The organism is Citromicrobium bathyomarinum (assembly GCF_021021475.1).
Taxonomy (GTDB): Bacteria; Pseudomonadota; Alphaproteobacteria; order Sphingomonadales; family Sphingomonadaceae; genus Alteriqipengyuania; species Alteriqipengyuania bathyomarina.
This window is the reverse complement of the sequence record NZ_JAINWL010000002.1, coordinates 1-54,748: the sequence shown is the minus strand read 5'-3', so window position 1 is coordinate 54,748 and position 54,748 is coordinate 1. Positions and strand designations below refer to the sequence as shown.

The following is a 54,748-nucleotide window of genomic DNA, read 5'->3' as shown; positions in this document are numbered from 1 at the left end:
GGGCTTGCGGCGGGCAAGGGCGTGGTGATCGCCGAGACGCGCGAGGAGGCGCAGCACGCGCTCTCCGAAATGTTCGACGGCCGGTTCGGCTCGGCCGGCTCCGAAGTCGTGATCGAGGAGTTCATGCGCGGCGAAGAGGCAAGCTTCTTCGCGCTTACCGATGGTGAGACCATCCTCCCCTTCGGTTCCGCACAGGATCACAAGCGGGTGGGCGAGGGCGATACCGGGCCCAACACGGGCGGCATGGGCGCCTACAGCCCCGCCCCGGTCCTGTCCGAGAATCTGGTCGACCGCGCCATGCGCGAGATCGTGGTGCCCACCGTGCGCACGCTGGGCGCAGAGGGGATGCCCTATTGCGGCGTGCTCTACGCCGGGCTGATGCTGACCGACGAAGGCCCCAAGCTGGTCGAATACAACATCCGCTTCGGCGACCCGGAGTGCCAGGTGCTGATGATGCGCTTCGAGGGTGACCTCGCCGCACTGCTGATGGCCTGCGCGACGGGCAAACTGGTCGATGCCGAGCCGGTGCGCTTCTCGGACGACACCGCGCTGACCGTGGTGATGGCGGCCGAGGGCTATCCCGACACCCCGAAGAAGGGCGGCACGATCAACCTCGGTAGCGCGGAAGCGGGCGGCGCCAAGGTCTTCCACGCGGGCACTGCGCGCGAGCCCGACGGCACACTGATCGCCAGCGGCGGCCGCGTGCTCAACGTGACCGCGCGGGGGCGCAATGTGACGCAGGCGCAGGCCGCGGCCTACGAGGCAGTCGACGCAATCGACTTCGCGCAAGGCTTCTGCCGCCGCGATATCGGCTGGCGCGAGGTGGAGCGGGAAAAAGACTAGCCCGATTCGCGATCCAGACCGTCGAGACATCCCGGATCGGCGGCAAGGCACGGCTCGATCTCGCGCATCAGCCAGTGGCGGAAGGCGCGGACCTTGAGGGAATGGCGGCGCACCTCGGGGTAGATAAGGCGGAAATAGCCGCCCGGGCGCACAATGCGGTTGCCCACCCGGACGAGGCGGCCGTCGGCCAGTTCGGTATGGAAGAGCGTCGGCGCGAGGATCGCGACGCCGTTTCCACTCATCGCGGCGGCAGCGTCGAGCTGCTGCGAGTCGAATTCCAGCCCGCGCGGCTGCCTGCCCGCCTTTTCGCCGGCACGCTCAGCACAGTGGGCATCGTCCCATTCGCGCCACCAGACATTATTGGGCGAGATGCGCTGGTCTTCGGCGATGTCGGGATCATCCGCTTGGAGGGTCTCGTGCGCCGCCACGAACTTCGGGTTCGCGAAGGGCGCGATGCCCAGTCGGTAGAGGCGATGCACCTGCAAGCCCGCAGGCTCTTCGCGCGAGAGCCTGACCGCCAGATCGCATTCGCCAGCTTCCAGATCGACGAAAGCGTCACCGACCACCAGCCGCACCGCGATCTCCGGGTGTTCGAGCTGGAAAGAGCCGAGGCGCGGGGCGAGGATTTTGGTCGCAAAGGTCTGGAAGCAGGCGATCGAGAGAACCTGCTCCTCGTCCTTGGCGAGCTCGGCAAAGGCGCTCTCCATCGTGGCAACGGCCTGCGAGACCCGCTGGGCCAGTGCCGCCCCCGCCGGTGTCAGCTGCATCCTGCGGCCTTCGCGCACGAACAGGACCGTACCCACGCGCTGTTCGAGGCTCTTGATCTGGTAGCTCACGCCCGCCTGCGTCAGCCCCAGTTCCTCCCCGGCGCGGGTATAGTTGCGATGCCGGGCGGCGGCCTCGAAGGCCCTGACGGCTGCGAGCGGGGGGAGCTGGCGCATGCCCCAGTCATAAGCTCAGCTTGTTTCAATACCCAGCGTTTCGATTGGTTTTCCGGTCGCAAAGCCGTCATCCCCACCGTGCCAGAGACAAGGGAGATGATTATGAACGCGCACACACTCGCACTCGCCGTCGCGCTCACGATCGGCGGCAGCCCGGCCCTCGCCGATCCCGGCGAGAATCGGGTCGCCGTCCGATATGATGACCTCGATCTGCGCAGCACAGCGGGCCGCACGATCCTCGACCGGCGCCTCGACGATGGGATCAGGAATGTATGCCGGTCGCCCCACTCACGCTCGGTCCGTGTGGCTTCGGAAACCAAGGCATGCATCGCGCAGCTGCAGGAAAAGGTGGCGCAGCTGCGCAACCGGATCATTGCCGAAGCAGCGGATGCGCCGCCGGGAGACAAGCGCGACTGATGGGCTCCCGGCCTCCTCAGTCGCGCTACGCCGCACTCAGGCGTCCAGCCGCTCCGCCACCAGCGCCTTCAGATCCGCCTCGGGCCGTGCGCCCCAGTGCGAGATGACCTCTCCGGCCGCCACTGCGCCGCGGATCAGGCTCTCTTCGAGCGAGGCATCGCGGCAATAGCCGGAGAGGAAGCCGGCGGCGAAGAGGTCGCCTGCGCCGGTCAGGTCCTGCACCTTCTCGACCGGCTCGGGCTTCACGCTCGCGCGCTCGTCGCCACGCGCGGCGATCGCGCCCTTGGCGCCGCAGGTCATCACCACCAGCGGGACATCGTTGGCCAGGCTTTCGAACGCGGTTTCGGGGTCGGAGCCTTCGAGGATGCCCGCCTCTTCCTCGTTCACGAACAGGATGTCGATCAACCCGTCGTTGATCAGGCCGCGGAAATCGCCGCCGTGCATGTGGACGCAGAAATCGGCGCAGGTGGCGAAGGCGATCTTCACGCCCGCCTCGCGCGCCACGCCGATCGCGCGCTTCATCGCCTCGCGCGGTTCGGTCGGATCCCACAGGTAGCCTTCGAGGAACAGCACCTTCGTGCTGCGGATCAGATCGTCGTCGATCGCTTCGGCGGGCAGGAACTGCGATGCGCCAAGCGAGGTGTTCATCGTGCGCTCCCCATCGGGGTCCACCAGCACGAGGCAGCGGCCGGTCGGCGGTTCGCTTTCCTTGTCGCTATAGGGGCGCGCGGGGGTATCGAAGCTGACGCCCACCGAGGTCAGATCGTGGCGGTAGATTTCGCCCAGCTGGTCGTCCGCGATCTGCCCGATGAAGGCGGTCTTCAGGCCCAGCATGGTCGCGCCCGCCAGCGTGTTGGCCGCCGCGCCGCCGGAGATTTCCTTGGTCTGGCCCATCTTGCCGTAGAGATCGACCGAACGCTCCGCGTCGATCAGCCGCATCGAACCGGCAGGCAATTCCTCTTGGCGAAGGAATTCGTGGCTGACCGGGGCGATGACGTCGACGATGGCGTTGCCGATGGCGATGACGTCGAATTTGGGGTCGGCCATGATGGGGGCGGTCTCCTGTAGGGAATGCAAGCAATGCGTTGATGTTGGTGGGGGCCTAGCGATGAAGCGAGCCAAGGCCAAGCCGGTGATCGCGCTGCGGCGATTGACTTGGCGCCATCGCCAACGGAAAAAGGCGCGCCCGATGACATCGCTCCCCGCCTCTCTCGCCCGCGCCTTCGCCCAACTCGCGGACCCCCGCGTGCTGTGGCTGCTGATCAAGTCGCTGCTGGTGACGGTGCTGCTGTTCGCCTTGCTGGGGGTGGCGGTCTATTTCGGGCTCGCCTGGCTGCTCGACCGCGGGCTCGGCGCGCTGGTCGATGCCAACCTGCCACCCAATGTCGCGAGCGCACTGGCCACGATCGGCACTCTGTTGGCAGTGGTGCTGGGCGGCTGGCTGCTGTTCCGCGTCACCGCGCTCGCCGCGATCCAGTTCTTCGCCGACGACGTGGTCGAGGCGGTCGAGGCGCGCTATTACCCGGAAGCGCTGGAGAGCGCGCGGCGGATCGGCTTTGCCGAGAGCATGTGGATCAGCTTCAAGGGCGCGGTGCGGGTGATCCTGGTCAACCTGCTGATCCTGCCGCTGGCGCTGGTGCTGCTGGTGACCGGCTTCGGCACGGTGGTGCTGTTCGCGCTGGTCAATGCCTGGCTGCTGGGGCGCGAACTGCGCGACATGGCGTGGCTGCGCCATCGCAAGGATTCGGACGAAGAACCGCCGATCGGCCGCGGCACGCGTTTTGCGCTGGGGCTGATCATTGCCGGGATGCTGACCGTGCCCGGCCTCAATTTCATCGCGCCGATCATCGGCGCGGCCGCTGCAACCCATCTCGTTCAAGGACGCATGCGCGATGCCTGATCTTTCCAAGACACTGCTCGGCTTCGCGCTGCTGCCGCTGGTCGCCGCCTGCGCCGCGCCGGGCGCACCTGCGCCGCGCGCCGGCCAGCGGAGCGTGCCGCGCACCAGCGGCCCGCCGCCCCGGACCACGCCGATCCCGCCGAGCGATCCCCGACCGAGCGTGCCCGGCGCGTTCATCGCGCCCAAGGTGATGAACGACCCCGCGCTGTCCTTCGTGATCGGATCGCGCGCGAGCCAGCTGGAACAGACTTTCGGCCCGCCCCGGCTGGATGTTCTGGAAGGGGATGCGCGCAAGCTGCAATTCGCAGGCGAGCAATGCGTACTCGACGTGTTTCTCTACCCGCTGTCGCCCGGCGCGGAGCCGACCGCGACCTATGTCGACGCCCGCCGCGCGAGCGATGCGCTGGATGTGGACCGGGGCGCCTGCGCGAAGGCGCTGCGGCGCTAGTCCCTGCCGAAATCGAGCGGGGCCTCAGCCCCGCCCTGCATGGGCAGCGGTCCGCGCGGGGGCACTGCCGGGACGGGCATTCCTGCCTCAGGTGGCTTGCGACGCCGTTTCGGCTGCCGGTTCTGGAACAGCCAGGGGGCCTGCTCTTCCACCGAGATGCGGCCCTGCCTGCTGCGAAGGCCGTGAACGACGGCAAGCGCTACCATTCGAGCGACGATTTTGGCGGCAGGGTTCATCTGGCCCCTATACCATGAAGCTTTCGCCGCAGCCACACGCGCCCTTGGCGTTGGGGTTCTCGAACACAAAGCCGGCGGAGAAATCGTCTTCCACCCAGTCCATCACGCTGCCGACGAGGTAGAGCACCGAGGCTCCATCGATGTAGAACACGCCGCCGGGGGTCTCGATCTTCTCGTCGAAACCCTGTTCCTCGCTCACATAGTCGACCGAATAGGCAAGACCTGAGCACCCGCGCCGGGGCGTGGAGAGTTTCACCCCGATCGCATCGTCGGGTGCCTTCGCCATCAGGTCGGCCACGCGCTGCTCGGCAGCAGGCGTCAGCGTGACGGCGGCAGGGCGTTCGCGAGTTTTCGTAGCCATATCGATCAATCCCAACTCGTCCGAAGTAGCACTTCGGACGAAAGTTTAGAGCATTCCCAGTTCGAGCCGCGCTTCGTCGGTCATCTTGTCCGGGCCCCACGGCGGGTCCCACACCAGATTGACCTCGGCATCGCGCACGCCGGGCACCGAGCCGGTGCGGATCTCGACCTCGGCGGGCATGGATTCGGCCACCGGGCAGTGCGGCGTGGTGAGCGTCATGGTGACGACCACGTCCTTGTCCTCGGAGACTTCGACGCCGTAGATCAGGCCCAGATCGTAGATATTGACCGGGATTTCGGGGTCGTAGATTTCCTTGAGCGCGGCGATCACTGCTTCCTGCAAGGCCCCGCCCGCACCCGTCTCGCTCGACGCTTCGGGCTTCTTCTTGAGGAACCCGTCGAGATAGTCGCGCTTGCGTGCAAGCTTCTCGCCGGCAGTTTCTTCATCCGGATCGACCGCGTCTTCCACCCGCGCGCGGGGTGGTTTGCTCGCGACCATCTGCTCGGTCGGCGAGGGGGCCGCGATGTAATCTTTTTCTTCGTCGCTCATCCTGCGTTCCTCAGGCGAAAATCTTCAGCGTGCGGTCGATCCCGCGCATCAGTGCGGCGATGTCACTCTCGTCGGAGTAGACCCCGAAACTGGCGCGCGCCGTTCCCGGCACGCCGAGGTGGTCCATCAGCGGCTGGCAGCAGTGGTGGCCAGCACGGATCGCCACGTTCTCTTCATCCAATATGGTGCCCAGATCGTGCGGGTGAACCCCCGGCAGCTCGAACGAGACGATGGCGAGCGAATCTTCCGGCCCGAACACGCGCACGCCCTGAATGCGGGCGAGTTCCTCGCGCAGTTGCGAAACCAGCGAACGTTCGTGAGCCTCGATAGTGTCGAGGCCGATATCCTCGATGAACTCACACGCGGTCGCAAACGCGAGCGCTTCGGCGATCGCGGGCGTGCCCGCCTCGAACCGCTGCGGCGGCGGGGCGTAGGTGGTTTCGGCAAAGCTGACCTTGTCGATCATCGATCCGCCGCCCTGCCATGGGGGCATCGAATCGAGCAGCTCCTTGCGGCCCCACAGCGCGCCGACGCCGGTCGGCCCGTACATCTTGTGCGCGCTCATCGCGTAGAAATCGCAGCCGATCTCCTCCACGTCGACCGGCAGCCGCGGTGCAGCCTGGCATCCGTCGAGCAGCAGCTTCGCGCCGACCGAATGCGCCAGCTCCGCCGCGCGTTTGGCATCGAGCACCGAGCCGAGCACGTTGGAGACATGCGCGAAGGCGACCATCTCGTGCTCGGACGTCAGCATCTGTTCCGCCGCGTCGAGATCGATCCGGCCGTCGTCGGTCAGCGGGCAGACATCGACCTGCCAGCCCGCCAGCTGCCACGGGACGATATTGGAGTGATGCTCCAGCTGGCTGAGCAGCACGCGGCCCTTTTTCGGATAGCTGTAGGCGACAAGGTTGATCGCTTCGGTCGCGCCGCGGGTGAAGACGAGTTCATTCTCACCGCCGCCGATGAAGGCGGCCACGCGGCGACGCGCAGCCTCGTAACCCAGCGTCATCTGCGCCGAGCGGCTGTAAATCCCGCGATGGACGGTCGCGTAATCCTCGCCGAGCGAGCGTGCCATCGCATCGATCACCACGCGCGGTTTCTGCGCGGTGGCGCCGCTGTCGAGATAGTGCCACGGCTCGCCATCCCCGGTCAGCAGGCCGGGGAACTGCGACCAGATGCCAAGATTCGCGCGGTCCATGGTGCGACTGTCGCTCACGCCCACTCTTCCAGCTTGTCGAGCGCTTTTTCCAGCAGCGTTTCGCGCGTGGCCTCGTCCGCCAGCTCGCGCGTCGCATCGCCGATGAAGGCCTGCACCAGCAGGCGGCGGATGGTCTCGGGCGGAAGGCCGCGCGCGGCCATGTAGAAGCGCGCGGATTCGTCCAGCTGGCCGACGGTGGCGCCATGCGCGCACTGGACGTCGTCGGCGTAAATCTCCAGCTGCGGTACGCTGTTCACGCTCGCGCCCTTTTCCAGCAGCAGGCCCTTGAAGCTCTGCGCCGCGTCGGTCTTCTGCGCATCGCGCACGACATCGATCCGGCCGAGGAAATTGCCCGTGCCCTTGCCCCAGTGGACGCTGCGCACGGTCTGGTTGCTGGTCGCGCCGGGCTTTTCATGCGCCATGCGGGTGACGATCTCGCGGGTGGTGTCGCCACCGCCCAGCGTAATCCCGCCGAGTTCGAAATGCGCGCCTTCGGCCAGCGTCACGACCACTTCGAGCCGCCCGAGCTGGCCACCCGCGACCAGCGCGGCAAGTTCGGCACGCGCGTTCTTTTCGAGCACGATCCGCAGGCGGCGCATCTCCAGGCCCCCATCCTTGTCGGCGCCGCCGTCGAGCACGATCAGGTCGGACCACGTCTCACCCTCGGCCACGCGGACATCTTCCCACGCCTCGAACGTGTCGGGTGCGGTATCCTGCAGCGCGTCGATATCGGAATAGCGCCAGGCTTCGTCGCGGTTCGTTGGAAGGAGCGCTGCTTCAGGCATCTGCCATCACCGCGTCGTAGCCTTCGCGCTCCAGATCGGTGGCCAGTTCCGGCCCGCCGGTCTTGACGATGCGCCCCTTGCTGAGGATCGAGACCCGGTCGGGCTGCACCACGTCGAGCAGGCGCTGGTAGTGGGTGATCAGCAGCACGCCCTTTTCCGGGTTGCGCATGATCGCGTTGATCCCGTCGCCGACCACGCGCAACGCGTCGATGTCGAGCCCGGAATCGGTCTCGTCCAGCACCGCGAATTGCGGATCGAGAATGCCCATCTGGACCATCTCGGCGCGCTTCTTCTCGCCACCCGAGAAGCCGACGTTCACGTTGCGCTTGAGCATCTCCATGTCGAGCTTGAGCAGTCCGGCCTTTTCCTTGGCCAGCTTGAGGAAATCGCCGCCGGTCATCGCCTCTTCGCCGCGCGCGCGGCGCTGGGCGTTCAAGGCTTCGCGCAGGAACTGGATGTTGGAGACGCCCGGAATCTCGACCGGATACTGGAAGCCGAGGAACAGGCCTGCGGCCGCCCGCTCGTGCGGGTCCATCGCCAGCAGGTCCTGCCCGCGGAAAGTGACCGAGCCTTCGGTGACTTCGTATCCCGGTCGCCCGCCCAGCACATAGGCAAGCGTCGACTTGCCCGCGCCGTTGGGGCCCATGATGGCATGCACCTCGCCCGCATTCACGGTGAGCGTGAGGCCATCGAGGATCTTCTTGCCGTCAATTTCGGCGTGGAGGTTATCGATCTGGAGCATTGGTAAACCTATTCGGGGGATTGATCGCGATCAGCGTGGCGAGCAGCGCCAGCACCGCGGGTGCGTAAAGGGAAACGAGGTTCTGCGTCTGCGCCGGGCCGGTGCCGCCGTCCCACAAAATCGCGTTCTGCGCCGAAAGCTGCGCGGCCCAGGCGAGCCACAGCGCGAGCGCGGTCAGCGCGGCGCCGACGTGCAGCAGTTCATTGCGTTCGTCGGACGCATTCAAGGCAGGGCGTGCAGTGCGGTTCGGGGTGGAGAGCTCGGCCTGCAGGACGGGCGGGCTCGCCAACCTGGCAAGCTTGCGTGCTTCCAGACGGGTGCGCGTGGTCGTCCACGGCGTGGCCGTGCCGTTGATCGCCGCATCGAGATCGCGGCGCAGAGTGCGGGCGAGCGGCGCGAGGCGGGGTGCGTCGGAGGTCAGCACCTCCCGCGCGAGCGCCTGCATCGCGAGCAGGTCGCGGCTCGCATCAGCCACCTCTGCGTGCGCGAGGATTTCGAGCCTATCCATCGCGCCGCCCCCGATCGCTCCTGCCGCGATTGTTCGGGCGCGGCGGGCCGTTGCCGTCGCGGTCGTAGCGCGGGCGGGTCTGGCGCGGATTCTCGGCCTCGTGGCGGCGGCGCGCTTCCTTCCGGTTGGCGATCGCGGCGCGCATTTCCTGCGTCAGCGTGGCCAGCACCGCGTCGATATCGGTCAGGATATCGGCGGCTGGCACGTGGACCACGCGGATGCCGACAGCCTCGAGGCTCTTGTCGCGCCGGGTGGCGATGGCGGGCTCCACACCCTCCTCGTCGATCAGGATCGCGAGGCCCATGTTGTGCGAGTTGAAATCGACGATCGCGCTGCCGACGACCGCGAAGCGGGTGAAGGAATAGCGCCCGAAATCGGCCTTCGAGAACTTCTCGGCCAGCGCCTTGTGCGCCGGGCTCGCATGGCGGCGCATCTCGCGCGCACGATCATGCAGCGCATCGAGGCGCTTCTCCGAGATTTCCCACCCGCGGCCCTTGCGTTTGACGGCGGCGGCGGTGGAGTCTTCGGATGCGGGCCGGAGGTTAAGAGTCTTGCGTTCGGTCATTGCGCTGAGACCTCACACTGCAAAGTAATATGGCTCATGGGCGCCCCACCCTCGTGAAGGGTCTCTGGATAATGTTCTACCAAACGCACTGTGAGTTTGACCTCTGCTTTTTCAGTTCGCACAAAAATCACTTCACCAGCGCGCGGAACCGCCTCGAATTCGAAGTGCGAAGAGATCGTTTGACACCGCGTGTCGATAAATACTCTCGTCATACTGCCCCCATGCTTCCTTCGAGCAAGATCGCTACGCCCCCATGAAAACAACCGTCACCCCGGACTTGATCCGGGGTCCCGCTGCCTTTTGCGCCGCGCTGGAAGAAGCGGGATCCCGGCTCGGAGGCCGGGATGACGAGGGGGTAGAGGGTGGCGCCGATCACCCCACACTCCCTTCAAGCGAGATCGCCAGCAGCTTCTGCGCCTCGACCGCGAATTCCATCGGCAGTTCTTTCAGCACTTCCTTGGCGAAGCCGTTGACGATCAGCGCGATCGCCGCTTCCTCGTCCAGCCCGCGCTGCTGCGCGTAGAACAGCTGGTCGTCGGAAATCTTGGAGGTAGTCGCCTCGTGCTCGATCTGCGCGGTGGGGTTCTTCACCTCGATATAGGGCACGGTGTGCGCGCCGCACTTGTCGCCCAGCAGCAGCGAATCGCACTCGGTGCGGTTGCGCACGCCCTCGGCATTGGCGGCCACGCGGACCAGCCCGCGATAGGTGTTGTTGCTCTGCCCGGCGCTGATTCCCTTGGAGATGATCGTCGAGCGGCTGCCCTTGCCGTTATGGATCATCTTGGTTCCGGTATCGGCCTGCTGGTGGTTGTTGGTGACCGCGACCGAGTAGAACTCGCCTACGGAGTTTTCACCGTTGAGCACGCAGCTGGGGTACTTCCACGTCACCGCAGAGCCGGTCTCGACCTGCGTCCAGCTGATCTTGCTGCGCGCGCCCTGGCACAGCCCGCGCTTGGTCACGAAATTGTAGATCCCGCCGACGCCTTCGGAATTGCCGGGATACCAGTTCTGCACGGTCGAATACTTGATCTCGGCATCGTCCATCGCGACCAGCTCGACCACGGCGGCGTGGAGCTGGTTCTCGTCGCGCATCGGCGCGGTGCAGCCTTCGAGGTAGCTGACATAGCTGCCCTTTTCGGCGACGATCAGCGTGCGTTCGAACTGGCCGGTGTTCTCCGCATTGATGCGGAAATAGGTCGAGAGCTCCATCGGGCAGCGTACGCCTTCGGGGATGTAGACGAAGGTGCCGTCCGAAAAGACCGCGCTGTTGAGGCAGGCGAAGTAGTTATCGTTCTGCGGCACCACGCGGCCGAGCCACTTCTTGACCAGTTCCGGGTGCTCGCGGATCGCCTCGCTGATCGAGAGGAAAATCACCCCCGCCTTCTGCAATTCCTCGCGGAAGGTGGTGGCGACGCTGACGCTGTCGAACACCGCATCCACCGCGACCTTGCGCGCGCCCTTCACCCCGGCGAGCACTTCCTGCTCCGCCAGCGGGATGCCCAGCTTGTCGTAGACCGACTTGATCTCGGGATCGAGCTCGTCGAGGCTTTCGAGCTCTTCCTTCTTCTTGGGCGCGGCGTAGTAATACGCGTCCTGATAATCGATCGCCGGATAGCCGATCTTGGCCCAGTCCGGCTCGGTCATGGTCAGCCATTTGCGGTAGGCCTTGAGCCGCCATTCGAGCATCCACTCGGGCTCGTTCTTCTTGGCCGAGATGAACCTGACCGTGTCTTCCGACAGCCCCTTGGGTGCGTAGTCGGTCTCGATATCCGAATGCCAGCCGAACTCGTAGTCGGCGGCTTTCGCGGCGGCTGCCTTTGCCTCCGCGTCCTGCTCGGGCTGCTTGAGGTCGATTGCTTCGTTCATGCCACTTCTTTCTGTGCAGGTACTGCGCCCGCAATTTTCGCCAGCGAAACCTCGGCCAGCGCGCCGCGCACCGCGGCGTTGACCACCGGCCAGTGCGGTTTGACGCTGCATTCGTGCTCGACTGCGCAATCGCCGGTGTCGATGCAACTGACGAGCGCGATAGGCCCTTCGATCGCTTCGACGATGTCGGCCATGCTGATCGCCGCCGCAGGCCGGCCCAGCTGGAGCCCGCCGCCCGCGCCTCTGGTGGAGCGGAGCAGGCCAGCCGCGCTCAGCTTGCTGACGATCTTCTGCGCGGTCGGCACCGGAATGCCGGTTTCCTGCGCCAGATCGGCCGACGACACGCGTCCGCGCTTTCTTCTGTCGGCCTCGACAAGCGACGCCGAACCGCATTTGCGGGCGGTTGCGGCCATGATCACGATGGCGTAGTCGGCAAGGTTGCTGAGGCGCATGCCAGCCAATTCGGACTAAATCAGTCCGATTTCAACCAAAACCCGACTCTTGCGAGTCGTTTGCACTCCCTTCGTCATTCCCGCGAAGGCGGGAATCCCGCTGTTGTGGCGGCCCTGTCGACAAGAAGCGGGACCCCCGCCTTCGCGGGGGTGACGCGTGGGGATGCGGTTCAGCCCTTCTTGTTCGCCACCCACGCCTCGACATTCTCCTCCAGAATATCGAGCGGCACGGGCCCGGGCAGCAGAACGGCATCGTGGAATTCGCGGATGTCGAAATCCTCACCCAGCTCGGCGCGTGCCTGTTCACGCAGCTCCATGATCTTCAATTTGCCGATCATGTAGGCGGTCGCCTGGCCGGGATAGACGACATAGCGTTCGATCGCCTTGCGGATGTCGCCCTCGGGATTGGGCGTATTGTCCTTCAGGTACTGGATCGCCTGCTCACGGCTCCAGCGCTTGGAGTGGATGCCGGTGTCGACCACCAGCCGGCACGCGCGCCACAGCTCCATCTGCAGCCGCCCGAAATCGGCATAGGGATCGGTGTAGAAGCCCATGTCCTTGCCCAGCTCCTCCGAATAGAGGCCCCAGCCTTCGGTATAGGCGGTCACCCCGCCGAAGCGGCGGAAGGGCGGCACATCGCCCAGCTCGGTCTGGATCGTGCGCTGGAGGTGATGGCCGGGCAGGCCTTCATGATAGGCGAGCGCTTCGAGCTCGTTCCTGCTCATGTCCTTCAGGTTATAGAGGTTCACGTAATAGGTGCCGGGGCGCGAGCCGTCGGGTGCGGGGCTCTGGTAGAAGGCTTTTCCTGCGCTCTTTTCGCGAAACGCCTCGACCGGCTTGACCTGCAGCGGGGCCTTGGGGAGCGTTGCGAAGAACTCGGGCAGCTTGGCTTCCATCGCATCCAGCCGCGCCTGCGCATCGGCCAGATAGGCCTCGCGCGTGTCGTAATAGAAGCGGTCGTCGGTGCGGGTGAATTCGAAGAATTCCTGCAAGCTTCCCTCGAACCCGACCTGGTCCATGATCGCGCGCATCTCGTCGTGGATCCGCGCGACATTCTCCAGCCCGATCCGGTGGATTTGGTCGGCGGTGAGGTCGGTCGTGGTATAGTTCTTGAGCAGCGCGGAGTAATACGCCTCGCCCTCGGGCAAACGCCAGATTCCGTCATCGGTCGGCGCAATGGCCTGCTGCCGCTCCATCTCGGCGAGCAGGCGACGATAGGCAGGCACCGCGCTGTCGTTCCAGGCCAAGGTGGCCTGCGCCACGAGCGACGCGCGCTCAGCGTCGAGCAAATTGAGTTCGCCAACTTTACCCCGGAAATCTTCCAGCACCGCGCTGTTTTCACCCGCGTCGAGCAGGTTGCGAACATCCGAAATGACGTAGGGATAGACCCAGTCGGGCGGCATCACGCCCGCATCGGCACGCTCGCGCGATTGGGCGGTCAGCGTGTCGATTACATCGCCCAGCCCATCGATCCGCGAGATATAGTCGGTCGCCTGATCGGCGTTCTGCACCGCGTGGATATTGATCAGGAAGGCGGGGAGCTGGCTTTGCGCACCGCTCATCTGGTCGAAGATGTAGCCGTAGTCGCGGTACGGGAAGAGCGAGGCGGAGCGCTTCGCCATCGCGTCGAACAGGCGGTAGGACAGCGCATCCTGCGGCGAGAGCGTGGCGACATCGTAGCCCTCCCGCATGGCCGCCGCAGTGTCCTGCAACAGCGCCTGTTCGCGCACCTCCGCCTGATCGGAAAAGTCGCCCCAGGTGCCGTAATCCTCGTCGCGAATCCCGCGATAGGCCTTGGTCAGCGGCGACATTTCCAGCTGCGCCGCGTCGTACCGGTCGAATAAAGTGTCGATATCCGCCGGAACCTGCGCGGCGGGTGCCTCCGCGCTCGCGACCGGCGCGGTGCTGGTCTCGGTCTGCGTGGTGGTGCAAGCGGCGAGCCCCAGGCTCGCGAGCAGGACGATGGCGGTCTGGCCCGGAATGCGGGTGTTGGTCATGCGGCGTCTCCCCAAGAATTGCATGTTTCGGCCACCCTGCCCGAGGCAGCGCGCCAATGATAGGGCGCTGCAAACGACAGTCGACACCTCGCGATGGCCAGCATAGGGCATGGCGCGATGCTGTTCCCGCTTGCTCGCCCGCTGCTCTTCACGCTCGACCCCGAACGCGCGCACCGCCTGTCGCTTGCCGGGCTCAAGCGCCTGCCGACAGGCCGCCCGCCGCGCCACGATCCGGCGCTTGGCGTGACCATCGGCGGGGTCACCTTCCCCAGCCCGGTCGGCGTTGCGCCGGGCTACGACAAGGATGCCGAAGTGCCCGATGCGCTGCTGGGGCTCGGCTTCGGCTTCGTCGAGGTCGGCACGATCACCCCGCTGCCGCAGGCGGGCAATCCGCGCCCACGCCTGTTCCGGCTGGCGGAGGATCGTGCGGTCATCAACCGCATGGGCTTCAACAATGGCGGGGCCGAGGCCGCGCACAGGCGTCTCCGCAAGCGTGCGGGCAGGCCCGGGATCGTCGGGATCAACATCGGCGCCAACAAGGACAGCGACGATCGCATCGCCGATTATGCGCTGATGACCGAGCTGATGGCCCCGCTCGCCAGCTATCTGACGATCAACATTTCGAGCCCGAACACGCCGGGCCTGCGCGACCTGCAGACGGGCGATGCGCTCAAGCACCTGCTCGACGGTGTGTTCGAGGCACGCGGAGAGCGGGCAACCCCGGTCTTCCTGAAACTTGCGCCCGATCTGGAGCCGAGCGAGATCGACGCGATCGCGAAGGTTGCTCTGGGCAGCCCGCTTGCCGCGCTGATTATCTCCAACACCACGCTCGCCCGCCCGCCGCTCAAGTCGAACCATGCCGACGAGGCGGGCGGACTGTCGGGCGCGCCGCTCGCGCCGCTCGCGCTTCAGCGGCTGAAGGATTTCCGCAAGGCGACCGGGGGCGAGATCCCGCTGATCGCTGCCGGCGGGATCGACAGCGCCGACGCCGCGTGGGAGCGGATCGTCGCGGGCGCGAGCCTGGTGCAGCTCTACTCCGCGATGGTCTATCACGGGCCGATGCTCGGCCGCCGGATCGCCAAGGGCCTTTCGCAAAGGTTGCGGGCGGAAGGCTTTGCGTCGATTGAGGACGCCATCGGATCGCAAGCCTGAGGATCGCCATGCTCGCCAGAACCTTCAAAGCCCCGCTGTTCGGGATCGCCGCCGCCCTTTCGCTCGCAGGCTGCGCGACTGCCCCCGTCGCGCCGGTCGAAACCGCTGCTCCGCAGGCGACCCAAGGCGCAGTCAGCGCCGCAGACCCGCGGGCGCAGGAGGCCGGCTACGAAATGCTGCGCCGGGGCGGGACCGCAACTGACGCGGCAATCGCGGTGATGCTCGCGCTGACCGTGGTCGAGCCGCAAAGCTCCGGGATCGGCGGCGGCGGCTTCATGGTGCTGGGCGATGCCGATGGCACGGTCACGACCTATGACGGGCGCGAAACCGCCCCCGCTGGGGCAACGCCTGACTGGTTCCTCGACAAGGACGGCAGGGTGCCGCCGTTCCGCGATTCGGTGCGCAGCGGGCTGAGCGTCGGCGTCCCGGGCAACCTCGCGCTTGCCGCGAAGGCCCATGCAGAGCACGGCAAGCTGCCCTGGGCCCAGCTGTTCGAACCCGCGATCGCGCTGGCGCGCGACGGCTTCCGCGTGAACCCGCGGCTCAACAAGTCGCTGTCCGACAGCGCCGATACCGGCGCGCGCAGCGATCAGGGCAAGGCGCTGTACTACGATGCGGCAGGCGCGCCGGTCGCGATCGGCTCCACGCTGACCAACCCGGCGCTGGCCCGCACGCTCGAGAGAATCGCGCAGGCCGGGCCCGATGCATTCTACGACGGCGATTTTGCCGAGCGGATCGCGAAGACAGTCGCCGACGACACACCGCGCAGCGGGGCGATGACCGTGCGCGATATCGAAGGCTATGTCGCGAAGGAGCGCGCGCCGCTGTGCACCCGCTACCGCGCCTATCGCATCTGCGCGATGGGGCCGCCGACCTCGGGCGGGGTCGCGGTGATGCAGATCATCGGCCAGCTGGAGCGGTTCGATCTTGCCGCACTCGGCCCGCGCAATCCGGTGACCTGGCACCTGTTCCTCGAATCCCAGCGGCTCGCCTATGCCGATCGCGAACTCTACCTTGCGGACAGCGATTTCGTGCCCGTCCCCGCCGCCGGACTGATCGCGCCCGATTACCTCGCGCGGCGCGGCGCGCTGATCCTGCCCGGCAGCACTCTGGCCGAAGTGAAGCCCGGCACGCCCGAAGGCGCGGACCTGGCGCTGGCCGATGGCGACGAGCCCGAGGAGCGCGGCACCTCGCATATCGCGGTGGTCGACGATGCAGGCACGATGATCAGCTATACCTCGACCATCGAAAGCGCCTTCGGATCGGGGCTGATGGTCGACGGGTTCTATCTCAACAACGAGCTGACCGATTTCAGCCGCTCGCCCACGGTCGACGGGAAGTCTGTCGCGAACCGGGTGGAGGGTGGCAAGCGCCCGCGCAGCTCGATGGCGCCGGTGGTGGTCTACGACCCGCAGGGTCAGCCGTTCATGGCGGTCGGCGCGGCCGGCGGCAGCACGATCCCCGTGCAGACCGCGCGCAGCATCATCGGCGTGATCGATTTCGGGCTGGCTCCCGAAGACGCGCTGGGTCTGCCCTTCGTCATGGCGTTCGGCGACAGCGTGCTGCTGGAAGAAGGCACGTGGCTGGCGGACAGCCAGGACGCCTTCCGCTCGCTCGGCCACACCATGCTGACCATTCGCCCCGCACCGGTGAAGGCAGGGATCGTGGTGCGAGAGGGCGATCGCTGGGTCTCGGCGCGCGATCCGCGGCTCGAAGGGCAGCTGGAACTGCCCTGAGGGCATCGGCCCCCGCGCTTGCCGTAATCCTGCCGGGAGCCTAGATCGCCGCACATAGTTATAAAAATAACGAAACCTGGGAGACGGTGCGGCTTTGACGCAGCTTGAAGAGATTGAACGGGCGAGCAACCTCGTCTCATTGTTCCTGAAACGCGCCGACGCGGGCGGCGACAAGCCCTTCCTCGGGCGCAAGGTCGCTGGCGAGTGGCAGACCATCAGCTGGCGGGAGGCCGCCGATCAGGTGTGCCTGCTGGCGGAGAACCTGCGCGGCCTCGGCCTCAGGGACGGCGACCGGGTCATGCTGGTGAGCGAGAACCGGCCCGAATGGTGCATTTCAGACCTCGCGATCATGGCGGCAGGCTGCATCACCGTGCCCGCCTACACCACCAATACCGAGCGCGACCACGTCCACATCCTCGACAATTCGGGTGCGCGGGCGGTGATCGTGTCGAACGAAAAGCTATCCGGCCCTCTGATCCCGGCGATCTTCGCGACCGGCATTGCCGAACACATCATTCCGATCGAAAGCGTGCGCGGATACCAGGGCGGCAACCTGGCCTGCCATGGGTGGGAGCGGATGACGCAGGGCGATGCGAAGGCCGCGCGCGCCGCAGTCGATGCGCGAATCGCCAAGATCGGGCGCCGGGACACTGCCTGCATCATCTATACCAGCGGCACCGGCGGCGCACCGCGCGGCGTGTTGCAGCACCATGGCGCGATCCTGTGCAATGTCGCGGGCGCTGCGGACATCCTGATCGACGATTTCGACCTGTCGAACGATGAGCGCTTCCTCTCCTTCCTCCCGCTGAGCCACGCCTACGAACATACCGGCGGGCAATTCCTGCCGATCGGTGTCGGCGCGCAGATCTTCTATGCCGAGGGGCTGGAGAAGCTCGCCAGCAATATCGAGGAAACCAGCCCGACTGTGATGGTCGTGGTCCCGCGCCTGTTCGAAGTACTGCGCACGCGGATCATGAAGCAGATCGCCAAGCAGGGCGGCGCTGCGAGTTTCCTGCTGGACCGCGCGCTGGAGATAGAGGAGCGGGCCGCCAACAAGGGCAAGAAGCGCCTGCGCGACAAGCCGATGGATGCGCTCGTCGGCAAGCTTTTGAGGCCCAAGATCCGCCAGAAATTCGGCGGCCGGATCAAGGCGATGGTTTCGGGCGGCGCGCCGCTCAACCCCGATGTCGGGATCTTTTTCCAGGCGCTCGGCCTGCCGATGATGCAAGGCTATGGCCAGACCGAGGCGGGGCCGGTGATCAGCTGCAACAGGCCTTCTGCCGGCGTGTCGATGGACACGGTCGGCCCGCCGATGAAGGGCGTTGAGGTCAGGATTGCCGAGGATGGCGAAATCCTGTGCCGTGGCGAGTTGGTGATGCATGGTTACTGGCAGAACCAAGGCGAAACCGACCGCGCGCTGAAGGACGGCTGGCTGCACACTGGCGATATCGGCTACATCGACGACAAGGGCCGGATCGTCATCACCGACCGCAAGAAGGACATGATCGTCAACGACAAGGGCGACAATGTCGCGCCCCAGAAGCTTGAGGGGATGCTGACCCTCCAGCCCGAGATCGGGCAGGCGATGGTGGTCGGCGACCGGCGGCCCTACGTGGTCGGGCTGATCGTACCCGATACCGAGTGGGCGCTCGACTGGTGCAATTCGCAGAACAAGTCGCTCGACTGCAAGAAAGTGCTCGAGCTGCCCGAGTTTCGCGCGGAAATCCGCAAGGCGATCGACCGGGTCAATGCGGAACTGTCGGTGGTCGAGAAGGTGCGCGGGTTCGCCTTCGCCGACGAGCCGTTCTCGATCGAGAATGAGGAAATGACGCCGAGCATGAAGATCCGGCGGCACAAGATCAGGGAACGCTACGGCGATCGGCTGAACGCCCTCTATCGCAGCTGAGGACCGCGGCCATGCGGATCGCCGATGAGACGGGGATTCGGACGGTCACGGCGGTGACAGGCCCGGGTTGAGGGCACGGCCCGGCATGGGGCGCCCAAGGTTGGTGATACGCCGGTGATCTGACCCAGGGTGGGGGAGCCTTGAGCCGCCCCCTCTTTTCCTGCGCGTTTTCATGCACCCGCATTCCCGAGAATGCTCGGCTGGTGTCGCACGGGAAGGTCTGTGTTGCGCCGTTGCTACATTTTTCGAACACGCTGCCATCTGAGACTTGGCACATTCGCTGACGCGCTATAACGCGCGCAACCGGCGGCTTTTGGGGGTTGCAGCGTAATTTGGGTCGTTATTCGCAATCTGAATGGTGCCGTCGCTTGGACATAAGGATACGTGATGAACACCAATAGTTGCCCAACCGCAACACGCGGACGTGCGCGCCGATGCGCAATCCTTCTGGGGGGTATTTCGCTCTTCACGCTGGCCACGCCGGCGCTCGCGCAGGACTCTGCCGTGCTCGATCGTCTCGAGGCGCTCGAAGACCGGCTCGATGCGCTGCAAAGCGAAAACCAGCAGCTGCGCGCGCAGCTTGAAGACATGCGCAGTGTGAAAGCCGCGCAAGGCGATGTCGTCGTCGCGGCATCCGACGCGCAGGTGCCTGCGGCGGCTGCGCAAGCCGAGATTCCCGGCACGGCACGCGTCGCGACGACGGCAGGCGCCGCCGGCCCGGTCGATGTGGTCACCGAAGCCGACGACCCGCGTGAGATGCAGGTGGCGGGATCGGAGAACTTCGTCGGCACCAACGCCGCCTATGCGTACCAGATGCTCGACCATGCGGAGAACGTGAACACGAAGCCGCTGGTGCAGCTGGCGGCGCTGCAATCGGGCGAACTGACCGACCGGGTGACGCTGTCGGGCGGGATCACCGCGATCGCCAATTACCAGTGGGCGACGGTCGACTCCAAGTTCGGCTACCTCATGCGCCACCCGACCAGCGCCAACCAGCTGGGCGACAATGTCTCCGAAGTGGTGCTGCATTCGGCCAACCTCGCGCTGACCGCGCGGCTGCTGCCCAACGTCACCGGTTACGCGGAACTGCTGTACGATCCGGAGCAGAGCTTCGGTCAGGGGACGATCACCGCGCTGGCGCGCAACCAGATCCAGCTGCGGCGTGGCTGGGTGATGTTCGGCAATCTGGACCAGCTGCCGGTTTATGCTCTGGTCGGCAAGATGGACACGCCCTTCGGGCTCAACGACACGGTCAACCCGTTCACCAATTCGACCAACTGGCACGCTTTCGCAGGGCTGGCCTATGGCGGACAGGTCGGCTTCGTCTCGGGCGGGCTGCATGTGCGCGGGATGATCATCCAGGGTGGCGCGCAGTTCCGTTCGGCGAACGTTCCGGTGCTGGGCACCAGCGTGCCTTCGCGCGCGAACAACTTCGCGGTCGATGCGCGCTACACGATCGACCTTGGCGGAGAGGGCAATGCGCTGATGGCCGGTGCCAGCTACCAGCGCGGCACCGCCTATTGCCAGGACTATCCGGTCACGCACTTCAACCCGTGTCAGGACAACAACCCGGGCATCGCCGCCTATGGCAAGCTGACCTATGGACCGCTGACGCTGATGGGCGAATATGCGAAGACGACGAAGGAATGGGCGGGCACCGCCGTGCCCGATCCGACCAACCCGCTGAGCGTGTATGACGCAGTGAAGCCCGAGGCCTTCACCGTCGGCGGCCGCTTCGGCTTCGGAGCCGAGAGCCTGACCATGCAACGTCGCGAATTCGCGCTGTCGGCCGAATTCTCGAAGTTCATTTCGGGTGAGGAAGGCTCCCCCTGGCGGCGGCAGAACCAGATCGTGCTGGGCGGTTCGTGGTTCCCAGCACCGAACGTGAACCTGTTCGGCGAGTTCATCCGCGTGAACGGGTACGTCCCGCTCAACTTCCTGTCGGGGGGCAATTTCCCCGATGGCAGCACCTGGTCGAACCAGGATGCGGATACCAATGTGATTCTGGCAGGCGCGCAGGTCGCGTTCTGACCCGATTCGCCGATCGGGCCGTCAGTGCCGGGCCGCTCGCGAAGAGTGATCCGGCTCAGGCGGCCTCGTCTGCCAGGTCGACATATTCGGGGAAGAAGGTCGGCGGGCGCGAGGACCATGCAGGTGCGGTCGCGGCCGCTTCGCTCAGGCTTTGCAGCAGCAGCTTGCGACGTGCGGGGCGCAGATGCGGCATGGCGGCGCCGGCGCAAAACGCGCTCGGCAGCCACGGGCGCACCTCAGCCCCGAGCAGGCGTTCGTAGAGGAAGCGGAAGGGCGAAAAACCGTCGAGCCGTTCCTGCGCCAGATCGAACGCGGCAAGCCGGGAGAGCTGCCCCATGAAGGGGGAGACCGATTCGCCCGCATCCGCGCCAGGCATCGTGTGGCGCAGCACCTTCAGGTCCTGATAGGCGACGTATTGGCGGCGGATGTCGACATTCTCGCTCGCATTGCGGGCCCACAGCTTGAAGGCATCGCACCGTCCCAGCCCGATATCGAGATTGCGCCGGATGAAGCGCTGTTCGCACGGGCTGAACCCGGCGAATTCGCGCATCTCGGCGATGCTCAGGCTGGTCGTGTTGTTCTTCGTCGCCATCGTGCCCCTCCGTGGCCGCCGAGTCGAGGCGGCCCGTTTGTCCGATGACAGGCATGTTTCCGCGATCTTGGTAAACAAACCGCTAAGCTTGATATCCGGTCTTTCCTCAGCGGCGTCAGATAAGCCCTGCAAGCGGGCTTGAGGGGTCCGCATATTTGCGCGTCGCCATGCGTCCGGAGAGGTAGGCGTCGCGCCCGGCCTGCACCGCACGGCGCATCGCCCGCGCCATGCGAATCGGGTCTTTTGCCTCTGCGATCGCGGTGTTCATCAGGATGCCGTCGCAGCCCAGCTCCATGCCCACTGCCGCATCCGACGCGGTGCCGACTCCGGCATCGACCAGCACCGGCACGCTCGCGCCTTCGACGATCAGGCGGATGGTCACGCGGTTCTGAATGCCGAGGCCACTTCCGATCGGCGCGCCCAGCGGCATGATCGCGACCGCGCCGGCTTCCTCCAGCTGCTTGGCGGCGATCGGATCGTCCGCGCAATAGACCATCGGATGGAAGCCTTCCTTGGCCAGCGTCTCGGTCGCGCGCAAAGTCTCGCGCATGTCGGGGTACAGCGTCTTCGCCTCGCCCAGCACCTCCAGCTTGACCAGATCCCAGCCGCCCGCCTCGCGCGCAAGACGCAGCGTGCGCACCGCCTCGTCGGCAGTGAAGCAGCCCGCGGTATTGGGCAGGTAGGTGACCTTCTTCGGATCGATGAAATCGGTCAGCATCGGCTGATTGGGGTCGGACACGTTCACGCGCCGCACCGCGACGGTGACGATCTCCGCGCCGCTAGCCTCCAGCGCGGCGGCGTTCTGCGCGAAGTCCTTGTACTTGCCGGTGCCCACGATCAGGCGAGAGCGGAAGGTGCGCCCGGCGACACTCCACGTGTCATCGTCGTGCGCCGCATGGTCGCCTCCGCCCACGAAGTGCACGATCTCCAGCGAATCGCCATCGCTCAGCGCGATCTCGGCCAGCTGCGATCGCGGGGCGATCTCGCCATTATGCTCAACCGCGACCTTTTCCGGCGCGAGGCCGAGTTCGCGCACGAGCGCGGCGATGTCGGGGGCGGTGGTGGTGCGGCTCTCGCCGTTTAGCTGGATGGATCTGGTGTCGCTCATGGCCGGGCGACTTGGGGCCTCAGCGCCGTTCGCGCAAGACAATGCCGTGCCTGTGGTCGCTCGAACTGCGCAGGTTGAGCACGTGGCCAAGCGAAACCAGCGCCACGCCGATGATCGTCAGCGCGGCTTCTTCCACCCCGTGCGGCGCGGCCAGCGCACCGCCCATGAAGGTGAGCCCGGTCATCGCGATCACGAAGGGCATCCGCCGCTTGTGCCGCACCGCGCCGATACCGATCGCGACGCCGGCGATGATGGTCGCGGCGGCAAGGCCCCACCAGTGCAGTTCGGGCGCGAGCAGCCAGCCACCCGCGAGGCCCAGCGAGGAAATCACCACGATGGTCAGCACGCAGTGCACCGCGCACAGCGCGGACAGGGCGATACCCATCGCATCGAGACGGACACGATTCGAGAGACTGCGGATGTCCATTGCCAGCCAAGTATGTGACGTTGTTTTATTTTGCAAGATAACCGGGGCGAAAATTCAGCCCTGACGCAGGTTTGCGTGCTTGCAACTGGGCGCGCGGGCACGCATTCAGGCGCCATGGCAAGCCTGTTATCCCGCCGCCCCGACACCCCGCGCATGATCGACACCGCCCGCCCCGGATGGCTCGCGTGGTGGCTGATTGTGGTGGCCGTGCTGGTGGTTACGATCGTGGCGGTTGGCGGCATTACCCGGCTGACCGAATCCGGCCTTTCGATCACCCAGTGGGACCCGGTCACAGGCGTGCTGCCGCCGCTCAGCGAACAGGCATGGCAGGCGGAGTTCGCGAGATATCAGGCGACCCCGGAATATCGGCTTGAGGCGGGGCCTGCGGGCATGACGCTATCCGACTTCAAAGGGATTTTCTTCTGGGAATGGTTCCACCGTCTACTCGGGCGACTGATCGGAATGGTGTTTGCGCTACCCCTGATCTTCGCCTGGGTGCGCGGATGGATTCCGCGGGGCTACAAGCCTCGGCTGCTCGCGCTGCTCGCGCTGGGCGGCCTGCAGGGCGTGTTCGGCTGGCTGATGGTCCGTTCCGGCCTCGGCGGCGAGATGACCGACGTGAGCCATTTCTGGCTTTCGATCCACCTCGGCACCGCGCTGATTACGCTGGCGGGGCTGGTGTGGACCGCGCTCGACCTGCGCACGCTCAGGCGCGATCCGCGCGCACGACCGGCGCGGCTGCGCCCGTTCGCCGCGCTGGCGGGCGTGGTTCTGTTTATCCAGATCGTGCTGGGCGCGTGGGTCGCGGGGCTTAACGCGGGACTGGCGTCGAACACCTGGCCACTGATGCAGGGCCGCTTCCTGCCCGAGGCGAACTGGGCGCAGGGCGCGTTCTGGGCCTTCACGCATGATCCCTTCCTGCTGCATTTCCTCCACCGCTGGTTCGCGTGGATCGCCTTCGCGGCGCTTGTCTGGCTCGGCCTGCAAGCCTCCCGGCGGGAGGGGATCGCGGGCAAGGCTCTGCTGGTGATCGTCTGCACGCAGGTTCTGCTGGGGATCGTCACGGTCGTCACGGGAGTGTCGATCTGGGTCGCGGTCGCCCACCAGGTGACCGGTGCCCTTCTGGTCGCCGCCACTGCCGCCTCGGCCCACTCGCTGGGCCAACGGACCAGCAGGATGGAGGGGCTCGCCGCGTGAGCGCGCTGATCTACACCGTCTTCGCCACTCGAGAGGACGCCCGCGCGGTCGCCTCGCAACTGCTGGACGAGCGCCTGATTGCCTGTGCCAATGTGATCGGCCGGATCGAAGCGCTGTTCGAATGGGATGGCGAGCGCGGCGAGGGCGAGGAGATCGCGATCCTGTTCAAGACCAATGCCGAGCGGCTGGACGATGCCGTCGCGCGTCTGGAAACGCTGCACCAGTACGAAGCGCCCGCCATTCTCGGTTGGCGCGCCGACAGCGCTGGCAAAGCCACGGCGGCCTGGCTGGCGGCGATGGGCGGTTAGACATGATGGAGCGGCGCGGCTTTCTGACGGGGCTTGGTCTGGTCGGGTTTGCGCCGCTTGCCCTGCACCCCGCTTCGCTGCTCGCCGCGCGCGCCGTTCCTCAGGGCGAATTCCGGCTCGAGCGCGTGCTGCGGCGCGACCTGTTCGACGGCAAGGCGATCATTGTCAGTCGCGGCTGGCTGATCCGGTTCGATGCGGCGGCTGACGGCGGTGTTGAAGTGACCGGGGAGCAGGTGATGAGCGTGGTCGACGCGCCGCCGGCGCTCGCCGCACTCGCCCGGCTGGAGGAGCAGCGGGCAGCCAGCCTGCTGCCCCTGCGGCTCTCGGCCAGCGGGACGATCGTCGATCTGCCCGGCGATAGCGCGCTCGATCCTCTCCCCGACACGGTAATCGAGGCTGTGGCGGACTATGTCGCGGGCCATTCGTCCGCGCCCGCCGTCGATCTGAACGTGCGAGAATTCGTCGCCCAGCTTTCGCAGCGGCAGATGGGCTGGCTTTCACACCTGCCACCCGACCTCCTCTTTCCCGCTCCCCGGGACAGGACGGCGACCCGCGAGCTCGCCCTGGAGGACGGCGGACAGGGCCGGGTCGAACTGCGCGAAATCGTGCAGGCAGACCCGGCATCCGGACTGCTCGAAAGCTTCGTGCGCGAAGCGATTACAACGGTTGGCGAGAGTTCGCGCAGCGCCGCCGAAACCTGGCGGCTATACGACACGGTATCATAATACCTCTTCTCTAACCCCCGAGATTGCTTGACTTGGGAGGCCTTCGGACGCATTAGCGCGCTCCACGACCGGCTGGGCGAATCGGCGAAACACGCGTTTCATCCTCCGGCGAGACCCCCCTAATTCTCGAGGGACACGATAGCCATGAAGGCGCTCAGCAAGATGACCCGGTCGATCAAGCCGGCCGAGGTCGAAAAGAACTGGTATGTGATCGACGCGGAAGGCCTGGTTGTTGGCCGCCTCGCCTCGATCGTTGCGAACATCCTGCGCGGCAAGCACAAGCCGAGTTACACCCCGCACGTCGATTGCGGTGATCACGTGATCATCCTCAATGCGGACAAGGTGAAGTTCACCGGCCGCAAGATGGGCAACAAGAAGTATTACAAGCACACCGGCTATGCCGGCGGCATCAAGGAAACCACGCCCGCCAAGATCCTCGAGGGCAAGTTCCCCGAGCGCGTGGTGGAAAAAGCTGTCGAGCGGATGATTCCGCGCGGGCCGCTTGGTCGCCAGCAGATGAAGGCGCTGCACCTGTATGCCGGCACCGAGCATCCGCATGACGGGCAGAAGCCCGAGGTGCTCGACGTTGCTTCGATGAACCGCAAGAACAAGGCTCTCGCATAATGGCCGACGACAAGAACCAGAACGAATCGCAAGGGTCCGAAAAGGCCGAGAGCGTGCGCGATCTCGCCGATCTCGCGAACATCGCGGGTGATGCGCCTGCTGCCGACGCCGCCGTGGTTGCCGAAAGCACCGCGCCGCTGCGCGAGCAGGAGCTGGACCAGCATGGCCGCGCCTACGCCACCGGTCGCCGCAAGGACGCGGTCGCCCGCGTGTGGATCAAGCCCGGCAAGGGCACGATCACGATCAACGGCAAGGAGCAGGAAACCTATTTCGCGCGTCCGACTCTGCGCCTCGTCATCAACCAGCCGTTCGCAATCACCGATCGTGAAGGCCAGTACGACGTGATCGCCACCGTTCGCGGCGGCGGCCTGTCGGGCCAGGCCGGTGCGGTGAAGCACGGCATCGCGCAGGCACTGTCCAAGTACGAGCCCGCGCTGCGCGGCACGGTCAAGGCGGCAGGCTTCCTGACCCGCGACAGCCGCGTGGTCGAGCGTAAGAAGTACGGCCGGGCCAAGGCACGCCGTAGCTTCCAGTTCTCGAAGCGCTAAGCTACAAGAACAACGGATCACCAGGAGGGGCGGTGCCGCGAGGCGCCGCCCTTTTTGTTTGGGAAACTGGTCTTCCGCGTGCGCGGATCAACTCACCGGCGGATCGGTGCGCGGAACAGCGCCGACGGGCGCGACCGGTTCGCCCTCTTCGCGCGGCGGATGCGCGTCCTCGGGGACGTCGTCGATCTTCATCGCCTCGTCGTCGATATTCTCGAGATTGCGGATATGCACCCGCAGTGTCTCGCCATCCCAGCGCAGCTCGTTGAAGCTCGGCGGGGTGGAGCGCAGGCGCTGCGACAGCGTGCCCGCGCCGATCATGCGGACCGGGCCGTGGGGCGTGTCCTCCATGATCTCGAACGCGTCGTGGACATGCCCGGACAGCACGCCGAGCACATTGCGCTTCGCCAGTTCGGCCAGCGCATTCGAGCCGCCGCGGGTCATCGCGGTGCCTTGCGTACCGACTTCGCGCAAAGGGTGATGCACGGTCACCAACGCACGCGTGCCAGCGGGCAGTGCGTCGATCCGCGCGAGGCAGTCCTCCAGCGCGCGGCCCGTGACCCAGCCCTTGGACCAGTTGAAGCGGGGCTGCGCGCGGACAGCGGTTTTCAGCGGCACCAGCGCGATCCCCGGCAGGTCGATCTCCCGCTCGACAATCTCCGTAAGCCGCCCGAACCGCTTGTAGGGCGTTACAAACCGCTCGATCAGGTTGAAATAGGGCATGTCGTGATTGCCGACATCGAGCGTGGCGGGGGCCTGCAAGGTGCCGATCCACTCTTCCGCCGCGCGAAATTCGTGGTGGCGCGCACGCATCGTCAGGTCGCCGGTGATCGCGACCGCATCGGGCCCCATGCGCGCGACCTCGGCGGCGAACCAGTCGAGCGCCTCGTTGTTTTCGAGCCCGAAGTGAATGTCGCTGACGTGAAACAGCAGCGTGTCGGCCATCAGGTCAGTCCTCTTGCGCCAGTGTCGCGATCAGATCGACGGGGCATTTGTCGAGCGCGAATGTCTCGGTCGCGTCGCCATGGGCAGGCTCCCCGTCCAGCAGCAGGTCGAGCGGCTGAGCGCCCGTGCTGGCGAGCGTGGTTTCCTGAAACGGGCCGAGGGTGTCGTGCGGCCCCTCGCGGAATTCCTGCCGCAACAGCGCCCAGGTCTGGGCAACGAAATCCGCCCCGGTGCGCGCATGATAGGCGGCGATCTCGATCCCCCCGGCATGCGGCATCAGCTCCACAATCGGGTAGCCTTCGGGCGCGCCCGCATCGGGCTGGCGGATCCGCACCGGCGGCTGGCCGGCAGTGTTCTGAATCGCGGCACCCGCCGCCGTCAGCATCGCACCCGCATCGGCCGCGCGCAGTGCCTCGCGCACCTCGTTCCAGCTCGTCCCGGGGCCGACCAGCAGACCCGCCAGCGCGATTCCCTTCGAAGAGTGGATGATCTGCGGCCGGACCCGGCGCGCCTTGCCGGTGGAGAACGCCTCGATCACCTCGTGGACCCCGGCCTCGCCATGGACCCGCTTGGGCAGAAGGTTCTGCGTGCCACCCGGCAGCGGCAGAACCGCCCCGCCCCATCCGGCCAGCGCCGCGACGACGGCGTTGATCGTGCCGTCACCGCCCAGAGTGACGACGGTGTCGATACCCCGCCGGTCGAGTTCGGCAGGCGAAGGGATCTCTTCGGCGGGGAAGGTCGTACGCTCGGCAATGCACAGGCTCGAGCGCTCACACGCCTCGTGCAGATCGGCGAGCAGCTCCTCGCGCACCGATCCACTGCCTTCGTTCGTGATCAACCAGATATCGCGGGATGTACTCATGATGGTCGAATGCCCCGTGAGCGGGCCCGTTCCGTCACCCCCGGCTGTCACTGGGCAAGATCGGCCATCGCAACCGAACCGGGCGAGTCGTTCTGCTGCACCAGCAGCTTGTCGATCTTGCGCCCGTCCATATCGACGATCTCGAATCGCCAGCCCTGATGGGTGAACACCTCGCCCTCCTCGGGCAGATGCTTGAGCACGGAGAGCGCAAATCCGGCGGCGGTGGCGAATTCGCGATCCTCGCCATAATCCAGCGCCAGCCGGTCGCCGAGCGATTCGGCGTCGAGACTGCCGGAGATCAGCAGCGATCCATCCGCGCGCTCGATCACCTCGGGTATCTCGCCCTGATCCTTGTCGCTTTCGAACTGGCCGACGATCGCGGTCAGCAGGTCGATCGGGGTCACGATCCCGTCGAGATGCCCGTATTCGTCGTGGACCATGGCCATCGCCACTTCGGCCTGCTGCAGCACGCGCAGCGCGTCCATCGCGTCGAGCTGGTCGGGCACCACCTCCACGCGCTTGGCCAGGTCGGTCAGCTTGAACGGCTGGCCTGTCAGCATCGCGGCAAGCACTTCGCGCACCTTCACCACGCCGACAACCTTGTCGGCAGAGCCTTCCGCCACCGGCAGCAGCGAGTGCGGCGTGTCGCCGATCGTCGCCTCGATCTCGGCCCGGTCGGCATCGGCATCGATCCAGTCGAGCTCGGTGCGCGGGGTCATCACTTCGCGCACAGGGCGATCCGCGAGCCTGACCACGCCTTTCAGGATGGCGCTCTGGTCAGCCTCCAGCACCCCGCTGCGGGTCGCCTCGGCGAACAGCATCTGCAGTTCCTCGGCGGTGACGCTGTTCTGCCCCCCCGGACGCACGCCGAACAGGCGGACGATCGTGGCGGATGAAAAGTCGAGCACCCACACCACCGGCGCGGCGATCCTCGCGAGCCATTTCATCGGCTGCGCCATGACCATCGCGATCCGATCGGCCGAGCGCAGGGCGAGCTGCTTGGGCACCAGTTCGCCGATCACCAGGCTGGCATAGGTGGTCAGCACGATCACCAGGATGAAGCCGACCTGCTCCGCGCGGTCGGCCGACAGCCCCAGCGGATCGCCGATTCGTTCGCCCACCGGGCCGCCCAGGCTCGCGCCGGAGTAAGCACCGGCAATGATCCCGACCAAGGTGATCCCGATCTGCACGGTGGAGAGGAACTTGCCTGGATCGCCCGCCAGCTCCAGCGCGGTTGCCGCGGCAACGCTGCCGCCCTCCGCCTTGGCCTGCAGGCGGGTGTGCTTGGCCGAAACGATCGCCAGCTCCGACATCGCGAAGACGCCGTTGAGCACGATCAATCCGGCAATGATGATCAGGTCTGTCCAGGGGAAAGGTGTCACGGTGCCTGCCGCGCTAGCACAAATCTTGCGCCACGCCAGCCGTGAACCGGCTTGTGCAGGCCGCCGGGAACAAGCGGGAAGCGGGCGGCGTTGACGAACCGGCTAGCGTGGGTGGGACGCGAAGCCCCCCACTTGCGCCCGAGGGGGCGCGCATAAAAAACCACAAAGGGATACCAAGTTCATGAAAACCCCCCGTCTTATTCTCTCGTCGGTAGCCATTGCGGCGCTGGTGAGCACCTCCGCCTGCGTTACCGACCCCAATACCGGCGAGCAGAAGGTTTCGCGCACCGCGATCGGTGCGGCAGTCGGCGGCACGCTGGGCTATTTGCTGGGCGATATTATCGGCGGCGGCGCGGCCCGTATCATCGGAGCCGGCATCGGCGGTTCCGCCGGGGCGGTGATCGGCGACCAGTTCGACGACCAGATTCGCGAGCTTGACGAGCAGACCGCCGGCAGCGGCGTCGATGTCGAGGAAATCGGCGATCAGGACGCGATTCTCGTGCGCCTGCCCGACGGCGTGACCTTCGCTACCAACTCGGCGAACATCAATCCGAGCTTCCAGCGCACGCTCGACACCGTGGCGCAGAGCATGATCCGCTACCCCAACTCGCTGATCGACGTGTACGGCTTCACCGACACCACCGGCAGCCCGAGTTATAACCAGCAGCTGTCCGAACAGCGCGCCCAGGCGGTCGCCAATTACCTCGTCTCGCAGGGTGTCTCGCGCGCCCGCATCGCGACCCGCGGCTATGGTGAAGACCCGCAGTACCTGCGCGTTCGCACCGGCGACAACGTGAACGAGCCGCTCAACCGCCGCGTTGAAATCAAGATCGTTCCGATCAGCCAGGAAGAAGTGGCCGCCGCGCGCCGCTGATTTCTGCCGCTACGGCATCGAATACCAGGAGGGCCGGCGCAGCGATGCGTCGGCCCTTTTCTGTCGCCCGCGCTATCGGGCCTTGCTCTGGGCGAGCAGTTCGCGCGCCCGCGGGCCGAAATGCTCGATCGCCGGTTCGCGCAGCGTGGGCGCGCATACCAGCAGCCCGAAACTGCGCGGGTCGCGCTTGTTGTATCCCAGCGGCTGGCCGAAAATATCGCTCACCGAAGCGCCTGCCTCGCGCGCAATCAGGGTCGCAGCGGCAATGTCCCACTCGTAGCCCCAGCGCATGGTGGCCAGCAGGTCCGCCTGTCCCGCAGCGACCATCGCGGCGCGCAGGGCGATGCCATTGGGCTGCTCGACCTTGGTGAAGCCGCGATCGTCTTTGGCCAGATCATTGGCGGGAACCCGCGCACCATCCAGCTGTTCGCGCCGCGATGTGGCGAGCGCCTCTCCGTTGAGGGTCGCGCCGCGTCCTGCCGTGGCCCGCCAGCTTTCCTCGCGCGCGGGCGCTTCGAGCGCGGCAATCAGCGATCTGCCCGAGGATACCAGCGCGACCGATACCGCCCAGCCGCTGCGCCCGCGGATGAAGTCGCGGGTGCCATCGATCGGGTCGACCACCCACACCAGCCGGTCGTCCAGCCGCTCCGCATTCTCGGCGCTCTCTTCGGAGAGCCAGCCCGCGCTGGGCAGCAGGGCCCCCAGTTCGCGCTTGAGGAAGGTGTCGACCTCCAGATCGGCTTCGCACACCGGATCGTTGGTCCCCTTGTCCCACACTTCCACGCTGTTTCCCGCGCCGGGCCAGCGATTCATGGCGATTCGTCCCGCTTCGCGCAGGATGGCTTCAAGGCGGGGATAGTCGATCATAACTGGCACTTGGCATGTGCGTCCGGTTCTCGCCCTTTTCAAGCGGGCGCATCCATGCTTAGGCGCCCCACGAATACCTATATCACGCTGTCAGCCACGAAGGACGCACCGCCCCATGAACATTCACGAGTATCAGGCCAAGGAACTGCTTGCCGAGCACGGAATCGCCATCCCCAAGGGCATCCCTGCGATGAACGTCGAAGAAGCCGTCGCGGGTGCCAAGCAGCTGCCCGGCCCGCTCTACGTCGTGAAGGCGCAAATCCATGCCGGTGGTCGCGGCAAGGGCAAGTTCAAGGAACTGGGCCCCGACGCCAAGGGCGGCGTACGCCTCGCCAAGTCGATCGAAGAGGTGGAAGAGGCCGCGCGCGAAATGCTCGGCAACACGCTGGTCACCGTGCAGACCGGCGATGCGGGCAAGGAAGTGAACCGCCTCTACGTCACCGACGGGGTGGATATCGCCAAGGAATACTACCTCGCGCTGCTGGTCGACCGGGCAAGCGGCGAAGTCGCCATCGTGGCTTCGACCGAAGGCGGGATGGACATCGAAACCGTCGCGCACGAAACGCCCGAGCGGATCACCACCATCACCATCGACCCGGCGCAGGGCTTCATGCCGCACCACGGCCGCGCGGTGGCCTTCGCGCTGAAGCTGGAAGGCGACCTCAACAAGCAGGCGCAGAAGCTCTCCAAGCAGCTCTACGAAGCCTTCCTCGCCTATGACTGCGCGATGCTCGAGATCAATCCGCTGGTCGAGACCGAAGACGGCAACCTGCTGGTGCTCGACACCAAGATGAGCTTCGATTCGAACGCGATGTATCGCCAGAAGGAAGTCGAAAAGCTGCGCGACGTCACCGAGGAAGACGAAGCCGAGGTGGAAGCGAGCGAATACGACCTCGCTTACATCAAGCTCGACGGCAATATCGGCTGCATGGTCAACGGCGCCGGCCTCGCCATGGCGACGATGGACATCATCAAGCTCAACGGCGCGTTCCCGGCCAACTTCCTCGATGTCGGCGGCGGCGCCAACAAGGAGAAGGTGACCGCGGCGTTCAAGCTGATCCTCAAGGACCCGGCTGTCGAAGGCATCCTGGTCAACATCTTCGGCGGGATCATGAAGTGCGACGTGATCGCCGACGGTATCGTCGCGGCGGCCAAGGAAGTGAACATCCAGGTTCCGCTGGTGGTTCGCCTCGAAGGCACGAACGTCGAAAAGGGCAAGGAAATCCTCGCCAATTCGGGCCTCGCGATCGTGCCCGCAGACGATCTGGGCGATGCCGCCAAGAAGATCGTGGCCGAGGTCAACAAGGCCAAGTAAGCCCGGACCCATCATTCGGTGGGGCGATCAGCAAAGCGGGGCGCGGGAGGAGACTTTCGCGCCCCGTTTCTCATTGCGCTCCATTGCTGGGTGAGAGTCTAGAAGATCCCGCCGCTAGCCGCGCCGCCGCCTCCCCCCATCAGCACCTTGGTCACGACGACGTAGAACGCCGCGCCGCTGCCCAGAAACGCGATCAGCATCAGCAGCCCGTCACGCACGGTCAGCGCGATGCCGAATGCCGCGATTACCGCCATCGGCAGGACGACTGCAAAGGGCAGCAGTTCGAGCGGTGGCACTGCCAGACACAGCAGCGCGATCACCGCTGCGGCGATGCGCGCCGCGGTCGGTCCGGTGAAGACCTCCAGCCGCCCGTGGAAGATCTTGTCCAGCCACGCGCCGACCTTCTCCATATCCTCCGCCGCGTTGGCGAGCTTTTCGCCTTCGACCGAGCGGTTCTCGAGGAAGCCGGGCAGCCATAGATGCTGCTTGCCGAACACCAGCTGCACCGCGATCAGCAGCAGCGTGACGGCGAGGAAGGTCGGCACGCCCGGAATCCCGCCGACAGGCGATATGCCGATCAGCGCGGGCACCAGCAGAACCGGGCCATAGGACCGGCTGCCGAAGGATTCGACGATGTCGCCAATCGTCGCCCGGTCGTTGCGATCGCCGATATCGGTCAGCCGATCGAGAATGCCGCACACGGTCTTGGGGGTATCCGCCATGATAGTCCAAACCCCCTGCGGTGCGACGGTTCCGTCGTGTTGTCAGATGATTCGCAGGCGCTTGGCCATAGGCGGGGGAGGCGCGGGGGCGGCATACCTGACGCTACGCTCTCGCGGCGCACCGAACACGCCCTTGACGGCGCTGTTTCCGGAACGCAACACCGCCCGCAGCCATTGGAACAAATATAGCATTCCGCGGCCCGGCGAGCCCTCGCCGTGCCATCCACGCGAAAGGACAACCGATGAAAATACTCGTGCCCGTCAAGCGGGTGATCGATTACAACGTGAAGCCCCGCGTCAAGGCGGACGGCTCCGGAGTCGACCTCGCCAACGTCAAGATGAGCATGAACCCGTTCGACGAGATCGCGGTCGAAGAAGCGATCCGGATCAAGGAAGCGGGCAATGCCGAAGAGATCGTCGCGGTCTCGGTCGGCCCGGCAAAGGCGCAGGAAACGCTGCGTACCGCGCTCGCCATGGGTGCGGACCGTGCAATCCTTGTCGAATCCGATGAAGATCTGGAGCCGCTCGCCGTCGCCAAGATCCTCAAGGCGATCGTCGAGGAAGAACAGCCCGGCCTCGTACTGCTGGGCAAGCAGTCGATTTCGGACGACAGCAACCAGACGGGCCAGATGCTCGCCGCACTGCTGGACCGGCCGCAGGGCACCTTCGCCAACACGATCACGCTCGAAGGCGATTCGATCACCGTGAAGCGCGAGATCGATGGCGGCCTCGAAACGGTCAAGCTGACCCTGCCCGCGATCGTCACCACCGACCTTCGCCTGAACGAGCCGCGCTACGCCTCGCTGCCCAACATCATGAAGGCCAAGAAGAAGCCGCTCGACACCAAGAGCCCGGCCGATTTCGGCGTCGATACCGCGCCGCGCCTCAAGACGCTCAAGGTCTCCGAGCCGCCGGTCCGTCAGGCTGGCGAAAAGGTCGAGGATGTCGATGCGCTGGTCGCCAAGGTCAAGGCGCTCGGGATCGCCTGATTGGGGCCTGCGCCCGCTTAGAGATATTGAGGTAAGAACATGAAAACTCTGGTTCTGGTCGAACACGACAACACAGAAGTGAAGGACGCGACGCTGGCTGCCGTCACCGCCGCGTCCAAGCTCGGCGAAGTGCACCTGCTGGTCGCTGGCGCAGACTGCGCGGGCGTGGCCGATGCCGCCGCGAAGATCGCAGGCGTGGGCAAGGTCCACCTTGCGGACAACGCCGCCTGTAAGGACATGCTGGCGGAGAATATCGCGCCGCTCGCCGCCAAGCTGATGGCCGATCACGACGCCTTCGTCGCGCCCGCGACCACCACCGGCAAGAACATCGCGCCGCGCGTCGCCGCGCTGCTCGATGTGATGCAGATTTCCGAAGTGATGAGCGTCGAAGGCGACAAGACCTTCACCCGCCCGATCTACGCGGGCAACGCGATCGCCACGGTCGAAAGCACTGAGGACAAGCTGGTCCTGACCGTGCGCGGCACCGCGTTCGACAAGGCCGAAGCCGAAGGCGGCAGCGGCACTGTCGAGACGGTCGAGACCACCGGCAATGCGGGCACCTCCGAATTCGTCAGCCGCGAACTCGCCAAGAGCGAGCGCCCCGAACTGACCAGCGCGAGCGTGGTCGTGTCGGGCGGCCGTGCGCTGAAGGACGCGGAGACGTTCGAGGAATACATCACGCCGCTGGCCGACAAGCTGGGCGCTGCGATCGGCGCGAGCCGTGCGGCGGTCGATGCGGGCTATGTCCCCAACGACTACCAGGTCGGCCAGACGGGCAAGATCGTCGCGCCGGAAGCCTATTTCGCGATCGGCATCTCGGGCGCGATCCAGCACCTTGCCGGGATGAAGGATTCCAAGACCATCATCGCAATCAACAAGGACGAGGACGCCCCGATCTTCCAGGTCGCGGACATCGGCCTGGTCGCGGACCTGTTCAAGGCAGTGCCGGAACTGACCGAAAAGCTCTGAGGGCTCAACGCCTTTAAGGTTACAGGAGAGCCCCGCCCTTGTGGCGGGGCTTTTTTTGCGCGCCCCGGCGACGCGGCGGGTCAGAACGCCTGCGTGATCGCGTGCAGCGTCACGCCGACCAGCCCGCCCACCAGAGTGCCGTTGATGCGGATGAACTGCAGGTCCCGGCCCACCGCGCTCTCGATCCGGTCGGTCACCGTGCCCGCGTCCCACCGCTTCACGGTGTCGGACACCAGCGCGACGATCTGCGCGCCATAGCGTGACGTCATCCCGACAGCCGTACGTCGCGCGAAGCGGTTGATCTGCCGCTGGAGGCGCGGATCGTCCTGCAAGGCCTTACCCAGTTCGCGCAGAGCCTCGCGCAGGTCGTTGCCCAGTCCGCTGTTCGGATCGCGCGCGCGGGCAATCAGCGAACGCCGCATCCGTTCCCACACGCCCATCCACCAGTCGGCCAGCGCCGGGTTTTCCAGCAGGTCCATCTTCACCGCCTCGACCCTGGCCTGCATCTCCGGATCCGTCTTGAGCTGTGTCGCGAGTTTGATCAAAGCCGCGTCGATCTTGCCGCGCATCGGGTGGTCGGGATCGACCAGCACTTCGGCCAGCAGGCGGTACACTCCGTCGAGCACGGAGCTGGAGATACGGCTGTCGAGCCCGGTCCAGCGCAGCACCGAATTGGCGCGGCTGCGGATGATCTCGCGCACCGCCTCCTCGTTGTCCTCCAACGTCAGCCCGGCCCAGCGGATCAGGCCGTCGAGCAGCGGACGATGGCGGCCGTCGGCGATCAGGTTTTCGAGCAGATTGCCAAGCAGCGGAGCGAGCTCAATTCTGGACAACTGGCTGGCGAGCCCCGCGCGCACCCGCAGGCCAAGCCGTTCGGGGTCGAGCGATTCGAGCACTTCTGCCGCCAGCTCCGCGCCGCCGCCCATGAAGCGCGAGCGTTCGCCGCCTTCGCGGTTGACCAGGAACTCGCCCGCGTTCGCCGCTACATTCGTCCGCCGCATCCGCCGCGCGACGACCGATGGGGTGAGGAAGTTGGCGCGAAGGAACTGCGCCATGGTGTCCGCAATCCGGTCTTTCTTGCGCGGAATGATCGCGGTGTGGGGGATCGGTACGCCCAGCGGATGGCGGAACAGCGCGGTCACCGCGAACCAGTCGGCCAGCCCGCCAACCATAGCCGCTTCGGCAAAGGCGTGCAGGTAGCCCCAGAACGGATGTAGATCGAGGTTGATCTCCGCCACCACGAACACGCCCGCCATGGCGAGAAGCAGGCCGGTGGCGGTGCGGCGGATCTGCCGGGTTTGGTCCAAAGACGATCCTACAATCAGCCGGTTGTCTCTCATTCGCTTATACATCGACGCGGAGACGAACCTATCTCCGTGCTGGTATAAGGAAACACCGGATGTCGAAAATCATCAAGAAAAGCCTGGCTTGCGCTCTCGTACTCGGCGCTGTGACGACCCCGACTCTTGCGATGGCGCAGCAAGACGTGCCGGATATCTGCACCCGCGAAGCCCGGACCTACAGCGAATGGGTCGCACAGATCTTCTTGTGCCACTGATCGCTCCATACAAGCAGCTTGCTTAATCGGAGGATGGGGCCGCGACACCGGGGGTGAGCGCGGCTCCTTCCTTCGAGGCGGCGTTGATCGAGAGCATCTTGCGCAAGGCGGGGCCGACCCGCTTTTCGAACCCGTCGGCAAGGCTGAAACCAGCCGGCACGATGAGCAGGGTCAGCAGCGTGGAAACCACCAGCCCGCCGATCACCATGGTGCCCATTGGCGCGCGCCATGCCCCATCGCCCGATCCGAGCACGCCCGAAAGCGCAGTGGGGATCATCCCGGCGGTCATCGCAAAGGTCGTCATGACGATCGGCTGGGCGCGCTTGTGCCCCGCATCGATGATGGCATCCATCTTGTCCTGACCATGGGCCATCGCCTCGATCGCGAAGTCGATCAGCAGGATCGAGTTCTTTGACACGATCCCTAACAACAGCAGCACGCCGATATAGACGGGCATCGATTGCGGCTGTCCGACCAGCCAGACCAGAAAGATGCCGCCCAGCGGCGCGAGCGCAAGGCTGGTCATGTTGACCAGCGGGCTCATCAGACGCTTGTAGAGCAGCACCAGCACCGCGAAGACCAGCAACACACCGGTCGGAACCGCGATCGCGAAGTTCGTCATCAGCTCGTTCTGGATTTCTTCCTCGCCCACGGCATCACGCGTCACACCCGCAGGCAAATCCTGCAGCACCGGCAACTGTTCGATCTGCGCGCGCGCCTCGCCCGTCACGACGCCTTCGGCGAGGTCGGCACCGACCAGGATGCGGCGGCTCTGGTTATAGCGCTGGATAGCGGTCGGCCCCGAACCGAACCGGATATCTGCGACCCGGCTGAGGGGAACGGTCCCCCCGCGAAGGGTCGGCACTGGCAGGTTCTCGATCGTGGTCAGGCTCTCGCGCGAGGCTTCGGGCAGTTTCACGCGGATCGGAATCTGGCGATCCGACAGCGAGAACTTCGCCGCGTTCTGCTCGATCTCACCCAGAGTCGCGATCCGGATCGTCTGACTCAGCGCGATCGTCGAGACGCCGAGATCGGCGGCCAGATCGGGGCGGGGCTCGATGATCAACTCGGGTCGGGAAAGGTCGGCGTTGATGCGCGGGGCGACAATGGTTTTCAGCCCCTTCATCTGCTCGACCAGCTGCGATGCCGTTTCCTGCAATACTTCGGGATTCGATCCGGCGAGCATCACGGTGATGTCACGGCCGCTCCCGCCACCGCCGCCCTGCTGCGACTGGAAGCGCACGCGGGCGTCGGGAATGGTGGCAAGCAGGGGCGCGAGCTGCCGCTCGAACTGGATCGAGGTTCGTTCACGATCGGGCGACAAGGTGATGTAGATCGTCGCACTGCCCATCCGCACGCGCTCCAGCGCACGCTCCACCTCGGGCTGTTCGTACAGTAGCGTGGCGACCCGGTCTGCGACCGCTTCGGTATCTTCCAGCGTCGTACCCGGGACCATTTCGATCTGGACCTGGCTGTTGTCGCTGTCGACATTCGGCTGAAACTGGCCGGGCACGCTCATGAACAGCTGCACGGTCAGAAGCAGCGCGAAATAGCCGATCATCAGCATCCACACGCGATGGTCGTAGAAGCGCGCCTCGAGATAGCGCCACACTTCGCGGGCGCGCGGGCCGAACACCGCGCTCAGCAAGCCGAGCAGCTTGAGCACGATCCAGCCGGCGGCGAAGGCGATCGCGGCGGCCAGCGCCATCTGCACAATCCCAACGATCCGGTTATAGAATGTGCCCGCCACGGACTCGGGTGAAGAGGCGACCGCGCCCCCCACCTTCTCGGCAAGACCCAGCCCGCTCAGCGCGCCGTTCACGCCGAAGAAGGCCACGGCGGTCACCGCAATCAGCACCAGCGCCGTCACCAGCAGCGCCGGCAGGTAGGCAAACCGCTTTTTCGGGGGTTCGATGCCTTCACGACGACGGAGCATCTTGCCACGTTCGAGCGTCCAGTGGAGGATGCCCATGTAGCGGTCCATCATCGGGCCCTCACCATGGCTGGCATGGCCCTTGGACTTCAGGAAGTAGGCCGCGAGCATAGGCGTGATCATGCGGGCGACCGCCAGCGACATCAGCACCGCAACCACCACGGTGATCCCGAAGTTCTTGAAGAACTGTCCGGAAATGCCCGGCATCAGGCCGACAGGCAGGAAGACCGCGACGATGCAGAAGCTGGTCGCGACCACCGGCAGACCGATCTCATCCGCCGCATCGATCGACGCCTCGTAGGCGTCCTTGCCCATTCGCATGTGTCTGACGATGTTCTCGATCTCCACGATCGCATCGTCGACCAGCACGCCTGCCACCAGCGCGAGCGCCAGCAAAGATAATGAGTTCAGGTTGAACCCGAGCAGATCCATGAACCAGAAGGTCGGGATCGCCGAGAGCGGGATAGCAACTGCGGAAATGAACGTCGCGCGCCAGTCGCGCAGGAAGAAAAACACCACCACGACCGCGAGCAAAGCGCCCTCGATCATCATCGCCATCGAGCTCTCGTACTGTTCCTCGGTATACTTCACCGTGTTGAACAGCTGGATGAAGTGGACGCCCGGGTTTTCCGCCTCGATCTTCTCGATTTCCTCAAGCGCGTCATGGAAGGTCGAAACATCGGACGCGCCCTTGGCACGCGACATGGCGAAGTTGACGACTTCCTTGTCGCGGACCTTGCTGATCGAGGTCTGCTCGGAATAGCCGTCGCGCACGGTCGCAACATCGGCGAGCTTGATCGTGCGCCCGTCGCCGAGCTGGATCTGCTGCTGCGAAAGGGCATAGGCGTCCTGACTATTGCCCAGCACGCGCACAGACTGGCGCGTGCCACCAACCTCGGCTGCACCGCCTGCGGCATTGAGGTTGTTCTGCCGCAGCACACCGTTCAACTGGCTGGCGGTGACTCCGTAGGACTGGATGGCTTGGGGATCGAGGATCACCTCGATTTCGCGATCGACCCCCGCGAAGCGATTGACCTCGGCCATGCCTTCCACGCCGAGCAAGCGCTTGGCCACCACATCGTCGATGAACCAGCTGAGCTGCTCCAGCGTCATGTCGTCGGCTTCGACCGCGTAGATCCCCAGGAAACCTCCGGAAATCTCTTCCTTCGAAACGCGTGGTTCGAGGATTCCGTCGGGCAGCGAGCCGCGAACCGTATTGATCGCGTTGGTCACTTCGGACACCGCATCATTCGGATCGGTGCCGATCTCGAATTCGATGAAGGTGCTGGAATTGCCTTCCGACGCGGTCGAATTGATGTTTTTCACGCCGTTGATCGAGCGGACCGCGGATTCGACCAGTTGGGTTATCTGGTTCTCGATCTCCGTCGGCGCCGCGCCGGGCTGCGAGATATTGACGTTGACCGCAGGGAATTCGATCTCCGGGTTGTTGACCACGTCCATCCGGCTGAAGCTGAGCAGACCCGCCAGCAATAGCGCAGTAAAGAAGACCAGCGGAATGACCGGGTTGCGGATCGACCAGGCGGAGATGTTGCGGAAGTTCATCGTGCTCAGTCCTTCTGCGCGACCGGGTTCACCCGCTCGCCCGGATTGAGGAAGCCGCCTGCGCGCAGCACGACCTGCTCGTCGCCCGACAGACCACCGGTGATCGCGACCCCGCGCGAGGTGATCATGCCGGTTTCGATCGCGCGGCGGACGACGGTGTTGTCCGGGCCGACGATGTAGACATAGCTGCCCTCGTCATCGGCAAGGACCGCGCTTTCGGGCAGCAGCGGAGCAACCGTGGTGCCGCTGCGAATGGTTGCGGTTGCAAAGCCGCCGGGCCGCAGACCGGGTGCGTACTTCAGTGCGATCCGGGCGACTCCCTGGCGGCTCTGCGCGTCGACGGTCGGCTCGATCTGCCAGATCTGGCCGGTATAGGTCTCGTTCGATCCGACCGGAGAGACCTCTGCCGGGATCCCGACAGACAGCTTCTGCAGTTCGTTTTCGCCAACCTGCGCGCGCAGTTCCATCTGGCCACCTTGGGCAATCACGAAAACCGACGGTGTGCCGCCGCCCACCGTTTGCCCGGGCTCGATATTGCGTTCCAGGACAAGGCCCGATGCGGGCGCGACGATGTTGAGCCGCGCGTTGCGCTCACGCAGCTCGCCCAGCTGGGCCTGTGCCACCGCAACCCGTGCACGGGCTGCATCGCGCGTCGCGGTCAGACGGTCGACATCGGCTTGCGAGACGAACCCGCGCTCGACCAGCTGAAGCGCACGGTCGAGATTGCTCTGGGCCAGCTCAGCGTCGGCCCGGGCGACCTGGATTTGCGCGGCCTGTGCGCGCGCCTGCTGGTTCTGGACAGAGCGATCGATCGAAGCGAGCACCTGCCCGGCATTGACCCACTGGCCCTGTTCGACGTTGACCGAAACGACCCGGCCGCCTTCGCCGACCACGCCGACGGGGAGCGAACGCCGCGCGGCGATGGTGCCGGTCGCGGTGATGGTGCCCTCGATCGCGCCCCTGCCCGGCTTCATGACCGTGATGTCGGCCGCCTGGGAGCCCGCATCGACCGGGGCCGGGGCCTCGTTGGTCGAGCTGAGGTAGAACCAGCCGCCAATAAGCAGCGCGACCACGACGACCGCCAGGATGATGACAATGCGTGTCCGCCCACCCTTCGATTCACTGTCTGGAGTGGTCGTGTAGGGGTTGCTCATCCTGCCCTCATTTTCGTCGTGTCCGACCGTCGGCTGATAATTCATGTTCGGTCCGTTCGCACTGGCGGTTGCTTCGCCTCTCCGACGCAGGTCGGGGGCGATCTATCGATCCGGACTTGCCTTAGGGCCGCTATTCGCAACCGGCAATCGGCTCCTCTACCAACTGCCTAGCAAGCCTGACGAACGAGAGCTGTGTTCGGGGCCGCGCAGCGCACAGCAAAAAGGCGGTGCGACCTGATGGCCGCACCGCCTTTTCCGGTGTCTCTATGACGTGCCGAGCTTAGCGAACGCGCCCGCGCTGTACCAGATTGGCAATCGCGAGAAGGATCACGGCACCGACGATGGCGACGATGAAGCCGGTCAGGCTGAATTCGCCGATCGGGCCACCCACGCCGAAGAAGGCGTTGCCGACCCAGTTACCGATCAGCGAGCCGATAAGGCCGACGATGATGTTCCAGAAGATGCCCATCGAGGCATCGCGGCCCATGATCATGGAGGCAATCCAGCCCGCCACACCGCCGATGATAATCGCGATAATCCAACTCAACATGTCCCAGCTCCTGTTTTTATTCCACCCCGTTCGGGTCACGGGTCAGCAACGGGAGCGAGGGACAGGAGGTTCCCGACGGGCGACGAATTGTCGCCTGTCGGGCCGCCGGGAACGTGGCGAAATCAGTATTTCAACTGGCGTTCGTAAAGATCGCGATAGTGCTGGATTCGGGTGACGCGCAGGCCCTGCATGCCCGAGCGGTCGACCGCGCGCTGCCAGGAGGCGAACTCCTCCAGCGTCAGGCCGTAGCGTTCCAGCACTTCGTCGATGGTCAGCAGGCCGCCATTGACTGCGGCGACGACCTCCGCCTTGCGGCGAACGACCCAGCGCTTGGTCTTGGGGCTGGGCAGATCGGCCAGCGTCAGCGGCTCGCCCAGCGGGCCGATAACCTGGTCGGGCTTGATTTTCTGGTTCTCGATCATGGATTCTCTCGATGGCGCTCGGGGGACGGGTTGGCGCTGGAAGAAGCCCTACCCCTGCTCGCTTTGCGGCGCGCTAAAGACACAAGGTTAACGCTGCGTTCGTCTTTTGCTTCGGTTCGGTCGAAGGACGGGCCGGACTGCGAAAGGAGGCCCGGGTCCTGCGTACGCAGGGCGCGCGAAAGGCTGATCGCGGCGGCCAGTTCGGACCACCCGACTCGCCTGAGGCCGTGCTCGTCTGCCGCTGGCTTGGCCGCGGCGATCTTGTCTGCTCCCTCGAACATGCCCCCTGCCTAACCCAAATATGGTCAAGAGAGGGTAAATGCAGCCATAAGTCAGTCGCTTGGCGCGAGCGTTTGTTAACGTGACAGGCACCCGCAACCGGCGCATTTCTTGTCTCTTGGGCCCGCGGGTCTATATGCGGGGCTTGCGAGTATCCCCATGACCGACACCACCTTCCTCTCCAACGCCGATCAGGCCGCGAACCTGTTCGATCTGCCGCGCCCGGCCTCCGAGTGCCGGATCGTTGTCGCGATGTCGGGCGGGGTCGACAGTTCGGTGGTCGCCGCGCTGGCCGCGAAGACCGGCGCCGACGTGGTCGGCATCACCCTGCAGCTCTACGATTATGGTGCCGCGACGGGGCGCAAGGGTGCGTGCTGCGCGGGCGACGATATCGCCGACGCGCGCGCCGTGGCGGACCGGCTGGGGATCGCGCATTACGTCTTCGACCATGAGAGCGCGTTTCGCGAATCGGTGGTCGAGCAGTTTGCCGACGATTACCTCGCGGGCCGCACGCCAGTGCCGTGCATCCGCTGCAACATGGGCCCCAAGTTCACCGATCTGCTGACCATGGCGCGCGAACTGGATGCCGATTGCCTCGCCACCGGGCACTATGTGCGCCGGGTCATGGGTGCGGGCGGATCGGAACTACACCGGGCCGAAGACGCGGGGCGCGACCAGAGCTATTTCCTGTTCGCGACCACCCAGCCGCAGCTCGATTTCCTGCGCTTCCCGCTGGGCGGAATGCCCAAGTCGCAGGTCCGCGCACTCGCCGAGGAAGCGGGTCTACGCAACGCAGCCAAGCCCGACAGCCAAGACATCTGCTTCGTGCCCGACGGCAATTATGCCGGCATCGTCAAGAAGTTGCGGCCAGAGGGCGCGACGCCCGGCGCCATCGTCCACGCGCGCACCGGCGAGACGCTGGGCGAGCATGCGGGCGTGATCCACTTCACGGTGGGCCAGCGGCGCGGGCTCGAGATCGGCGGTCAGCCGGAGCCGCTTTACGTGGTCGAGCTCGATGCGAAGTCCGCGGAAGTGCGCGTCGGGCCCAAGGCCATGCTTGCCACCGCGAGCGCGCAGCTGGTCGATACCAACCGGATCGGCCCGCTGCCGGACCTGCCGCTGACGGCCAAGGTCCGCTCGCTCGCCAAGCCGGTGCCGGTCACGCTGGAAGGCTCGCTGGGCGAGGGATCACCCGTCACGATCAACTTCGACACGCCCGAATACGGCGTTGCCCCGGGGCAGGCGGCGGTGATCTATGCGGGCGACCGGGCAGTCGGCGGCGGCTGGATCGACAGCACCCGGCCCGCAGCCTGACACGCGCCAACCCGCGCTAGTCTTCCCACTTCTCCAGCACGCAGCCATAGCCTTCGCGATACGTCGCGGTCTGGCTGGCAAGCAGCGGGAACGTGGCGGTAACGCTCTTCGTGGCCGGATCGTCGGACAGGCGGACCAGTTCCATCCCGGCGACCTTGTCTTTCGCGCAATCGCCGATCGGGCGGCCACCGATATAGCGGCACGAGCAGCCAACCCGCGCCGCGTAGGCCGCGCCGGTCACGGCATAGCCGTTGATCGCCGTGCGATTGGCGAAGAACGCGATCGCCGCGATGCTCGCCAGCACCAGCAGCGCGACCAGCAGGATGCGCGGCCACAGGCGGCGGCGGGCGCCCTGGCGGCTGGCGGTGTAAGCGGAATGGGTATCTGTCGTTGCCAAGCGGGCTTCTCTCGTGCGAATTGCTGCGCATGTCTTCGCCCCGCGCCCGTGCGCTTGCAACCCCCGTCTGTCTCGCCCTCCCCCTCGCTCTATGCCTCGCCGCATGCGGCGGCGGCACGGAGGTCGATCCGGGCGCAACCGAGGCCGAGCTTTCGGTGATCGGCGACAATCCCGGCGTGGGCCGGGAGCGGCTGGCGATGGAATTCGGCGATCTGTTCGAGGATGAGCAGGGCCTCGGCGAAACGCGCGCCGCGCTGATCATGCACGCAGGCGAGATCGTCGGCGAACGCTACGCCGACGGCTATGATGCAGACACCCGCTTCATCAGCTGGTCGATGGCCAAGACGGTGACTGCAGTGATGATCGGCATGCTGGTCGCCGATGGCGCGCTGGAGCTTGATGCGCCCGCGCCGGTGCCCGAATGGCAGCGCCCCGGCGATGCGCGCGCCGAGATCACTTTGCGCGACCTCCTCCAGATGCGTTCCGGCCTCGACCATACAGAGGGCGGCGAGGTGCCCTACGAATCGAGCGAAGTGCGCATGCTGTTCCTCGACCAGCGCGACGATATGGCGAAGTTCGCCGAGGAACAGCCGCTGGAGGCAGAGCCGGGCGAAAAGTTCGAATATTCGAGCAACACGACGGTGATCCTCGCCGATATCGCCGCCGACGTGCTGACCAGGAACAGCCAGGACCCTGAGGAACGGCGCAAGGCGGTCGATACATACTTGCGCACTCGCCTGTTCGGCCCGCTGGGCATGACCTCGATGGTGCCCGAATACGACGCAGCGGGCACGCTGATCGGCGGCAGCGCGATCCACGGGACCTTGCGCGACTGGGCGCGGTTCGGCGAATTCCTGCGCAATCATGGGAGCTATCGCGGGACCCAGCTGGTCCCGCGCCAGTGGATCGACTTCATGCTCGAACCCAGTCCGCCCGCGCCGTTCTATGGCGGGCAAATCTGGCTTAACACGCAAGCGTCCGATCCGCAGAACCAGCTTTATCCGATCGACAACCCGCAAGGCATCTTCGCCGCGATCGGCCACATGGGCCAGTACATCGTGGTCTCGCCCAAGCAGAAGCTGACGATCGTGCGGCTGGGCCATTCGGACGCGGAGGAGCGCCGCGCGCTGCTGCGCCAGATCAACGATCTGGTGGAACTCTACCCCACACCGTAACGCGGCGAGGGGCGCGGCCCCGCCCGCACGCCCTATTCGGGAAGGTGGAACTTGCCCTCGACCACGGTGACACACGGCCCGCCGAGCCACACCCGCTCGCCATCCATCCGGCAATGCAGATGCCCGCCACGCGCGGAGGCCTGAAACGCGCTCATCGTGTCGCGGCCCAGCCGCTGCGCCCAGAACGGAGCCAGCGCGGCATGGGCCGATCCGGTCACGCTGTCTTCCGGCACGCCCCAGGCTGGCACGAACACGCGGCTGACGATGTCGGTCTCGTCGCCCGGCGCGGTGCAGATGACCATCCGGTCGATCTTGGCGAGCGCACGCATGTCCGGCTCCAGCGCGCGGACCTCCGCTTCGTTCTCGAGCAGCACGATGGTGGTCTGTTCCGCTCCGCTGACCGATTCGAACAACGGCGCGGAGACGTGCAGTGCATTCAGCAGAGAGGGATACTCGCCCTCCTCCACCTTGGTGATCGGCAGCGCGAGCTCATAACCCGATTCCACCCGCCGCACTTCGAGCAGGCCCGCCTTGCGGGTGCGGAAGGTGACAGAATCGCTGTCGCCGCTTTCGCTTCCGAAGCGGTTGTCCGGGTCCAACAGAACGTGCCCCGCGGCCAGCGTGGCATGGCCGCACAGCGCGACCTCACTGGTCGGGGTGAACCAGCGCAGCTCCCAGTCGGCCCCGCCGCTGGTGTCGCGCACCACGAAGGCGGTTTCCGCGAAATTGTTCTCCTCGCCGATCGCCTGCAGCGTCGCATCCGACAACCACGAGGCGAGCGGCATCACCGCCGCCTGGTTGCCGGCGAAGGGCCGGTTGGCGAAGGCGTCGACGTGCCAGTAAGGCAGCGTGGTCATGGTTTGCTCTCCAGCTTGGCGAACTCGTCTTGCTCGACGAGCGTGTTTCCGGGCTCATCGACATGACCGGCAGGGTCGATGTGGATCAGCAGCTCGGCCTCTGGAAATTCGCGGCCCAGCTCCTGTTCGACCCGGTCGATGATATCGTGAGCCTTCTCAACGGTGTAGTCGCCGGGGAGGTCCACATGAAATTGAACAAAATCGATTCCGCCGCTGGTGCGCGTGCGCAGATCGTGCAGGCGGGCGAGTTCCGGATGGCGCGCCGCGACCTCGACGAAGCGGCGGCGTTTTTCCTCCGGCCATTCACGATCCATCAGGTGATCGACCGCCTCCGAGCCCGCACGCCAAGCGCCCCACAGCAGCCACGCGGCAATCGCGAGGCCGAACAGCGGGTCCGCCCACGCCACGCCGAGATAGCGATCGAGCACCAGCGCCGCGATCACCGCGAGATTGAGCAGCAGGTCCGACTGGTAATGCACATGATCGGCATGGATCGCGAGCGAGCCCGTCCGCGCGAGCACGTAACGCTGAAAGGCAAGCAGCGCGAAGGTTGCAAGGATCGCGATCACGCTGACCACGATGCCTTCCTGCGCGGCGGCCACCCGCTCCCCTTCGACCAGCGCCTGCCCGGATCGCATGGCGATGCCTGCGGCGGACACCGCGATCAGCATCACCTGAAAGATCGCTGCCAGCGCCTCCGCCTTGCCATGCCCGAAACGGTGGGTGGAACTCGCCGGACGCGCAGCGATGATGACGCCGAGCAGGGTGACAAGGCTCGCCACCAGATCGAGCGCGCTGTCCGCCAGGCTGCCGAGCAGCGACACCGAACTGGTCTGCCACACCGCCCATAGCTTGAGCGCGACCAGCAGCAGCGCGGTCGAAATCGATGCGATGGCGGCGGCGCGGCCGAGGTTTGCCCTCTCGCTGGCCGACCCGCTCCTCATGGGAACAGCAGCGTGCTCGTCCAGCCGTCGCCCTCGCGCAGGAACACGCGGCGATCGTGCAGGCGGTTGTCGCGGTCGAGCCAGAACTCGATCCGCTCGGCATGCAGGGTGAACCCTGTCCAGTGGGCGGGCCGCTCCACTTCGTCGCCCGCAAAGCGGGCCTCGGCTTCGTGATAGCGTGCGACAAAGGCCTCGCGATCCGCGAGCGGGCGCGACTGGTCGGAGGCGACCGCGCCAAGCTGCGCCGGGCGCGAGCGCGAGTGGAAATACTCGTCGGCGGTCGCGTCGCTTACCTGGGTGAGCGGGCCTTCGATGCGGATCTGGCGGCGCAGGCCCTTCCAGTGGAACAGCAGCGCGGCATGCGCATTGGCGCGAATTTCCTCGCCCTTGCGGCTCTGCGCATTGGTGTAAAAGGTGAACTCGCCCTCGCCGAAGTCCTTCAGCAGCACCATCCGCACCGACGGGCGACCGTCCGGCGTGGCGGTTGCCAGTGCCATCGCGTTAGAATCATTGGGCTCGCTAGCGCGCGCTTCGGCATACCACTGGTCGAACAGCGCCAGTGGGCCATCGGTGGGCAGCGCGCTGCTGGTGGCGGGCGTATGGATGGTGTCGCTCATGCCCCGGTCCCTAGCCCCGCCCGTGCAGAGCCGCAATTGGCGCATTCATTTGGTAAGGAGTGCTTGGTAAACACCCGGCCATGTCGGCGTTAATCAAGCCCGTGATCCTGTGCGGCGGCGGAGGCACACGCCTCTGGCCGCGCTCTCGCCCTGCCCGGCCGAAACCCTTCCTGCCGCTGCTGGGCGAGCGGACGCTGTTCCAGCAGGCGCTCGACCGGGTGGCCGATCCCGATCAATTCGCGCCTGCGATGGTGGTGGCGGGCGAGCCGCATGTGCCGCTGGTGCGCGAACAGGGTGGCAGCGAGCTTGCGATTATCGCCGAACCGATGGGCCGCAACACCGCGCCCGCTATCGCGCTGGCCGCGCTGCGCGCACCGGAAGGCAGCGTTCTGCTGGTCTGCCCCAGCGACCATTACATTGCCGACGCGCCCGCATTCCGCGAGGCCGCGCGCGCCGCAGCACAGCTGGCGCAGCAGGGCTCGCTGGTGGCCTTCGGTATCGAGGCGAGCAAGCCCCACACCGGCTATGGCTACCTCAAGCGGGGGGAGGCGCTCGCGGACGGCTTCCGGCTCGACGCGTTCGTCGAGAAGCCCGACCTTGCTACGGCGCAGCGGTTCCTCGCCGATGGTCGCTATAGCTGGAATGGCGGCATCTTCGCCTTCGGCCGCGACGTATTCCTGGAAGAGCTGCGCAGGCACCGACCGGAAATGGCGGCCCTGTGCGAGGCTGCGGTGGCACAAGGCACCGAGGACGGGGCGCTGTTCCGCCCCGATGCCAAGGTGTTCGAGACGATCCGCAGCGAATCGATCGATTATGCAGTGATGGAAAACACCGCCCATGCAGCGATGGTGCCCGTCTCGATGGGCTGGTCCGATATCGGCAGCTGGGATGCGCTGCGCGAGGCGCGCGGCGGGGTCTCTCGCGGGCCCCACGAACTGCTCGATTGCAGCAGAGTGATGGTCGACAGCGACGGGCCGCGGGTATCGGTGGTCGGGCTGGACGACGTGATCGTGGTGGTCGACGGCGACGAAATTCTCGTCATGCGCGCCGATGCGGCGCAGGATGTCGGCAAGCTGGGCGGAGCCTCTCTCTCATGAGGACGCTCCCGGTCCATCTGGTGCACAAGGTGTGGGGTCGGCACACGCCGCCCGCTCCTTTCACCAATCCGGGCGAAGAGCCGCTGGGCGAGATCTGGTTCGATCCGCCGCCCGAGCTCGACAGCCTGCTGGTCAAGTTCATCTTCACCGATGCCGCGCTGTCGGTGCAGGTCCACCCCGACGATGCGCAGGCCCCGGCAGGCCAGCGGGGCAAGAACGAGTGCTGGTACATCCTCGATGCGCAACCCGGCGCGACGATCGCGGTCGGGCTGGAGCGGGCGATGAGCGTGGACGAACTGCGTGCAGGCGCGCTCGACGGCTCGATCGAGAGCGCGGTCCGCCGGCTCGAAGTGCGGCCGGGCGATTTCGTGTCGATCCCGGCCGGCACGATCCACGCGATCGGGCCGGGCATCAGCCTGCTGGAAGTGCAGCAGAACAGCGATGTGACCTATCGCCTGTACGATTACGGGCGCCCGCGCGACCTGCATCTCGAAGAGGCGCTGCGGGTCGTCCGGCGTCAACCGTTCGACGACGCGCTGCTGACCCGTGCCGGTGAGACCAGCGGTGTCTATTGCGAACTGATCGACGGGCCGTTTTTCCGGGTCGCGAAACTGACCGGTTCTGCCGCATTACCCAACGAGCGTTTCGGGCGCGAGTGTCTGGTTCTGCCGCTGTCCGAAGGGGTCACGCTGGACGAACAGCCGCTGCCCGTGGGCAGCTGTACGATTGCGCGCGGGCTGCGCGGCCTTGCGCTGCGACCCGACGCGAGTGCCATTCTGGTCGAGGAGACCCACCGTGCAAATGCCTGATTGTGCTGTGCGTAATCCGGCTTATCTCGCCAAGCGCCTTGCGCGGACCCGGTGCGAATTCTAGCTAGCAGCTCATGGCAGACGCTTACGACATCCTCGGCATCGGGCGCAGTGCGTCTGAAAAGGAGATCAAGAGCGCCTATCGCACGCTCGCCAAGCAGCTCCATCCGGACCGCAACAAGGATAATCCCAAGGCGGCCGAGCGCTTTTCCGACATCACCAAGGCCTATGATCTGCTGTCCGACAAGGACCAGCGCGCCCGCTACGATCGCGGCGAGATCGACCTTGAAGGCAATCCGACCAATCCGTTCGGTGGCGGAGGGTTCGGCGGCAGCGGCGCAGGGCCGCGCGGTGGCTATTCGAACCAGGATTTTCGCGGCTTCGGCGGCGAAGACGTGGATCTGGGCGACTTGTTCGAAGGCCTGTTCGGCGGTGGCCGGACCGGGCCGATGGGCGGCGGGAGCGCCAGAGGCGGCGGCTTCGGCTCGCGCAGCGCACCCCCGCGCAAGGGTGCGGACATCGCCTATCGCCTGCGCGTGCCCTTCGTCGATGCGGCAAGGCTGATCGATCAGCGGATCACCCTGTCCGACGGCAAGACGATCGACCTGAAACTGCCCGCCGGGGTCGAGAGCGGCACCCAGATGCGGCTGCGCGGCAAGGGCGAGCAGGGGCCCGGCGGCGCGGGCGATGCGCTGGTCACGGTCGAAATCGACAAGCACCCCCATTTCGAACGCGACGGCGACCGCGTCCGGCTCGAACTGCCGATCACGCTGAGCGAGGCGGTTCGCGGCGGCAAGGTCCGCGTGCCCACGGTCGACGGGCCGGTCATGCTGACGATCAAGCCGGGCACCAGCGGCGGTACGACCATGCGCCTGTCGGGCAAGGGTTTCTCGCGCAAAACCGGTGGCCGCGGCGACCAGCTGGTAACGATCCAGATCGTCCTGCCCGAGGATATCGGCCCGCTTCAGCAAGCACTCGAGGGATGGACCGACAAAAGCGATCCACGCGCGGACCTGAGCACCTGAGGTGGCGATGGGCCGCCTCATTCCGCGCCTCAGACAGGCGCTTCCCGACCCTGAAAACCGGCAGATCCACTCGCTGACACCCGAGGACCGGCGGCGTGAGGCGCAGGCCCTGCGGACCTCGCGCGGCGCACCGGAACACAAGTATTTCCGCTCCTACGAGGTTGCGCGCCGGGTGCTGGTGGGCACGCTTAACGACGGCTTCCTCTACGCGGGCAATCTCGCCTATCTCGCGATGCTCGCGATCTTTCCCTTCTTCATCACCGGGGCGGCAATCTTCGCCGCCTTCGGCGAGAGCAGCGAGCGCGCGGCCAGCATCAACGCCCTCCTGCTCGCGATGCCGCCGGTGGTGGCCGAGGTGATCGAGCCCGTGGCGCGCAACGTGATCGATGCGCGGCAGGGCTGGCTGCTGTGGGCGGGCGGGCTGCTGGGCCTGTGGACCGTGGGCAGCCTGATCGAGACGATTCGCGACCTGCTGCGCCGGTCTTACGGCACCGAGGCGACCCAGGCCTTCTGGCGTTACCGCCTTGCATCGACCGGCATCATCATCGCGGCGGTCATCGTGCTGATGCTCTCGCTGATCGCGCAGGTGATGATCGGCACGGCGCAGCAAATCATTGCAGCCTATTTCCCGCCCCTCAGCGATGCGCTGGGCAAGCTCGCGCTGGCGCGCTTCGTGCCCGGTTTCGGCCTGTTCGGTTCTTTCTACGCGCTGTTCTACGTGCTGACGCCCGGTCAGTACCGCAAGAAACGCTACCCCAAATGGCCCGGCGCGCTGGCGGTCACCTTGTGGTGGGTCGGCGTGACGGTCGCGCTGCCGCAGGTGCTGCGGAGCTTTTTCAGCTACAACCTCACCTATGGTTCGCTCGCCGGAATCATCATCACGCTGCTGTTTTTCTGGCTGGTCGGGCTCGGCGTCGTTATCGGGGCGCAATTGAACGCGGCGCTCGCAGAGACGCCAGAGGAAGAGCGGCTGGCGACGATGAGCGCGCACGAGCCGCGGATCGCGCCAGAGGCGCTGGGATACGAAAAGGAGAAACCATGACCGGTCTGATGGAAGGCAAGCGGGGGCTCATCATGGGGCTCGCCAACGACAAGTCGCTCGCCTGGGGCATTGCCAAGGCCTGCGCCGCGCAGGGCGCGCAGCTGGCCTTCACCTATCAGGGCGAGGCACTGGAAAAGCGGGTCCGCCCGCTGGCCGAGCAGCTCGGCTCGGAAATCGTGTTCCCGTGCGATGTCAGCGACATGGACAATCTGGACGCCGCGTTCGAGACGCTCAAGAGCCACTGGGACAGCCTCGATTTCGTGGTCCACGCGATCGGCTTTTCCGACAAGAGCGAGCTGCGCGGCAAGTATGTCGACACCAGCCTCGACAATTTCCTCATGACCATGAACATCTCGGCCTATTCGCTGGTCGCGGTGGCCAAGCGTGCGGCGGCGATGATGCCAGAAAGCGGCGGCAGCATCCTGACCCTGACCTATTACGGCGCGGAAAAGGTCATCCCGCATTACAACGTGATGGGCGTCGCCAAGGCCGCGCTGGAAACCAGCGTGCAATATCTCGCCAATGATCTGGGGCCGGACAACATTCGGGTGAACGCGATCAGCGCGGGGCCGATCAAGACGCTGGCGGCCAGCGGGATCGGCGATTTCCGGTACATCCTCAAGTGGAACGAGCTCAACTCCCCGCTCCGCCGCAATGTCACGATCGACGATGTCGGTGGCTCGGGCCTCTATTTCCTGAGCGATCTGTCATCGGGCGTCACCGGCGAGGTCCACCATGTCGACGCGGGCTACCACGTCGTCGGGATGAAGCAGGAAGACGCGCCCGATATCGCGCTCGGCTAGCTTCCCTGGGCCAGATCCCGGGGCTAGATCCCGGGGAGGTCGCCGAAGCCTTCGATCTCACGAATACAGGCAAGCGCGACCTTCGCCTTGGCCGGGCGGGTAGGCATGAATTGCTCGGCCAGCGATTCGCGATCCTGCGCCAGTTCGCTCGCGCTCTTTTGGGCTTCGCGTGCCTGGGTCTGCACCCGCTTGTCGAACAGCTCGAGCAACTGCCCCATCGCCGCCTGCTGCGTCTGGTCGAGCTGGGCGGAATTGCGATAGGGGCCCAGCACGGTGTCGGTCGCCACATCGCACAGCACCGCCTGGGTATAGGGGCTGTCCGAATAGGTCAGCGCAGACGCGTTGCCGATCGAGAGCGCCTGGGCAGCCTTCTTTTGCGCCGCTGGAATTTCACGACCGGCGAAGCTATCGACCTTGTACGGCTCGATGGTCTCCTGGCCGCATGCCTGACATCCCAAGGCTGCAACCAGCAGCATGATTCGCTTGATCATTGAAACTTCCCTAAAGACGCGCGTCGCATACCCCGGACGGAAACAATTTCAAAATGAAGCGCAATGTTCTGAAATCCTGGCTTCCGTTCGAACGTAGCGGCGGCCCGGAAAGCCTCGCCTTCGTGTGCCTGCTGGTTTTGCTCGCCATCGTCTGGCTGGCCGGCGGCGCATCGCGCGCCGATGCGCTGGGCCAGATGGTTACCCGCGTGGGCACCTGGGCCGTGCTGGTGTTCTTCGTGCTCAAGGCTCGGCCGACGCACTTCAAGCTGGGCATGCCGCTGATCCTGCTCGTCGGCGCAGCGCTGCTGGTCGCGGTGCAGCTGATCCCCCTGCCGCCGGGATTGTGGACCGCCATGCCGGGGCGCGACCTGTTTCTGGACGCCGCCGATGTCGCCGGGCTTGGCACACAGCCATGGCGGCCGATCAGCCTTTCGCCTCCGGGTACGATGAACGCCTTGATGTCGCTGGTAGTACCGGTCGCAGCGGTCGCCTTCGCTGCCTACCTGCCCGAAAAGGCGCAGTGGCGGATCGTACAGGCTCTGATTGTTATGGCTGTGCTCTCACTGCTTGTCGGGCTCGCGGAATTTTCCGGCATCAGCCTCGACCACCCGCTGATCAACGACAGCGCGGGCGAGGCAAGCGGGGTGTTCGCCAACCGCAACCATCAGGCGCTGATGCTCGCCATGGCGATTGTCGCGGTATTTTTCGTCGCGGCGCGCGGCGTTCGCCGGGGCCATTTCTCTCCCGCTTTCGCGCTGGGCGGTGGCGGGCTCTCCATCGTGCTGATGGTGCTGGTGATCCTCGCCACGGGGTCGCGCGCCGGTCTGGCACTTGGCGCGCTTGCACTGGTGGCGGGCGCCTCGGTCTTCGTCGTACCGGGCGGCAATGCGCCGAAGATTCCGCGATCCGCGCTGCTTGTGGGCGCGGCGATCCTGATCGCCCTGGTGGTCGCAAGCGTCGTGCTCGGACGGGCAGAGTCCTTCGAAAGATTGGGCTCGGAATCGATCTCCGGCGATGCGCGCGAAGATCTCTCCGGGGTGGTGTCGATGATGGCTGCCACCTTCGCCCCCGTGGGCAGCGGCTTCGGCACTTTCGATCCGGTCTTCCGCATCGCCGAGCCCGACGCGATGCTCCAGTTCCGCTATTACAACCTTGCACATAATGATTTCCTGCAGGTGGTGCTCGAAGGCGGTGTACTGGGTGCACTGCTGCTGGTGGTGGGGATCGGCTGGTGGGCCTATGCCAGCGTGCGCGCATGGATTGCCGGGCGCGGGCTGGCGGTGCTGGGATCGTGGATGCTGCTGCTGGTGTTCGCGGCCAGCTTCGTCGATTACCCCGCGCGCACGCCGATCATCATGGCGCTGGGCGCGATCGCCGCGGTCTGGCTGGCGGGCGGATACCCGCGCGAAGAGCGCATCGCCGGCAGCGGAAAATCCGGTTCAGGCAAGCGCAAGTCCGGCGGTGGCACCCGGCGGCGAAACACGAACCCGTCCCAATGAGCACTTTACCGGAATAGCGTTTAGGCCTATCTGCGCCGCCAGTCTGGGGGCGCATCGGGTCTGCCCGGATTTCTTCCACTCGACCATTCACGCCAGAGGCAGATAATGCATCGATTGATATTGCTATTGTGTGTGCTG

General features: G+C 65.8%; 57 protein-coding genes (1 of these 57 cut by a window edge). 26 read left to right on the top strand and 31 right to left on the bottom strand.

Annotated elements, in window-relative coordinates; all coding sequences use genetic code 11:
• Positions 1-843, top strand: partial view of a phosphoribosylamine--glycine ligase gene (purD, locus tag K7H93_RS08125; RefSeq protein WP_230783218.1) — the 3' portion only. It extends 435 nt beyond the left edge of the window; only the last 843 of its 1,278 coding nucleotides appear in the window; the start codon falls outside the window, past its left edge; it ends in the stop codon at positions 841-843.
• Here purD and K7H93_RS08120 read toward each other — a convergent pair.
• The gene (locus K7H93_RS08120) at positions 840-1,784 is read right to left on the bottom strand and encodes a LysR substrate-binding domain-containing protein (RefSeq protein ID WP_230783217.1); all 945 of its coding nucleotides are present in this window, start codon (positions 1,782-1,784) and stop codon (positions 840-842) included. The genes purD and K7H93_RS08120 overlap by 4 nt on opposite strands.
• 102 nt (positions 1,785-1,886) lie before the next feature.
• Here K7H93_RS08120 and K7H93_RS08115 point away from each other — a divergent pair, with 102 nt between their 5' ends.
• Positions 1,887-2,201 carry a UrcA family protein gene (locus tag K7H93_RS08115; protein WP_230783216.1) on the top strand — a complete coding sequence of 105 codons (315 nt, stop codon included), beginning with the start codon at positions 1,887-1,889 and terminating at the stop codon, positions 2,199-2,201.
• Between the two features lie 36 nt (positions 2,202-2,237).
• Here the strand turns inward: K7H93_RS08115 and K7H93_RS08110 are convergent, their stop codons facing one another.
• A complete protein-coding gene (locus K7H93_RS08110; protein WP_230783215.1) occupies positions 2,238-3,248 on the bottom strand; it encodes an adenosine kinase in 1,011 nt (336 codons plus the stop codon).
• Positions 3,249-3,390: 142 nt separating this feature from the next.
• Here K7H93_RS08110 and K7H93_RS08105 point away from each other — a divergent pair, with 142 nt between their 5' ends.
• Both K7H93_RS08105 and K7H93_RS08100 read left to right on the top strand, forming a co-directional pair.
• Positions 3,391-4,101 carry an EI24 domain-containing protein gene (locus K7H93_RS08105; RefSeq protein WP_010235493.1) on the top strand — a complete coding sequence of 237 codons (711 nt, stop codon included), beginning with the start codon at positions 3,391-3,393 and terminating at the stop codon, positions 4,099-4,101.
• Entirely contained in the window at positions 4,094-4,549 is a 456-nt protein-coding gene (locus K7H93_RS08100; protein ID WP_230783214.1) for a hypothetical protein, read from the top strand. Before K7H93_RS08105 ends, K7H93_RS08100 begins: the two co-directional genes overlap by 8 nt.
• Here K7H93_RS08100 and K7H93_RS08095 read toward each other — a convergent pair.
• From K7H93_RS08095 to K7H93_RS08045, 11 genes are all read right to left on the bottom strand, one after another.
• On the bottom strand, positions 4,546-4,755 hold the full coding sequence (locus tag K7H93_RS08095) for a hypothetical protein (RefSeq protein WP_064305679.1): 210 nt from the start codon (positions 4,753-4,755) through the stop codon (positions 4,546-4,548). The two genes, K7H93_RS08100 and K7H93_RS08095, sit on opposite strands and share 4 nt — an antisense overlap.
• Positions 4,756-4,792: 37 nt before the next feature.
• Positions 4,793-5,146, bottom strand: coding sequence for a HesB/IscA family protein (locus K7H93_RS08090; protein ID WP_172807108.1), 354 nt, complete (start codon positions 5,144-5,146; stop codon positions 4,793-4,795).
• Between the two features lie 45 nt (positions 5,147-5,191).
• On the bottom strand, positions 5,192-5,695 hold the full coding sequence (locus K7H93_RS08085) for an SUF system Fe-S cluster assembly protein (RefSeq protein ID WP_010235496.1): 504 nt from the start codon (positions 5,693-5,695) through the stop codon (positions 5,192-5,194).
• 10 nt (positions 5,696-5,705) lie between these two features.
• Complete coding sequence (locus K7H93_RS08080; protein WP_230783749.1) at positions 5,706-6,890, bottom strand: aminotransferase class V-fold PLP-dependent enzyme; 1,185 nt, start codon at positions 6,888-6,890, stop codon at positions 5,706-5,708.
• Between the two features lie 14 nt (positions 6,891-6,904).
• A complete protein-coding gene (locus K7H93_RS08075) occupies positions 6,905-7,675 on the bottom strand; it encodes a SufD family Fe-S cluster assembly protein (RefSeq protein WP_230783213.1) in 771 nt (256 codons plus the stop codon).
• Positions 7,668-8,417, bottom strand: a complete 750-nt coding sequence (sufC, locus tag K7H93_RS08070) for a Fe-S cluster assembly ATPase SufC (protein ID WP_230783212.1) — start codon at positions 8,415-8,417, stop codon at positions 7,668-7,670. The genes K7H93_RS08075 and sufC overlap by 8 nt, the downstream gene beginning before the upstream one ends.
• Positions 8,401-8,925, bottom strand: a complete 525-nt coding sequence (locus K7H93_RS08065; RefSeq protein ID WP_230783211.1) for a hypothetical protein — start codon at positions 8,923-8,925, stop codon at positions 8,401-8,403. Before K7H93_RS08065 ends, sufC begins: the two co-directional genes overlap by 17 nt.
• Positions 8,918-9,490 carry a DUF559 domain-containing protein gene (locus tag K7H93_RS08060; protein ID WP_230783210.1) on the bottom strand — a complete coding sequence of 191 codons (573 nt, stop codon included), beginning with the start codon at positions 9,488-9,490 and terminating at the stop codon, positions 8,918-8,920. Before K7H93_RS08060 ends, K7H93_RS08065 begins: the two co-directional genes overlap by 8 nt.
• Before the next feature lie 372 nt (positions 9,491-9,862).
• Positions 9,863-11,356 carry a Fe-S cluster assembly protein SufB gene (gene sufB / locus K7H93_RS08055; RefSeq protein ID WP_054525462.1) on the bottom strand — a complete coding sequence of 498 codons (1,494 nt, stop codon included), beginning with the start codon at positions 11,354-11,356 and terminating at the stop codon, positions 9,863-9,865.
• On the bottom strand, positions 11,353-11,808 hold the full coding sequence (locus K7H93_RS08050) for an RrF2 family transcriptional regulator (RefSeq protein WP_230783209.1): 456 nt from the start codon (positions 11,806-11,808) through the stop codon (positions 11,353-11,355). Before K7H93_RS08050 ends, sufB begins: the two co-directional genes overlap by 4 nt.
• A 170-nt stretch (positions 11,809-11,978) precedes the next feature.
• On the bottom strand, positions 11,979-13,805 hold the full coding sequence (locus K7H93_RS08045; protein WP_230783208.1) for a DUF885 domain-containing protein: 1,827 nt from the start codon (positions 13,803-13,805) through the stop codon (positions 11,979-11,981).
• Between the two features lie 117 nt (positions 13,806-13,922).
• On the opposite strand from K7H93_RS08045, the gene K7H93_RS08040 reads away from it, so the two are divergent.
• The 4 genes from K7H93_RS08040 to K7H93_RS08025 all read left to right on the top strand — a co-directional run bounded on the left by K7H93_RS08040 (position 13,923) and on the right by K7H93_RS08025 (position 20,630).
• Entirely contained in the window at positions 13,923-14,957 is a 1,035-nt protein-coding gene (locus K7H93_RS08040) for a quinone-dependent dihydroorotate dehydrogenase (RefSeq protein ID WP_230783748.1), read from the top strand.
• Positions 14,958-14,965: 8 nt separating this feature from the next.
• Positions 14,966-16,693, top strand: a complete 1,728-nt coding sequence (ggt, locus tag K7H93_RS08035) for a gamma-glutamyltransferase (RefSeq protein ID WP_230783207.1) — start codon at positions 14,966-14,968, stop codon at positions 16,691-16,693.
• Between the two features lie 94 nt (positions 16,694-16,787).
• Complete coding sequence (locus K7H93_RS08030; RefSeq protein ID WP_230783206.1) at positions 16,788-18,599, top strand: AMP-dependent synthetase/ligase; 1,812 nt, start codon at positions 16,788-16,790, stop codon at positions 18,597-18,599.
• A 504-nt stretch (positions 18,600-19,103) separates the two neighbouring features.
• Positions 19,104-20,630, top strand: coding sequence for a hypothetical protein (locus tag K7H93_RS08025; protein ID WP_230783205.1), 1,527 nt, complete (start codon positions 19,104-19,106; stop codon positions 20,628-20,630).
• 55 nt (positions 20,631-20,685) lie between these two features.
• Here the strand turns inward: K7H93_RS08025 and K7H93_RS08020 are convergent, their stop codons facing one another.
• From K7H93_RS08020 to K7H93_RS08005, 3 genes are all read right to left on the bottom strand, one after another.
• Positions 20,686-21,222, bottom strand: coding sequence for a hypothetical protein (locus K7H93_RS08020; protein WP_230783204.1), 537 nt, complete (start codon positions 21,220-21,222; stop codon positions 20,686-20,688).
• Positions 21,223-21,337: 115 nt separating this feature from the next.
• On the bottom strand, positions 21,338-22,330 hold the full coding sequence (thiS, locus tag K7H93_RS08015; protein ID WP_054527800.1) for a sulfur carrier protein ThiS: 993 nt from the start codon (positions 22,328-22,330) through the stop codon (positions 21,338-21,340).
• A 19-nt stretch (positions 22,331-22,349) separates the two neighbouring features.
• Positions 22,350-22,757: a MerC domain-containing protein gene (locus K7H93_RS08005; RefSeq protein WP_054527801.1), complete on the bottom strand. Its 408-nt coding sequence runs from the start codon at positions 22,755-22,757 to the stop codon at positions 22,350-22,352.
• A 153-nt stretch (positions 22,758-22,910) separates the two neighbouring features.
• On the opposite strand from K7H93_RS08005, the gene K7H93_RS08000 reads away from it, so the two are divergent.
• The 5 genes from K7H93_RS08000 (at position 22,911) to rpsI (ending at position 26,159) form a co-directional block, all read left to right on the top strand.
• Complete coding sequence (locus K7H93_RS08000; protein ID WP_230783203.1) at positions 22,911-23,954, top strand: COX15/CtaA family protein; 1,044 nt, start codon at positions 22,911-22,913, stop codon at positions 23,952-23,954.
• A complete protein-coding gene (gene cutA / locus K7H93_RS07995; protein ID WP_230783202.1) occupies positions 23,951-24,262 on the top strand; it encodes a divalent-cation tolerance protein CutA in 312 nt (103 codons plus the stop codon). Before K7H93_RS08000 ends, cutA begins: the two co-directional genes overlap by 4 nt.
• Before the next feature lie 2 nt (positions 24,263-24,264).
• On the top strand, positions 24,265-24,987 hold the full coding sequence (locus tag K7H93_RS07990) for a hypothetical protein (protein ID WP_230783201.1): 723 nt from the start codon (positions 24,265-24,267) through the stop codon (positions 24,985-24,987).
• A 144-nt stretch (positions 24,988-25,131) separates the two neighbouring features.
• On the top strand, positions 25,132-25,611 hold the full coding sequence (gene rplM / locus K7H93_RS07985; RefSeq protein WP_010235548.1) for a 50S ribosomal protein L13: 480 nt from the start codon (positions 25,132-25,134) through the stop codon (positions 25,609-25,611).
• The gene (gene rpsI, locus K7H93_RS07980) at positions 25,611-26,159 is read left to right on the top strand and encodes a 30S ribosomal protein S9 (protein ID WP_010235551.1); all 549 of its coding nucleotides are present in this window, start codon (positions 25,611-25,613) and stop codon (positions 26,157-26,159) included. Before rplM ends, rpsI begins: the two co-directional genes overlap by 1 nt.
• An 87-nt stretch (positions 26,160-26,246) precedes the next feature.
• Here rpsI and K7H93_RS07975 read toward each other — a convergent pair whose 3' ends face one another.
• From K7H93_RS07975 to K7H93_RS07965, 3 genes are read right to left on the bottom strand one after another with little or no spacing between them, the layout of a single operon-like run.
• Entirely contained in the window at positions 26,247-27,101 is an 855-nt protein-coding gene (locus K7H93_RS07975) for a metallophosphoesterase family protein (RefSeq protein ID WP_230783200.1), read from the bottom strand.
• A gap of 4 nt (positions 27,102-27,105) precedes the next feature.
• A complete protein-coding gene (locus K7H93_RS07970) occupies positions 27,106-27,963 on the bottom strand; it encodes a diacylglycerol/lipid kinase family protein (RefSeq protein WP_230783199.1) in 858 nt (285 codons plus the stop codon).
• A gap of 47 nt (positions 27,964-28,010) precedes the next feature.
• Complete coding sequence (locus K7H93_RS07965) at positions 28,011-29,345, bottom strand: hemolysin family protein (RefSeq protein ID WP_230783198.1); 1,335 nt, start codon at positions 29,343-29,345, stop codon at positions 28,011-28,013.
• 181 nt (positions 29,346-29,526) lie between these two features.
• Between K7H93_RS07965 and K7H93_RS07960 the strand changes: the two genes are divergently transcribed.
• Positions 29,527-30,219: a YiaD family glycine zipper/OmpA-like lipoprotein gene (locus K7H93_RS07960; protein ID WP_054525475.1), complete on the top strand. Its 693-nt coding sequence runs from the start codon at positions 29,527-29,529 to the stop codon at positions 30,217-30,219.
• A 72-nt stretch (positions 30,220-30,291) separates the two neighbouring features.
• Here the strand turns inward: K7H93_RS07960 and K7H93_RS07955 are convergent, their stop codons facing one another.
• Positions 30,292-31,086, bottom strand: a complete 795-nt coding sequence (locus K7H93_RS07955) for a 3'(2'),5'-bisphosphate nucleotidase CysQ (RefSeq protein WP_230783197.1) — start codon at positions 31,084-31,086, stop codon at positions 30,292-30,294.
• A 115-nt stretch (positions 31,087-31,201) separates the two neighbouring features.
• Between K7H93_RS07955 and sucC the strand changes: the two genes are divergently transcribed.
• Positions 31,202-32,401 carry an ADP-forming succinate--CoA ligase subunit beta gene (gene sucC, locus K7H93_RS07950; protein WP_010235565.1) on the top strand — a complete coding sequence of 400 codons (1,200 nt, stop codon included), beginning with the start codon at positions 31,202-31,204 and terminating at the stop codon, positions 32,399-32,401.
• 98 nt (positions 32,402-32,499) lie between these two features.
• Here sucC and K7H93_RS07945 read toward each other — a convergent pair whose 3' ends face one another.
• Entirely contained in the window at positions 32,500-33,123 is a 624-nt protein-coding gene (locus K7H93_RS07945) for an exopolysaccharide biosynthesis protein (protein WP_230783196.1), read from the bottom strand.
• A 242-nt stretch (positions 33,124-33,365) separates the two neighbouring features.
• On the opposite strand from K7H93_RS07945, the gene K7H93_RS07940 reads away from it, so the two are divergent.
• Positions 33,366-34,112, top strand: a complete 747-nt coding sequence (locus tag K7H93_RS07940) for an electron transfer flavoprotein subunit beta/FixA family protein (protein ID WP_010235569.1) — start codon at positions 33,366-33,368, stop codon at positions 34,110-34,112.
• Positions 34,113-34,151: 39 nt separating this feature from the next.
• Positions 34,152-35,081 carry an electron transfer flavoprotein subunit alpha/FixB family protein gene (locus K7H93_RS07935; RefSeq protein ID WP_230783195.1) on the top strand — a complete coding sequence of 310 codons (930 nt, stop codon included), beginning with the start codon at positions 34,152-34,154 and terminating at the stop codon, positions 35,079-35,081.
• A gap of 80 nt (positions 35,082-35,161) precedes the next feature.
• On the opposite strand, the gene K7H93_RS07930 is transcribed toward K7H93_RS07935, so the two are convergent.
• Positions 35,162-36,421, bottom strand: a complete 1,260-nt coding sequence (locus K7H93_RS07930; RefSeq protein WP_230783194.1) for a DUF445 domain-containing protein — start codon at positions 36,419-36,421, stop codon at positions 35,162-35,164.
• Positions 36,422-36,480: 59 nt separating this feature from the next.
• Here K7H93_RS07930 and K7H93_RS07925 point away from each other — a divergent pair, with 59 nt between their 5' ends.
• Positions 36,481-36,639: a hypothetical protein gene (locus tag K7H93_RS07925; protein ID WP_010235577.1), complete on the top strand. Its 159-nt coding sequence runs from the start codon at positions 36,481-36,483 to the stop codon at positions 36,637-36,639.
• A gap of 22 nt (positions 36,640-36,661) precedes the next feature.
• On the opposite strand, the gene K7H93_RS07920 is transcribed toward K7H93_RS07925, so the two are convergent.
• The 4 genes from K7H93_RS07920 to sciP all read right to left on the bottom strand — a co-directional run bounded on the left by K7H93_RS07920 (position 36,662) and on the right by sciP (position 42,261).
• Entirely contained in the window at positions 36,662-40,135 is a 3,474-nt protein-coding gene (locus tag K7H93_RS07920) for an efflux RND transporter permease subunit (RefSeq protein ID WP_230783193.1), read from the bottom strand.
• Between the two features lie 5 nt (positions 40,136-40,140).
• Positions 40,141-41,334, bottom strand: coding sequence for an efflux RND transporter periplasmic adaptor subunit (locus K7H93_RS07915; protein WP_420840378.1), 1,194 nt, complete (start codon positions 41,332-41,334; stop codon positions 40,141-40,143).
• Positions 41,335-41,569: 235 nt separating this feature from the next.
• Positions 41,570-41,839 carry a GlsB/YeaQ/YmgE family stress response membrane protein gene (locus K7H93_RS07910; RefSeq protein ID WP_010235583.1) on the bottom strand — a complete coding sequence of 90 codons (270 nt, stop codon included), beginning with the start codon at positions 41,837-41,839 and terminating at the stop codon, positions 41,570-41,572.
• Positions 41,840-41,961: 122 nt separating this feature from the next.
• On the bottom strand, positions 41,962-42,261 hold the full coding sequence (gene sciP / locus K7H93_RS07905) for a CtrA inhibitor SciP (protein WP_010235586.1): 300 nt from the start codon (positions 42,259-42,261) through the stop codon (positions 41,962-41,964).
• 438 nt (positions 42,262-42,699) lie between these two features.
• On the opposite strand from sciP, the gene mnmA reads away from it, so the two are divergent.
• Positions 42,700-43,854 carry a tRNA 2-thiouridine(34) synthase MnmA gene (mnmA, locus tag K7H93_RS07900; protein ID WP_230783191.1) on the top strand — a complete coding sequence of 385 codons (1,155 nt, stop codon included), beginning with the start codon at positions 42,700-42,702 and terminating at the stop codon, positions 43,852-43,854.
• Positions 43,855-43,870: 16 nt separating this feature from the next.
• Here the strand turns inward: mnmA and K7H93_RS07895 are convergent, their stop codons facing one another.
• The gene (locus tag K7H93_RS07895) at positions 43,871-44,251 is read right to left on the bottom strand and encodes a hypothetical protein (protein WP_222824279.1); all 381 of its coding nucleotides are present in this window, start codon (positions 44,249-44,251) and stop codon (positions 43,871-43,873) included.
• Positions 44,252-44,280: 29 nt separating this feature from the next.
• On the opposite strand from K7H93_RS07895, the gene K7H93_RS07890 reads away from it, so the two are divergent.
• Positions 44,281-45,426 (top strand): serine hydrolase domain-containing protein, encoded by a 1,146-nt coding sequence (locus tag K7H93_RS07890; RefSeq protein WP_230783190.1) that lies wholly within the window; start codon positions 44,281-44,283, stop codon positions 45,424-45,426.
• A 32-nt stretch (positions 45,427-45,458) separates the two neighbouring features.
• On the opposite strand, the gene K7H93_RS07885 is transcribed toward K7H93_RS07890, so the two are convergent.
• The 3 genes from K7H93_RS07885 to pdxH are packed head-to-tail and all read right to left on the bottom strand — an operon-like array spanning position 45,459 to position 47,844.
• Positions 45,459-46,283, bottom strand: coding sequence for a PhzF family phenazine biosynthesis protein (locus K7H93_RS07885; protein ID WP_230783189.1), 825 nt, complete (start codon positions 46,281-46,283; stop codon positions 45,459-45,461).
• The gene (locus K7H93_RS07880) at positions 46,280-47,227 is read right to left on the bottom strand and encodes a cation diffusion facilitator family transporter (RefSeq protein ID WP_230783188.1); all 948 of its coding nucleotides are present in this window, start codon (positions 47,225-47,227) and stop codon (positions 46,280-46,282) included. Before K7H93_RS07880 ends, K7H93_RS07885 begins: the two co-directional genes overlap by 4 nt.
• Complete coding sequence (pdxH, locus tag K7H93_RS07875; protein WP_230783187.1) at positions 47,224-47,844, bottom strand: pyridoxamine 5'-phosphate oxidase; 621 nt, start codon at positions 47,842-47,844, stop codon at positions 47,224-47,226. The genes K7H93_RS07880 and pdxH overlap by 4 nt, the downstream gene beginning before the upstream one ends.
• A gap of 80 nt (positions 47,845-47,924) precedes the next feature.
• Between pdxH and K7H93_RS07870 the strand changes: the two genes are divergently transcribed.
• The 5 genes from K7H93_RS07870 to fabI all read left to right on the top strand — a co-directional run bounded on the left by K7H93_RS07870 (position 47,925) and on the right by fabI (position 52,620).
• Positions 47,925-48,941 (top strand): mannose-1-phosphate guanylyltransferase, encoded by a 1,017-nt coding sequence (locus K7H93_RS07870; RefSeq protein WP_230783186.1) that lies wholly within the window; start codon positions 47,925-47,927, stop codon positions 48,939-48,941.
• Positions 48,938-49,750, top strand: coding sequence for a class I mannose-6-phosphate isomerase (locus tag K7H93_RS07865; protein ID WP_230783185.1), 813 nt, complete (start codon positions 48,938-48,940; stop codon positions 49,748-49,750). The genes K7H93_RS07870 and K7H93_RS07865 overlap by 4 nt, the downstream gene beginning before the upstream one ends.
• A gap of 74 nt (positions 49,751-49,824) precedes the next feature.
• Complete coding sequence (locus K7H93_RS07860) at positions 49,825-50,775, top strand: DnaJ C-terminal domain-containing protein (protein ID WP_230783184.1); 951 nt, start codon at positions 49,825-49,827, stop codon at positions 50,773-50,775.
• A 7-nt stretch (positions 50,776-50,782) separates the two neighbouring features.
• Entirely contained in the window at positions 50,783-51,817 is a 1,035-nt protein-coding gene (locus tag K7H93_RS07855; RefSeq protein ID WP_230783183.1) for a YihY/virulence factor BrkB family protein, read from the top strand.
• On the top strand, positions 51,814-52,620 hold the full coding sequence (gene fabI, locus K7H93_RS07850) for an enoyl-ACP reductase FabI (RefSeq protein WP_230783182.1): 807 nt from the start codon (positions 51,814-51,816) through the stop codon (positions 52,618-52,620). The genes K7H93_RS07855 and fabI overlap by 4 nt, the downstream gene beginning before the upstream one ends.
• A 23-nt stretch (positions 52,621-52,643) precedes the next feature.
• Here fabI and K7H93_RS07845 read toward each other — a convergent pair whose 3' ends face one another.
• A complete protein-coding gene (locus tag K7H93_RS07845) occupies positions 52,644-53,111 on the bottom strand; it encodes a hypothetical protein (RefSeq protein ID WP_054525493.1) in 468 nt (155 codons plus the stop codon).
• A gap of 53 nt (positions 53,112-53,164) precedes the next feature.
• On the opposite strand from K7H93_RS07845, the gene K7H93_RS07840 reads away from it, so the two are divergent.
• Positions 53,165-54,610, top strand: coding sequence for an O-antigen ligase family protein (locus K7H93_RS07840; protein WP_230783181.1), 1,446 nt, complete (start codon positions 53,165-53,167; stop codon positions 54,608-54,610).
• The last annotated feature ends 138 nt before the right edge of the window (positions 54,611-54,748 follow it).

Coding starts and splice junctions, on each gene's coding strand:
- K7H93_RS07945 (WP_230783196.1), bottom strand. CDS start 33,123: ATGGCGGATACCCCCAAGACCGTGTGCGGCATTCTCGATCGGCTGACC.
- K7H93_RS08120 (WP_230783217.1), bottom strand. CDS start 1,784: ATGCGCCAGCTCCCCCCGCTCGCAGCCGTCAGGGCCTTCGAGGCCGCC.
- K7H93_RS08090 (WP_172807108.1), bottom strand. CDS start 5,146: ATGGCTACGAAAACTCGCGAACGCCCTGCCGCCGTCACGCTGACGCCT.
- K7H93_RS07975 (WP_230783200.1), bottom strand. CDS start 27,101: ATGGCCGACACGCTGCTGTTTCACGTCAGCGACATTCACTTCGGGCTC.
- K7H93_RS07880 (WP_230783188.1), bottom strand. CDS start 47,227: ATGAGGAGCGGGTCGGCCAGCGAGAGGGCAAACCTCGGCCGCGCCGCC.
- K7H93_RS07885 (WP_230783189.1), bottom strand. CDS start 46,283: ATGACCACGCTGCCTTACTGGCACGTCGACGCCTTCGCCAACCGGCCC.
- rpsI (WP_010235551.1), top strand. CDS start 25,611: ATGGCCGACGACAAGAACCAGAACGAATCGCAAGGGTCCGAAAAGGCC.
- thiS (WP_054527800.1), bottom strand. CDS start 22,330: ATGAGCGACACCAGATCCATCCAGCTAAACGGCGAGAGCCGCACCACC.
- pdxH (WP_230783187.1), bottom strand. CDS start 47,844: ATGAGCGACACCATCCATACGCCCGCCACCAGCAGCGCGCTGCCCACC.
- K7H93_RS07890 (WP_230783190.1), top strand. CDS start 44,281: ATGTCTTCGCCCCGCGCCCGTGCGCTTGCAACCCCCGTCTGTCTCGCC.
- sciP (WP_010235586.1), bottom strand. CDS start 42,261: ATGATCGAGAACCAGAAAATCAAGCCCGACCAGGTTATCGGCCCGCTG.
- K7H93_RS07845 (WP_054525493.1), bottom strand. CDS start 53,111: ATGATCAAGCGAATCATGCTGCTGGTTGCAGCCTTGGGATGTCAGGCA.
- K7H93_RS08075 (WP_230783213.1), bottom strand. CDS start 7,675: ATGCCTGAAGCAGCGCTCCTTCCAACGAACCGCGACGAAGCCTGGCGC.
- K7H93_RS07910 (WP_010235583.1), bottom strand. CDS start 41,839: ATGTTGAGTTGGATTATCGCGATTATCATCGGCGGTGTGGCGGGCTGG.
- K7H93_RS08080 (WP_230783749.1), bottom strand. CDS start 6,890: ATGGACCGCGCGAATCTTGGCATCTGGTCGCAGTTCCCCGGCCTGCTG.
- mnmA (WP_230783191.1), top strand. CDS start 42,700: ATGACCGACACCACCTTCCTCTCCAACGCCGATCAGGCCGCGAACCTG.
- K7H93_RS07915 (WP_420840378.1), bottom strand. CDS start 41,334: ATGAATTATCAGCCGACGGTCGGACACGACGAAAATGAGGGCAGGATG.
- K7H93_RS07920 (WP_230783193.1), bottom strand. CDS start 40,135: ATGAACTTCCGCAACATCTCCGCCTGGTCGATCCGCAACCCGGTCATT.
- K7H93_RS07930 (WP_230783194.1), bottom strand. CDS start 36,421: ATGAGAGACAACCGGCTGATTGTAGGATCGTCTTTGGACCAAACCCGG.
- rplM (WP_010235548.1), top strand. CDS start 25,132: ATGAAGGCGCTCAGCAAGATGACCCGGTCGATCAAGCCGGCCGAGGTC.
- K7H93_RS08060 (WP_230783210.1), bottom strand. CDS start 9,490: ATGACCGAACGCAAGACTCTTAACCTCCGGCCCGCATCCGAAGACTCC.
- K7H93_RS07855 (WP_230783183.1), top strand. CDS start 50,783: ATGGGCCGCCTCATTCCGCGCCTCAGACAGGCGCTTCCCGACCCTGAA.
- K7H93_RS08050 (WP_230783209.1), bottom strand. CDS start 11,808: ATGCGCCTCAGCAACCTTGCCGACTACGCCATCGTGATCATGGCCGCA.
- K7H93_RS08095 (WP_064305679.1), bottom strand. CDS start 4,755: ATGGTAGCGCTTGCCGTCGTTCACGGCCTTCGCAGCAGGCAGGGCCGC.
- K7H93_RS07840 (WP_230783181.1), top strand. CDS start 53,165: ATGAAGCGCAATGTTCTGAAATCCTGGCTTCCGTTCGAACGTAGCGGC.
- ggt (WP_230783207.1), top strand. CDS start 14,966: ATGCTCGCCAGAACCTTCAAAGCCCCGCTGTTCGGGATCGCCGCCGCC.
- K7H93_RS08000 (WP_230783203.1), top strand. CDS start 22,911: ATGATCGACACCGCCCGCCCCGGATGGCTCGCGTGGTGGCTGATTGTG.
- K7H93_RS08005 (WP_054527801.1), bottom strand. CDS start 22,757: ATGGACATCCGCAGTCTCTCGAATCGTGTCCGTCTCGATGCGATGGGT.
- K7H93_RS07970 (WP_230783199.1), bottom strand. CDS start 27,963: ATGAGTACATCCCGCGATATCTGGTTGATCACGAACGAAGGCAGTGGA.
- sufB (WP_054525462.1), bottom strand. CDS start 11,356: ATGAACGAAGCAATCGACCTCAAGCAGCCCGAGCAGGACGCGGAGGCA.
- K7H93_RS07925 (WP_010235577.1), top strand. CDS start 36,481: ATGTCGAAAATCATCAAGAAAAGCCTGGCTTGCGCTCTCGTACTCGGC.
- K7H93_RS07860 (WP_230783184.1), top strand. CDS start 49,825: ATGGCAGACGCTTACGACATCCTCGGCATCGGGCGCAGTGCGTCTGAA.
- K7H93_RS07870 (WP_230783186.1), top strand. CDS start 47,925: ATGTCGGCGTTAATCAAGCCCGTGATCCTGTGCGGCGGCGGAGGCACA.
- K7H93_RS08085 (WP_010235496.1), bottom strand. CDS start 5,695: ATGAGCGACGAAGAAAAAGATTACATCGCGGCCCCCTCGCCGACCGAG.
- K7H93_RS07940 (WP_010235569.1), top strand. CDS start 33,366: ATGAAAATACTCGTGCCCGTCAAGCGGGTGATCGATTACAACGTGAAG.
- sufC (WP_230783212.1), bottom strand. CDS start 8,417: ATGCTCCAGATCGATAACCTCCACGCCGAAATTGACGGCAAGAAGATC.
- K7H93_RS08065 (WP_230783211.1), bottom strand. CDS start 8,925: ATGGATAGGCTCGAAATCCTCGCGCACGCAGAGGTGGCTGATGCGAGC.
- K7H93_RS07865 (WP_230783185.1), top strand. CDS start 48,938: ATGAGGACGCTCCCGGTCCATCTGGTGCACAAGGTGTGGGGTCGGCAC.
- K7H93_RS08020 (WP_230783204.1), bottom strand. CDS start 21,222: ATGGCGACGAAGAACAACACGACCAGCCTGAGCATCGCCGAGATGCGC.
- K7H93_RS07960 (WP_054525475.1), top strand. CDS start 29,527: ATGAAAACCCCCCGTCTTATTCTCTCGTCGGTAGCCATTGCGGCGCTG.
- K7H93_RS07955 (WP_230783197.1), bottom strand. CDS start 31,086: ATGATCGACTATCCCCGCCTTGAAGCCATCCTGCGCGAAGCGGGACGA.
- K7H93_RS08045 (WP_230783208.1), bottom strand. CDS start 13,805: ATGACCAACACCCGCATTCCGGGCCAGACCGCCATCGTCCTGCTCGCG.
- K7H93_RS08100 (WP_230783214.1), top strand. CDS start 4,094: ATGCCTGATCTTTCCAAGACACTGCTCGGCTTCGCGCTGCTGCCGCTG.
- K7H93_RS08110 (WP_230783215.1), bottom strand. CDS start 3,248: ATGGCCGACCCCAAATTCGACGTCATCGCCATCGGCAACGCCATCGTC.
- K7H93_RS07935 (WP_230783195.1), top strand. CDS start 34,152: ATGAAAACTCTGGTTCTGGTCGAACACGACAACACAGAAGTGAAGGAC.
- K7H93_RS08115 (WP_230783216.1), top strand. CDS start 1,887: ATGAACGCGCACACACTCGCACTCGCCGTCGCGCTCACGATCGGCGGC.
- sucC (WP_010235565.1), top strand. CDS start 31,202: ATGAACATTCACGAGTATCAGGCCAAGGAACTGCTTGCCGAGCACGGA.
- fabI (WP_230783182.1), top strand. CDS start 51,814: ATGACCGGTCTGATGGAAGGCAAGCGGGGGCTCATCATGGGGCTCGCC.
- K7H93_RS08040 (WP_230783748.1), top strand. CDS start 13,923: ATGCTGTTCCCGCTTGCTCGCCCGCTGCTCTTCACGCTCGACCCCGAA.
- K7H93_RS08105 (WP_010235493.1), top strand. CDS start 3,391: ATGACATCGCTCCCCGCCTCTCTCGCCCGCGCCTTCGCCCAACTCGCG.
- K7H93_RS07990 (WP_230783201.1), top strand. CDS start 24,265: ATGATGGAGCGGCGCGGCTTTCTGACGGGGCTTGGTCTGGTCGGGTTT.